This is a genomic window from Amycolatopsis palatopharyngis, assembly GCF_003385185.1.
In the GTDB taxonomy this organism is placed as follows: domain Bacteria; phylum Actinomycetota; class Actinomycetes; order Mycobacteriales; family Pseudonocardiaceae; genus Amycolatopsis; species Amycolatopsis palatopharyngis.
This window is the reverse complement of record NZ_PQHZ01000034.1, coordinates 1-56,512: the sequence shown is the minus strand read 5'-3', so window position 1 is coordinate 56,512 and position 56,512 is coordinate 1. Positions and strand designations below refer to the sequence as shown.

General features: G+C 70.2%; 56 protein-coding genes and 2 pseudogenes (1 of these 58 cut by a window edge). 49 read left to right on the top strand and 9 right to left on the bottom strand.

Translation table 11 applies throughout. From position 1 onward, the window contains the following. From alaS to D0C15_RS23245, 6 genes are all read left to right on the top strand, one after another. Positions 1-2,022, top strand: partial view of an alanine--tRNA ligase gene (gene alaS / locus D0C15_RS23270; protein WP_116049259.1) — the 3' portion only. Its footprint begins 639 nt before the window's first position; only the last 2,022 of its 2,661 coding nucleotides appear in the window; the start codon falls outside the window, past its left edge; it ends in the stop codon at positions 2,020-2,022. Continuing rightward, complete coding sequence (ruvX, locus tag D0C15_RS23265) at positions 2,019-2,516, top strand: Holliday junction resolvase RuvX (protein WP_116049256.1); 498 nt, start codon at positions 2,019-2,021, stop codon at positions 2,514-2,516. The genes alaS and ruvX overlap by 4 nt, the downstream gene beginning before the upstream one ends. Next, positions 2,513-4,279: an endolytic transglycosylase MltG gene (gene mltG / locus D0C15_RS23260; protein WP_116049253.1), complete on the top strand. Its 1,767-nt coding sequence runs from the start codon at positions 2,513-2,515 to the stop codon at positions 4,277-4,279. The genes ruvX and mltG overlap by 4 nt, the downstream gene beginning before the upstream one ends. After that, the gene (locus D0C15_RS23255) at positions 4,269-5,144 is read left to right on the top strand and encodes a shikimate dehydrogenase (RefSeq protein WP_116049250.1); all 876 of its coding nucleotides are present in this window, start codon (positions 4,269-4,271) and stop codon (positions 5,142-5,144) included. Before mltG ends, D0C15_RS23255 begins: the two co-directional genes overlap by 11 nt. Before the next feature lie 186 nt (positions 5,145-5,330). Then, a complete protein-coding gene (locus D0C15_RS23250) occupies positions 5,331-5,927 on the top strand; it encodes a GrpB family protein (RefSeq protein WP_116049247.1) in 597 nt (198 codons plus the stop codon). A 35-nt stretch (positions 5,928-5,962) separates the two neighbouring features. Further along, on the top strand, positions 5,963-6,907 hold the full coding sequence (locus D0C15_RS23245) for a D-2-hydroxyacid dehydrogenase family protein (RefSeq protein ID WP_116049244.1): 945 nt from the start codon (positions 5,963-5,965) through the stop codon (positions 6,905-6,907). Here the strand turns inward: D0C15_RS23245 and D0C15_RS23240 are convergent. The 4 genes from D0C15_RS23240 to D0C15_RS23225 form a co-directional block, all read right to left on the bottom strand. Beyond that, positions 6,904-7,731 (bottom strand): serine hydrolase domain-containing protein, encoded by an 828-nt coding sequence (locus D0C15_RS23240; RefSeq protein ID WP_116049242.1) that lies wholly within the window; start codon positions 7,729-7,731, stop codon positions 6,904-6,906. The genes D0C15_RS23245 and D0C15_RS23240 overlap by 4 nt on opposite strands. A gap of 155 nt (positions 7,732-7,886) precedes the next feature. Beyond that, complete coding sequence (locus D0C15_RS23235; protein WP_116049240.1) at positions 7,887-8,153, bottom strand: HPr family phosphocarrier protein; 267 nt, start codon at positions 8,151-8,153, stop codon at positions 7,887-7,889. 37 nt (positions 8,154-8,190) lie between these two features. Then, positions 8,191-9,489, bottom strand: a complete 1,299-nt coding sequence (locus tag D0C15_RS23230; protein WP_116049238.1) for a PTS transporter subunit EIIC — start codon at positions 9,487-9,489, stop codon at positions 8,191-8,193. Next, a complete protein-coding gene (locus D0C15_RS23225) occupies positions 9,486-10,268 on the bottom strand; it encodes a GntR family transcriptional regulator (protein ID WP_116049236.1) in 783 nt (260 codons plus the stop codon). Before D0C15_RS23225 ends, D0C15_RS23230 begins: the two co-directional genes overlap by 4 nt. Before the next feature lie 213 nt (positions 10,269-10,481). On the opposite strand from D0C15_RS23225, the pseudogene D0C15_RS23220 reads away from it, so the two are divergent. Beyond that, positions 10,482-10,733: pseudogene (locus D0C15_RS23220) on the top strand (PTS sugar transporter subunit IIB); the annotation flags it as partial. Next, entirely contained in the window at positions 10,730-11,212 is a 483-nt protein-coding gene (locus D0C15_RS23215; protein ID WP_281270726.1) for a PTS sugar transporter subunit IIA, read from the top strand. The pseudogene D0C15_RS23220 and the gene D0C15_RS23215, both read left to right, overlap by 4 nt. 7 nt (positions 11,213-11,219) lie before the next feature. Here the strand turns inward: D0C15_RS23215 and D0C15_RS23210 are convergent, their stop codons facing one another. Beyond that, the gene (locus tag D0C15_RS23210) at positions 11,220-11,678 is read right to left on the bottom strand and encodes a Rieske (2Fe-2S) protein (RefSeq protein WP_116049232.1); all 459 of its coding nucleotides are present in this window, start codon (positions 11,676-11,678) and stop codon (positions 11,220-11,222) included. A 122-nt stretch (positions 11,679-11,800) separates the two neighbouring features. Between D0C15_RS23210 and D0C15_RS23205 the strand changes: the two genes are divergently transcribed. The 10 genes from D0C15_RS23205 to D0C15_RS23160 all read left to right on the top strand — a co-directional run bounded on the left by D0C15_RS23205 (position 11,801) and on the right by D0C15_RS23160 (position 20,085). Continuing rightward, positions 11,801-12,169: a hypothetical protein gene (locus tag D0C15_RS23205; protein WP_116049310.1), complete on the top strand. Its 369-nt coding sequence runs from the start codon at positions 11,801-11,803 to the stop codon at positions 12,167-12,169. After that, the gene (locus tag D0C15_RS23200) at positions 12,166-12,678 is read left to right on the top strand and encodes a sigma-70 family RNA polymerase sigma factor (protein ID WP_116049230.1); all 513 of its coding nucleotides are present in this window, start codon (positions 12,166-12,168) and stop codon (positions 12,676-12,678) included. The genes D0C15_RS23205 and D0C15_RS23200 overlap by 4 nt, the downstream gene beginning before the upstream one ends. Continuing rightward, a complete protein-coding gene (locus D0C15_RS23195) occupies positions 12,675-13,430 on the top strand; it encodes an anti-sigma factor family protein (RefSeq protein ID WP_425455414.1) in 756 nt (251 codons plus the stop codon). The genes D0C15_RS23200 and D0C15_RS23195 overlap by 4 nt, the downstream gene beginning before the upstream one ends. A gap of 103 nt (positions 13,431-13,533) precedes the next feature. Then, the gene (locus D0C15_RS23190) at positions 13,534-14,214 is read left to right on the top strand and encodes a prepilin peptidase (RefSeq protein WP_245976141.1); all 681 of its coding nucleotides are present in this window, start codon (positions 13,534-13,536) and stop codon (positions 14,212-14,214) included. 65 nt (positions 14,215-14,279) lie between these two features. Continuing rightward, positions 14,280-15,467 (top strand): chorismate synthase, encoded by a 1,188-nt coding sequence (aroC, locus tag D0C15_RS23185; RefSeq protein WP_116049226.1) that lies wholly within the window; start codon positions 14,280-14,282, stop codon positions 15,465-15,467. Next, entirely contained in the window at positions 15,464-15,985 is a 522-nt protein-coding gene (locus tag D0C15_RS23180) for a shikimate kinase (protein ID WP_211323304.1), read from the top strand. The genes aroC and D0C15_RS23180 overlap by 4 nt, the downstream gene beginning before the upstream one ends. Then, complete coding sequence (gene aroB / locus D0C15_RS23175) at positions 15,982-17,091, top strand: 3-dehydroquinate synthase (protein ID WP_116049224.1); 1,110 nt, start codon at positions 15,982-15,984, stop codon at positions 17,089-17,091. Before D0C15_RS23180 ends, aroB begins: the two co-directional genes overlap by 4 nt. Then, entirely contained in the window at positions 17,088-17,540 is a 453-nt protein-coding gene (gene aroQ, locus D0C15_RS23170) for a type II 3-dehydroquinate dehydratase (RefSeq protein WP_116049222.1), read from the top strand. Before aroB ends, aroQ begins: the two co-directional genes overlap by 4 nt. After that, positions 17,540-18,466 (top strand): GNAT family N-acetyltransferase, encoded by a 927-nt coding sequence (locus D0C15_RS23165; RefSeq protein WP_116049220.1) that lies wholly within the window; start codon positions 17,540-17,542, stop codon positions 18,464-18,466. The genes aroQ and D0C15_RS23165 overlap by 1 nt, the downstream gene beginning before the upstream one ends. Positions 18,467-18,546: 80 nt before the next feature. Continuing rightward, on the top strand, positions 18,547-20,085 hold the full coding sequence (locus D0C15_RS23160; protein ID WP_116049217.1) for a glycoside hydrolase family protein: 1,539 nt from the start codon (positions 18,547-18,549) through the stop codon (positions 20,083-20,085). Here the strand turns inward: D0C15_RS23160 and D0C15_RS23155 are convergent. Further along, positions 20,055-20,504: a B-4DMT family transporter gene (locus D0C15_RS23155; RefSeq protein WP_170161359.1), complete on the bottom strand. Its 450-nt coding sequence runs from the start codon at positions 20,502-20,504 to the stop codon at positions 20,055-20,057. The two genes, D0C15_RS23160 and D0C15_RS23155, sit on opposite strands and share 31 nt — an antisense overlap. A gap of 142 nt (positions 20,505-20,646) precedes the next feature. Between D0C15_RS23155 and D0C15_RS23150 the strand changes: the two genes are divergently transcribed. From D0C15_RS23150 to nusB, 3 genes are read left to right on the top strand one after another with little or no spacing between them, the layout of a single operon-like run. Then, complete coding sequence (locus D0C15_RS23150) at positions 20,647-21,744, top strand: M24 family metallopeptidase (protein ID WP_116049303.1); 1,098 nt, start codon at positions 20,647-20,649, stop codon at positions 21,742-21,744. 42 nt (positions 21,745-21,786) lie between these two features. Next, the gene (efp, locus tag D0C15_RS23145; RefSeq protein WP_116049215.1) at positions 21,787-22,350 is read left to right on the top strand and encodes an elongation factor P; all 564 of its coding nucleotides are present in this window, start codon (positions 21,787-21,789) and stop codon (positions 22,348-22,350) included. 7 nt (positions 22,351-22,357) lie between these two features. Continuing rightward, complete coding sequence (nusB, locus tag D0C15_RS23140) at positions 22,358-22,810, top strand: transcription antitermination factor NusB (protein WP_116049213.1); 453 nt, start codon at positions 22,358-22,360, stop codon at positions 22,808-22,810. Between the two features lie 126 nt (positions 22,811-22,936). Here nusB and bldD read toward each other — a convergent pair whose 3' ends face one another. Beyond that, positions 22,937-23,425 carry a transcriptional regulator BldD gene (gene bldD, locus D0C15_RS23135; protein WP_091673015.1) on the bottom strand — a complete coding sequence of 163 codons (489 nt, stop codon included), beginning with the start codon at positions 23,423-23,425 and terminating at the stop codon, positions 22,937-22,939. A gap of 384 nt (positions 23,426-23,809) precedes the next feature. Here bldD and pyrR point away from each other — a divergent pair, with 384 nt between their 5' ends. From pyrR to D0C15_RS23050, 17 genes and pseudogenes are all read left to right on the top strand, one after another. Further along, positions 23,810-24,409, top strand: a complete 600-nt coding sequence (gene pyrR, locus D0C15_RS23130) for a bifunctional pyr operon transcriptional regulator/uracil phosphoribosyltransferase PyrR (RefSeq protein WP_116049211.1) — start codon at positions 23,810-23,812, stop codon at positions 24,407-24,409. Further along, positions 24,406-25,359: an aspartate carbamoyltransferase catalytic subunit gene (locus tag D0C15_RS23125; protein WP_116049208.1), complete on the top strand. Its 954-nt coding sequence runs from the start codon at positions 24,406-24,408 to the stop codon at positions 25,357-25,359. The genes pyrR and D0C15_RS23125 overlap by 4 nt, the downstream gene beginning before the upstream one ends. Next, positions 25,356-26,699 carry a dihydroorotase gene (locus tag D0C15_RS23120; RefSeq protein WP_116049206.1) on the top strand — a complete coding sequence of 448 codons (1,344 nt, stop codon included), beginning with the start codon at positions 25,356-25,358 and terminating at the stop codon, positions 26,697-26,699. Before D0C15_RS23125 ends, D0C15_RS23120 begins: the two co-directional genes overlap by 4 nt. Next, positions 26,699-27,181: pseudogene (locus tag D0C15_RS23115) on the top strand (PH-like domain-containing protein); the annotation flags it as partial. The gene D0C15_RS23120 and the pseudogene D0C15_RS23115, both read left to right, overlap by 1 nt. A 194-nt stretch (positions 27,182-27,375) precedes the next feature. Then, positions 27,376-28,536 (top strand): glutamine-hydrolyzing carbamoyl-phosphate synthase small subunit, encoded by a 1,161-nt coding sequence (carA, locus tag D0C15_RS23110; RefSeq protein ID WP_116049204.1) that lies wholly within the window; start codon positions 27,376-27,378, stop codon positions 28,534-28,536. After that, on the top strand, positions 28,536-31,874 hold the full coding sequence (gene carB, locus D0C15_RS23105; RefSeq protein ID WP_116049202.1) for a carbamoyl-phosphate synthase large subunit: 3,339 nt from the start codon (positions 28,536-28,538) through the stop codon (positions 31,872-31,874). The genes carA and carB overlap by 1 nt, the downstream gene beginning before the upstream one ends. Then, positions 31,871-32,740, top strand: a complete 870-nt coding sequence (pyrF, locus tag D0C15_RS23100; protein ID WP_116049200.1) for an orotidine-5'-phosphate decarboxylase — start codon at positions 31,871-31,873, stop codon at positions 32,738-32,740. Before carB ends, pyrF begins: the two co-directional genes overlap by 4 nt. 301 nt (positions 32,741-33,041) lie before the next feature. Then, a complete protein-coding gene (gene mihF / locus D0C15_RS23095; RefSeq protein WP_091673003.1) occupies positions 33,042-33,359 on the top strand; it encodes an integration host factor, actinobacterial type in 318 nt (105 codons plus the stop codon). After that, positions 33,356-34,039, top strand: coding sequence for a guanylate kinase (gmk, locus tag D0C15_RS23090; protein WP_116049198.1), 684 nt, complete (start codon positions 33,356-33,358; stop codon positions 34,037-34,039). The genes mihF and gmk overlap by 4 nt, the downstream gene beginning before the upstream one ends. Continuing rightward, positions 34,036-34,311 (top strand): DNA-directed RNA polymerase subunit omega, encoded by a 276-nt coding sequence (gene rpoZ, locus D0C15_RS23085; RefSeq protein WP_091673000.1) that lies wholly within the window; start codon positions 34,036-34,038, stop codon positions 34,309-34,311. Before gmk ends, rpoZ begins: the two co-directional genes overlap by 4 nt. A gap of 30 nt (positions 34,312-34,341) precedes the next feature. After that, positions 34,342-35,571, top strand: coding sequence for a bifunctional phosphopantothenoylcysteine decarboxylase/phosphopantothenate--cysteine ligase CoaBC (gene coaBC / locus D0C15_RS23080; RefSeq protein WP_116049196.1), 1,230 nt, complete (start codon positions 34,342-34,344; stop codon positions 35,569-35,571). A gap of 121 nt (positions 35,572-35,692) precedes the next feature. After that, complete coding sequence (gene metK / locus D0C15_RS23075; RefSeq protein WP_162830214.1) at positions 35,693-36,907, top strand: methionine adenosyltransferase; 1,215 nt, start codon at positions 35,693-35,695, stop codon at positions 36,905-36,907. Further along, positions 36,900-39,005 (top strand): primosomal protein N', encoded by a 2,106-nt coding sequence (locus D0C15_RS23070; RefSeq protein ID WP_116049194.1) that lies wholly within the window; start codon positions 36,900-36,902, stop codon positions 39,003-39,005. Before metK ends, D0C15_RS23070 begins: the two co-directional genes overlap by 8 nt. 163 nt (positions 39,006-39,168) lie before the next feature. Next, the gene (ggt, locus tag D0C15_RS23065; RefSeq protein ID WP_116049299.1) at positions 39,169-40,995 is read left to right on the top strand and encodes a gamma-glutamyltransferase; all 1,827 of its coding nucleotides are present in this window, start codon (positions 39,169-39,171) and stop codon (positions 40,993-40,995) included. Between the two features lie 91 nt (positions 40,996-41,086). Beyond that, entirely contained in the window at positions 41,087-42,028 is a 942-nt protein-coding gene (fmt, locus tag D0C15_RS23060) for a methionyl-tRNA formyltransferase (RefSeq protein WP_116049191.1), read from the top strand. Beyond that, positions 42,025-43,473, top strand: coding sequence for an RsmB/NOP family class I SAM-dependent RNA methyltransferase (locus D0C15_RS23055; RefSeq protein ID WP_116049189.1), 1,449 nt, complete (start codon positions 42,025-42,027; stop codon positions 43,471-43,473). The genes fmt and D0C15_RS23055 overlap by 4 nt, the downstream gene beginning before the upstream one ends. Continuing rightward, the gene (locus tag D0C15_RS23050; protein ID WP_116049187.1) at positions 43,473-43,979 is read left to right on the top strand and encodes a flavoprotein; all 507 of its coding nucleotides are present in this window, start codon (positions 43,473-43,475) and stop codon (positions 43,977-43,979) included. Before D0C15_RS23055 ends, D0C15_RS23050 begins: the two co-directional genes overlap by 1 nt. A gap of 7 nt (positions 43,980-43,986) precedes the next feature. On the opposite strand, the gene D0C15_RS23045 is transcribed toward D0C15_RS23050, so the two are convergent. Then, a complete protein-coding gene (locus D0C15_RS23045; RefSeq protein WP_116049184.1) occupies positions 43,987-44,532 on the bottom strand; it encodes a CGNR zinc finger domain-containing protein in 546 nt (181 codons plus the stop codon). Between the two features lie 362 nt (positions 44,533-44,894). Between D0C15_RS23045 and rpe the strand changes: the two genes are divergently transcribed. The 6 genes from rpe to D0C15_RS23015 are packed head-to-tail and all read left to right on the top strand — an operon-like array spanning position 44,895 to position 49,586. Continuing rightward, the gene (rpe, locus tag D0C15_RS23040) at positions 44,895-45,578 is read left to right on the top strand and encodes a ribulose-phosphate 3-epimerase (RefSeq protein WP_211323305.1); all 684 of its coding nucleotides are present in this window, start codon (positions 44,895-44,897) and stop codon (positions 45,576-45,578) included. A 5-nt stretch (positions 45,579-45,583) separates the two neighbouring features. Further along, the gene (gene ribD, locus D0C15_RS23035) at positions 45,584-46,618 is read left to right on the top strand and encodes a bifunctional diaminohydroxyphosphoribosylaminopyrimidine deaminase/5-amino-6-(5-phosphoribosylamino)uracil reductase RibD (RefSeq protein WP_342768592.1); all 1,035 of its coding nucleotides are present in this window, start codon (positions 45,584-45,586) and stop codon (positions 46,616-46,618) included. Positions 46,619-46,622: 4 nt separating this feature from the next. Further along, on the top strand, positions 46,623-47,270 hold the full coding sequence (locus D0C15_RS23030) for a riboflavin synthase (RefSeq protein ID WP_116049182.1): 648 nt from the start codon (positions 46,623-46,625) through the stop codon (positions 47,268-47,270). A 44-nt stretch (positions 47,271-47,314) separates the two neighbouring features. Then, positions 47,315-48,628, top strand: a complete 1,314-nt coding sequence (locus D0C15_RS23025; RefSeq protein WP_170161360.1) for a bifunctional 3,4-dihydroxy-2-butanone-4-phosphate synthase/GTP cyclohydrolase II — start codon at positions 47,315-47,317, stop codon at positions 48,626-48,628. Further along, positions 48,625-49,131 (top strand): 6,7-dimethyl-8-ribityllumazine synthase, encoded by a 507-nt coding sequence (gene ribH, locus D0C15_RS23020; protein ID WP_116049179.1) that lies wholly within the window; start codon positions 48,625-48,627, stop codon positions 49,129-49,131. The genes D0C15_RS23025 and ribH overlap by 4 nt, the downstream gene beginning before the upstream one ends. A 5-nt stretch (positions 49,132-49,136) precedes the next feature. Further along, positions 49,137-49,586, top strand: a complete 450-nt coding sequence (locus D0C15_RS23015) for a PH domain-containing protein (RefSeq protein ID WP_116049294.1) — start codon at positions 49,137-49,139, stop codon at positions 49,584-49,586. Positions 49,587-49,604: 18 nt separating this feature from the next. Here the strand turns inward: D0C15_RS23015 and D0C15_RS23010 are convergent, their stop codons facing one another. Next, positions 49,605-50,390: an exodeoxyribonuclease III gene (locus tag D0C15_RS23010; RefSeq protein WP_116049177.1), complete on the bottom strand. Its 786-nt coding sequence runs from the start codon at positions 50,388-50,390 to the stop codon at positions 49,605-49,607. Positions 50,391-50,497: 107 nt separating this feature from the next. Between D0C15_RS23010 and D0C15_RS23005 the strand changes: the two genes are divergently transcribed. From D0C15_RS23005 to whiA, 5 genes are all read left to right on the top strand, one after another. Further along, the gene (locus D0C15_RS23005; protein WP_170161358.1) at positions 50,498-51,184 is read left to right on the top strand and encodes an HAD family hydrolase; all 687 of its coding nucleotides are present in this window, start codon (positions 50,498-50,500) and stop codon (positions 51,182-51,184) included. 113 nt (positions 51,185-51,297) lie between these two features. Then, on the top strand, positions 51,298-53,262 hold the full coding sequence (gene uvrC, locus D0C15_RS23000) for an excinuclease ABC subunit UvrC (protein WP_116049172.1): 1,965 nt from the start codon (positions 51,298-51,300) through the stop codon (positions 53,260-53,262). 74 nt (positions 53,263-53,336) lie between these two features. After that, positions 53,337-54,194 (top strand): RNase adapter RapZ, encoded by an 858-nt coding sequence (gene rapZ / locus D0C15_RS22995; RefSeq protein WP_116049292.1) that lies wholly within the window; start codon positions 53,337-53,339, stop codon positions 54,192-54,194. Between the two features lie 34 nt (positions 54,195-54,228). Beyond that, on the top strand, positions 54,229-55,185 hold the full coding sequence (locus D0C15_RS22990; RefSeq protein WP_116049289.1) for a gluconeogenesis factor YvcK family protein: 957 nt from the start codon (positions 54,229-54,231) through the stop codon (positions 55,183-55,185). Positions 55,186-55,329: 144 nt separating this feature from the next. Next, positions 55,330-56,316 (top strand): DNA-binding protein WhiA, encoded by a 987-nt coding sequence (whiA, locus tag D0C15_RS22985; protein WP_116049170.1) that lies wholly within the window; start codon positions 55,330-55,332, stop codon positions 56,314-56,316. Positions 56,317-56,512: the final 196 nt, after the last annotated feature.

Below are 56,512 nucleotides of genomic sequence, written 5' to 3'. Positions count from 1 at the left end.
AAGAAGGACTTCCCGATCCTCGGCGAGCTGCCCGCCAAGAACATCGACACCGGCATGGGCGTCGAGCGGGTCGCCACCTTGCTGCAGGGAGTCGAGAACGTCTACGAGACCGACCTCGTCCGACCGGTGATCACCAGGGCCGAGGAGATCTCCGGGCACCGGTACGGCGCCGACCACACCGACGACGTGCGGTTCCGGGTGGTGGCCGACCATGCGCGCTCCGGGATGATGCTGATCGGCGACGGGGTGACCCCGGGTAACGACGGCCGGGGTTACGTGCTGCGCAGGCTGCTGCGCCGAATCGTGCGCTCGATGCGGCTGCTCGGCGTACACGAGCCGGTGCTGCCCGAGTTCGCGACCGTCGTCCGGGACGCGATGGGCCCGTCCTATCCGGAACTGGTCAGCGACTTCGACCGCATCTCCGACATCATGCGCGGCGAGGAGGAAGCCTTCCTGGCCACCCTCACCAGCGGCTCGCGCATCTTCGATCTCGCCGCGGAGCAGACCAAGTCCTCCGGCGGAGGCATCCTCGCCGGCGACAAGGCGTTCCAGCTGCACGACACCTACGGCTTCCCGATCGACCTGACCCTGGAGATGGCCGCCGAGCAGGGGCTCACGGTGGACGAGCAGGGCTTCCGCGCACTGATGGAGGAGCAGCGGCAGCGGGCGAAGGCCGACGCGGCCTCGCGCAAGAGCGGCCACGGCGACCTCTCGGTGTACCGGCAGCTGCTCGAGGACGGCGGCGAGACCGAGTTCCTCGGCTACACCGACCTGCAGGCCACCGCCACAGTGCTCGGACTGCTGGTCGACGGTGCGCCCGTCCGTAGTGCGGGTGCGGGCACGAAGGCGGAGGTGGTGCTGAACCGCACGCCGTTCTACGCCGAGAGTGGTGGCCAGGTCGCGGACACCGGGGTTCTCCTCGGGTCCGGGGTCGAGCTGAAGGTGCTCGACGTCCAGAAGATCGTGCCCGGGCTGTTCGTGCACCGGGTCGAGGTCGTCGACGGCGAACTCGGTCTCGGCACCGAGGTCACCGGTTCGGTGGATGCCGATCGGCGCGCCTCGATCGCCCGCTCACATTCGGCCACGCACCTCGTGCACGCGGCGGTGCGCGGGGCCTACGGCAAGCGCGCCGCGCAGGCGGGCTCGCTCAACGCGCCGGGGCGGATGCGGTTCGACTTCACCTCGTCCGGTGGTGTGTCGGCCGACGTTCTGACCGAGGTCGAGGAAGAGGTCAACGACTACCTGCAGACCGACGTCGAGGTGCAGTCCTACGTCACGACGAAGGACAAGGCGCTGGAACTGGGCGCGGTCGCCCTGTTCGGGGAGAAGTACGGCAACGACGTTCGCGTCGTCGACATGGGTGAGTACTCGCGGGAACTCTGCGGCGGTACCCACGTCGGGCGAATCGGCCAGCTCGGCCTCGTCAAGCTGGTCGGCGACTCCTCCATCGGGTCCGGAGTGCATCGGGTGGAGGCCCTCGTCGGGCAGGACGCGCTGCGGCACGTGCGCAAGGAGCAGTTACTGGTCTCGCAGCTGGCGGGCTCGTTGAAGGTGCCGACCGACCAGCTGCCAGGCCGGATCGAGGACGTTCTCACCCGCCTGCGCAACGCGGAGAAGGAGATCGAGCAGCTGCGCACGCAGCAGGTGCTCGGTTCGGCCGGTGCGCTCGCCGACTCGGCGAAGGACATCGGCGGCGTGGCGCTGGTGGCGGAGAAGATCGCCGAGGGGATCGACGCTGCCGGACTGCGTGCGCTGGCAGGCGAGGTGCGCAACCGGCTCGGTTCCAGGCCGGGAGTCGTGGCGCTGTTCGCGCCAGCCGAGGGCAAGGTCAGTTTCGTTGTGGGTACGACGTCCACCGCACGAGACAAGGGTTTCGCGGCAGGCAAGCTGGTTCCCGCTTTCGCGGAGGCGGTCGGTGGCCGGGGCGGCGGCAAGGCAGACATGGCCCAGGGTGGCGGCACGAACCCGGATGGGATCGACAGGGCGATCAGTTTGCTGGGTGACGCGGTGGCGCGCGGGTGAGCAATCGCCGTCCTGATCGTCCTGGAGAGCACGACGCGGGGGCAGGCAGGCGACTGGGCATCGACGTCGGCTCTGTCCGGGTCGGCGTCGCACTCAGTGATCCCACGCCGTTTCTCGCGAGCCCCCTCGTTACCCTGTCTCGTGATGCGGACAAGGACAGCGACCTCGACCAGATCGTCCAGCTCGTCGTCGAACACGAGGTGGTCGAGGTGATCGTCGGACTGCCGAGAACATTGGCCGACCGCCACGGTTCGGCGGCCGAGATCGCCGTGACCTACGCCGAGCGGCTGTCCGGGCTGGTCGACCCGGTTCCCGTCCGCCTCGCCGACGAACGCCTCACCACGGTGAGCGCGGCGCGAATGCTGTCCCAGCGCGGGGTGAAGGGCAGGAAGCAGCGGGCGGTGGTGGACCAAGCGGCCGCGGTCGAGATCCTGCAGGGCTGGCTCGACGCACGTGCGTCGCACCTGCGTCGTGTCGAGGGGGAGGGCCGATGACCACTCCACCGAGCGATGGCACCGGGGGCAGGCGCAGGTTGCGGCCACCACGCCCGCCAGGTCCACCAGGTCCCACGGGCCCTCCGGGGCCGGCGCACCAGGCACACGCACCGGTACCGCCACCCCCCATCCAGCCGCCTCCTTCTGGGCCCCCGGTCCCGCCAGCTCCCACGGGGCAGCAACCGCCACCTCCCGGTGCGCCACCGCCGCGACCGCCACGGCGTCCGGGACCACCGCCCCCCGGAGTCCCCCAGGGCGGACCACCTCCACCGGGCCGTCCCCTGCCGCCTCGGCGACCGGCGGTAAGGCCGGACGACGGTGGGCACACCGGCGATCTCACGGCGGCGCCCCCGTCTCATTCCAGCGGGCGGCGCAGGCTCCGGCCGGCGGGACCACCACCGGATGAGCGGCCGACCGAGCTGCTCCGGCTCGACCCGGAACAGCTCGCGCCGGCCGATCCTGCCGATGAGTACGCGGAGGACTACGCGGACGAGGACGACTACGCGGACTACGACGGCCGGGACGACGCCGAGGACGAGTACCTGGACGACGCCGAGGACGAGTACGGGGACTTCGAGGACGAGGACCGCGCCGAACCGGAGTACTTCGACGACGATCGCGACGACCTGGGGCGCGGTCGCCGTGGCGGCCGGACGAAGCGGTCGTTCGGCTGGCTCGCGGCCATCGCGGTCATCGTGTTGCTCGCGGGCGGTGCCTGGTACGGCATCACCGAGATCTTCGGCTACGACGACTACGAGGGCGCGGGTGAGACCGACGTCCTGATCCAGGTCGAGAAGGGGGACTCGACCAACGCCATCGCCGCCACCCTGCAGGAGAAGGACGTGGTCGCGAGTGCGAAGGCGTTCGTGAAGGCAGGCGCGGACGAGGAACAGATCCGCAGCGTGCAGCCCGGGTACTACGTGCTCAAGACCAAGATGTCCGGCGCGGCCGCGGTCAGCCGGATGATCGAGCCTGCCGCGCGGGTCGGCGAACTGCAGATCCGCGCGGGTACCCAACTGGAGGACGTCACACTGCCGGATGGCTCGGCCGCCCCTGGTGTGCTGAAACTGCTGTCCGACGCGTCCTGCGCCGAACTCAACGGCACGAGCACCTGTATCCCGGTCGAGGAACTCCGCTCGGTCGCCGCGGAGGCGGACCTCGCGGCGATGGGTGCACCGCAGTGGGCTGTGCGGGACGCGTCGAAGGCCGAGGGCGCACGCAGGATCGAGGGACTCGTCGCGCCCGGCGTGTACGACGTGCGTCCCGGGCAGACCGCGGAGAAGTTGCTTTCGGCGGTGCTGACCGCCTCGGCCACCCGGCTGGAGGCCACGGGACTGCCGGATGCCGCGGAGGGCACCGGAAAGACGCCGTACGAGATCCTGGTGATCGCGTCCCTGATCGAGCGGGAGGCCGTCAAGCAGGACTTCGAGAAGGTGTCCCGGGTGATCTACAACCGCCTCGACAAGGACATGCGCCTCGAACTGGACTCGACCGTCAACTACGCGCTGGACCGGCCGGTGGTGCGGACCAAGCCCGAGGATCGTGAGCGGGCCGGTCCGTACAACACCTACCGCAACACGGGCCTGCCGCCCACGCCGATCTCCGCGCCCAGCCCGGAGGCCATCAAGGCCGCGCTCGAACCCGCGGACGGCGACATCCTCTTCTTCGTCAAGTGCGAGAAGAACGGGCTGTCCTGCTTCGCCGAGACCAACGAGGAACACAACCAGAACCGGCGCGAAGCACAGGCCCGCGGTGCCTACTGAGCCATCGCACGCAGAGGCGCCGGGCCGCGCCGCCGTCCTCGGGAAGCCGGTCGAGCATTCGCTCTCGCCGGTGCTGCACGGTGCGGCCTACCAGGCACTCGGGCTGACCGGCTGGACCTATGACCGGATCGAGATGGACGCGGCGGGGCTACCCGGGTTCGTGCGGGGACTCGGACCGGAGTGGGCGGGACTGTCGGTGACGATGCCCGGCAAACGTGCGGCCCTCGCCGTGGCGGCGGAGGTGACGCCGAGGGCGGCGGCGGTAGGCGCGGCGAACACGCTCGTCCCATGCGACTCCGGCTGGCGGGCGGACTGCACCGATGTGGACGGGGTGGTGGGCGCCCTGCGTTCGGCGGGTGGATTTCGCGGTACGGATCCGGACGCGGCCGGAGTGGTGCTGGGGGCGGGCGGTACGGCCGCTGCCGCCGCCGTCGCGTTCGCGGAACTGGGCCTGACCGGCGTCCGGTTGGTGGTACGCGATCCGGCGCGAGCGGAGGAGACCTCGGCCGCGGCTGCCGAAGTGGGCCTAGCCGTCGAGGTGTTGCGGTGGTCCGAAGTGGAGTTCGCCGAACTGGCGCTGGCTCCGGTGTTGGTGAGCACCGTCCCTTCGGCCGCGGTCGAGCCGCACCTCGAGGATCTGGCAGGTGCCCGTTGCCTGCTGGACGTCATCTACGACCCGTGGCCCACTCCGTTGGCCCGTGCGGTAGCGCAGCGGGGCGGCAGGCTCGCGACCGGTCTGGACATGTTGCTGCACCAGGCCTTCGGGCAGGTGGAGCAGTTCACCGGGCAGCCGGCGCCGCGGGAGGCGATGCGCGACGCGCTGCGGGCGGCCACCGGAGGGACAATTCCGTTGCCGCTGGAGTGAGCCGCTGTTACGTTGACCGACTGCCCTGAGGAAGGAACAAGTCAGTGAGGGGTATGCACAACCCGGCCGACGGGGGCTGGCCGGAGCTTGCGGAGGGCAGCTCGCGGCGACCGGGTGCAGGTGAGGCGCGTGCTGTGGCCGAGCTTGCGATTGTGCATAACGCTCACTTGGACAGAGGACACAGTCATGGTCCCACGCGGTCGCTCCACGTACTCCGACGACGAGATCGAATCGATCTGGGTCGGCGGCGCACCAGTCCTGAACTCCACGGTCACCCTGGCCGACTACGACCCGGCCTGGCCCGCACTGTACGAACGGGAGGCGGACAGGATTCGTCGCGCACTGGGGGAGCGGGTGCGCGTGCTGGAGCACGTCGGCTCGACCGCCGTACCCGGCCTGTGCGCGAAACCGCGAATCGACATTCTGCTGGTCGTACCCGACAGCGACGACGAGGACGCGTATCTGCCCGAACTGGAGGACGCGGGCTACTACCTGGTGATCCGCGAACCGGGGGACGGTCACCGTGCGCTCAAGGGCCCGGACACCGACGTCAATCTGCACGTGTACTCGCCGGACAGCGGTGAGATCGAGCGTTACCTGACCTTCCGGGACCACCTCAGGGCCGATGCCGCGGACCGGGACCTCTACGCGAACACGAAGCGGGAGCTGGCCGCGCGTACCTGGGCCTACATCCAGCACTACGCCGACGCGAAGAACGACGTCGTGGACGAGATCCTGCGGCGGGCCACGGCTCGACGGGAACTGCCGGAGCATCGGGGCTGAGCCGGTGCGCTACCGGAGACCCTAGGGTGGGGTGTATGAAGATCGCCATTCTCGACGACTACCAGAACGTCGCACTCGGCTTCGCCGACTGGGACAGCCTCGGCGCGGAGATCGAGGTGTTCACCGAACACATCGAGGACCAGGACGACCTGGTCCGCCGGCTGGACGGATGCGAGGTCGTGGTGGCGATGCGCGAGCGCACCCGGTTCGATGCGGGCCTGCTGCGCAGGCTGCCCGCATTGCGCCTGCTGGTCAGCACCGGAAGGCGCAACGCGGCCATCGACCTCGCCGCGGCGGGCGAACAGGGCATCGTCGTCTGTGGCACCGGTTATCGCGCGGAACCCACGGTGGAGCACACCTGGGCGCTGATCCTGGCCGCGGCCCGCAACCTGCCCGCCGAGGAGCGGTCGGTGCGGGCAGGCGGGTGGCAGCAGGCGGTCGGCACCGGCCTGGCCGGACGCACCCTCGGGCTGCTCGGACTCGGCAGGCTCGGCGCGCGGGTGGCGGCGATCGGGCAGGCGTTCGGCATGACGACGATCGCCTGGAGCCAGAACCTCACCGAGGAAAAGGCGGCCGAGCACGGTGTCACCGCGGTGTCGAAGGACGAGCTGTTCCGCGGCTCCGACGTGCTCTCGGTGCACCTCGTGCTCAGCGACCGCACCCGTGGTCTCGTCGGAGCGGCGGAACTGGGCGCCATGCGGCAGGGGGCGATCCTGGTGAACACCTCGCGCGGGCCGATCGTGGACGAGCGTGCGCTGCTGGACACCTTGCGGGACAACCGGATCAAGTGTGCTGCCCTCGACGTGTACGACGTCGAGCCGCTGCCCGCGGACCATCCACTCCGGACGGCACCGAACACGATCCTCACGCCGCACATCGGCTATGTCACCGACAACCTGTACTCGGTGTTCTACTCCGACGCCGTGGAGAACATCGCCGGGTACCTCGCCGGTGAGCCGACCCGGGTGATGACTCCCTAGCGGAGGTCCTGTCCGCGCAGTTCGGCCAGTACCGCATCGGTGAACGGTGGCCATACCTCGATGGACCAGGGGCCGAAGGTGCGGTCGGTCAGGGCGACGCAGGCCGCACCCGCTTCGGGATCCACCCAGAGGAACGTGCCTGACTGTCCGAAGTGGCCGAACGTTGCCGGTGAGCTGTTCTCGCCCGTCCAGTGTGGACTCTTGTGGTCCCTGATGGAGAAACCCAGGCCCCAGTCGTTGGGCTTCTGGTGACCGAACCCCGGCAGCACACCACTGAGCCCCGGAAAGACCACGCTGGTGGCCTGCGCGAGGGTGCGGGGGTCGATGAGGGTGGGCCGCTGTAGCTCGGCCGCGAACACCGCGAGGTCGTCCACGGTGGACTTGGCGCCCGCGGCGGGGGAGCCGTCGAGGACGGTGTCGCGCATCGCGAGCGGGCCGAACAGGGCCTCCGACTGATAGTCCCGGAACGGAATGGTCGAGTGTTGCTCGAGCGCGGCGGTGAGTTGCTCGAAGCCGGCGTTCGAGTACAGCCTGCGGGTGCCCGGCGGCGCCATCACCTTGTGTGCGTCGAAACCGAGGCCGGAGGTGTGCGCGAGCAGGTGCCGGATCGTGGAGCTTTCCGGTCCGGCCGGCGTGTCCAGTTCGACCACGCCCTCCTCGATGGCGATGAGGGCGGTATAGGCCGTGAGCAGTTTCGTGACCGAAGCGAGGGGATAGACACGGCTGGTATCACCGTGGGTGGCCAGCACCCGGCCGTCGGCGCCCACGACCGCCGTCGAGGCGTTGTCCACCGGCCACTGCTCGATCAACCGCACACTGTCCATGGACCCACCCTACGAACCCCGGTCCCGTGAGTGCGGGGCCGGGGTTGGAGAAGTTCCCCAATGCCACATTGGGGAACTCAGGCGTCCCCAATGTGGCATTCGGGACGTTCAAGTTCCCGAAAGCCACATTGGGGACATCCGACGACGTGCTCGTGCTAGCCGTCGAGGTCGGTCGCCACCAGTTCGGCGACGGCATTGATCGCTTCGTCGGCGCCTTCGCCGTCGGCGCTGATGAGCACCTCGTCGCCGTGACCGGCGGCGAGGGTCATCAGGTTGAGCACGCTGCCCGCCGCTACCGGCGTTCCACCGTCCTTGGCGATGCTCACCGCCACCGATTGTGCGGCGGCCGCCTTGGCGACCAGTGCGGCCGGCCTGGCGTGCAGGCCTACCTTGCTCGCGACCGTCACTCGCCTCTCGGGCATGGTGTTCCTTTCGAATCGGTACTGCGCGGCGATGCCGCTAGGACTTGGTGCTACTGCCGGATTCGGCGTCGGTCGCCGTACCGCCGACCGAGGATTTCCCGGTCTCGGGATCACGGGGGGTCTCCGCGGCGACGATCTCCTCGTCGTCTTCCCGGCCCGGCGTGCGCAGATTCCACTTGGTGATCACGAACCGGAAGAGGAAGTAGTAGATAGCCGCGTAGACCAGGCCGATCGGGATGAGCAGCCACGCCTTGCTGGCCGCGGGCGCACCCGCGTTCAGTGCGAAGTCGATCGCGCCCGCCGAGAACGAGAACCCGAGGTGGATGTCGAGCGCGTTCACCAGCGCAAGGGAGATACCGGTCAGCACCGCGTGCAGGATGTAGAGCGGGAACGCGACGAACATGAACGCGAACTCGAGCGGCTCGGTGACACCGGTCAGGAACGAGGTCAGCGCGGCGGAGATCATGATGCCGCCGACGATCTTCTTCTGACCCGGCTTCGCGGTCTGCCAGATCGCCAGCGCCGCCGCGGGCAGGGCGAACATGAAGATCGGGAAGAAGCCGGTCATGAACGCACCGGCGTTCGGATCGCCGTCGAAGAAGTTGTTGATGTCGCCGCCGTCGAAGATGAACCAGACCGGCACGTTCAGCAGTTGGTGCAGGCCGATCGGGATGAGCAGCCGGTTCAGCATGCCGTAGATGCCGCCACCGATGACCGGGTCGCTGGTGACCGCCTCGCCGAGGTTCTGCATTCCCGCGTCGATCACCGGGAAGATCAGGCCGAAGAGCACGCCGACGAAGATCAGTACGACCGAGTTGATGATCGGCACGAACCGGCGGCCGCCGAAGAACGCCAGGTACGGCGGAAGCTTGATGCGGTGGAATCGCTGCCACAGCACCGCGGTCACCAGGCCGACGACCACACCGCCGAGCACCGAATACGGCCATTTGATCGGTTGCAGGTACCAGCCCTCACCGAAACCCTCGAGCGAGTCGATCGGCGCGAAGACCTGCACCACCTTGCTGAACACCACGAAGCCGACGACCGCGGCCACACCGGTGGAGCCGTCGCCCTTGCGGGCGAAGCCGACGGCGATACCGACGGCGAACAGCAGCGGCAGGAAGTCGAAGAGCCCACCACCAGCCGCGGCGATCACCTCGGCGACCTTGTTCCAGCCGAGGCCCTTCTCGCCGAGCATGTCTTCCGAGCCAAGGCGAGCCAGCAAGCCTGCTGCGGGCAGGGTGGCGATGGGCAGCATCAGGCTGCGACCGAAGCGTTGCAGCCCGGCCATTCCCTTGCGCTTACCCTTCGCCCCCGTTGTTTGGGTGGCGCTCATCGGGTACCTCCATATCGTGCAGGGCGGCCGGAATCCGGGTCATTCCGATCCAACTGCATGGTCACCTGGTAGTGATCACCCCGGTACCAGGACGTCATGTCCTCCACGGGCTCCCCGCGCATGCTGGAGACCCTGCGGAAGACGAGCAACGAACTGCCGGTACGAATACCGAGCAGTCGTGCGGTTTCGGCATCCGCCGATTCCGCCCAGACCGTCTGCCTGGCGTGGTCGAGACGGATGCCGTGCGTGGCGGCGAGCTGGGCGTAGAGCGACTGCGTGAGGTCCAGCTCGGGCATCCGGGCCACCCGGCCCGGGTGATACCAGCCCCGTTCCACCGCCAGCGGAACGCCGTCGGCCCTGCGCAGCCTGCGCAGGCGGTACGCACTCTCCCCCTCGTGCAGGCCCAATGCGCTCAGCGTCGGCGCGGGCGGGACCTCGAGGGTGATGCCGAGCAGCTCGGTGGCCGGCGTGAGCCCGCGGCGGCGCATGTCGTCGGTGAACGACATCAGGTACAGCTGCAGCTCCATCCGCCTGGTCGCGGTGAAGGTGCCCTTGCCGCGCGCCCGGTTGAGCAGGCCCTCGTCGACCAGTTTCCCGATCGCCGAACGGACGGTCAGCCGCGAGACGTCATAGCGTTCTGCAAGCTCTCGTTCGGACGGGATGGGCGAGCCGGGGGGAAGTTCCCTCTCGATCGTGCGGCGCAGGATTTCCCGTAGCTGCGCGTGTTTCGGCGTCGGACCGTCAACGACACGCTCGGCGGCACCGGTGTCGGATCCCATCCCGGCACCTCCGTTCCTGGCTCGGCGGGGTCACGCTCGACACGCGCTCCCGTTGATTGGTACGTTCCGGTCTAGACCATTCGCTGATGGGGCAGAATGCTCCGTCACTCGGAAGGTGTCAACCACCGTTACGGGTTCGTGAGGCGCCGGTGGCGTGCGCGGCGGCGAACGGCGTAGTAATGCTCACGCGAGGGCAGAGATGCCGACGATCAGACCAGGGAGGCCGCTGTGGCGGACGAAAGGCCGGAGAAAATTCTTGCTGCGCTCGGTGGCGCCGACAACGTGATCGAGGTCGAGGGCTGCATCACGCGGCTTCGGTGCGAGCTGGAGGACGGCTCGGTCGTGGACGAGGCCGCGCTGAAGAAGCTCGGCGCGCACGGCGTGATGAAGGCCGGTTCGGTGGTGCAGGTGATCGTCGGGCCCGAGGCCGACACGATCGCCAGCGACATTCAGGACCTGCTGTGACAGCGGCGCCGGAGGTAGCGGGTTCCGGTCTCGTCGTACGGAGCCCGGTCTCCGGTGCCGTCGTCGCGATGACCGAGGTGCCCGATCCGGTGTTCGCCGACGCCATGGTCGGCCCGGGTATCGCGGTACAGCCCGGTGGCGGTGCCGCCGACGCGGTCGCTCCGGTCGACGGCACCGTCGTGACGCTGCACCCGCACGCGTTCGTCGTCGCGACCGAGGACGGCAGGGCGGTGCTCGTACACCTGGGCATCGACACGGTGAAGCAGAAGGGTGAGGGGTTCACCCTGCACGTGGTGAAGGGCGAGACGGTCAGGGCTGGCCAGCCGATGATCAGCTGGAACCCGGACGCCGTCACCGCGGCCGGCTACTCGCCGATCGTGCCGGTGGTCGCGCTCGACGCAGGCCAGGACGCGGTCGGCACGCCGGTCATCGGGACGACCGTCGCGGCAGGCGACCGGTTGTTCAGCTGGACCGACTGACCGTCGTTCAGCCCGCGACCACGTTGCCGCCCTCGACCGAAACCGGGACGGACGGCAGCGGCCGATCCGCCGGTCCGTTGCGCACCTCGCCGGTCAGCGCGTCGAACACCGAGCCATGGCAAGGGCAGCGCAGCTCGCTTCCCTCCGGCTTTACCTTGCAGCTCTGGTGGGTGCAGATGGCGCTGAACGCCGCGGCCGTGGTCTCGGTCGGCCGGGAGACGATGATCTCCTGGTCGTCCGGGGTGGTGACGGCGGTGGCTTCCCCGACGGGGATGTCCGCGAGCACGGCCAGGGATGCGCCCGCGGACGGTGTCGGGGTGGAGCCGGGCTGCGCGGAGTCGCCGCCCTCCTCACCCGGTGCGCAGGCCGAGACGGTGAGGATGGTGCCGGCCGCGACGGCGCCGACAGCGCCGACGGTGATCGCGGAACGGCGGGAGTGGAGTCCGGAGTTCGGTTCGGCAGTCATATCCGCTACCACGACGGAGTTCCCCTTCCGGTTCAATTCGGTTGAGAATTGAACCGGAAGGGGGAGTGTCTCGTGTACTCCGTCGAGGGACGAGACCACGCGGACAGGACATGGGAGCGGGCATGATCTTCGGGGCACTGCGGTTACTGGTGATCGCCGGTCTGCTCGGTTCGGCCTGGGTGCATCTTGTGGTGTGGCTGGACTGGGCGGGGGACGTGGCCATCGTCGGTCCGCTCTTCCTGGTCAACGTCGTGGCGGGGGTCCTGATCGCCATCGCGCTCGCCGTGTGGCGGCGGCACTGGCTGCCCCCGCTGGCGGCGGCCGGATTCGGCGCCGCCACGCTCGGCGCCTATCTGCTTTCGCTGACCGTCGGGTTTCTCGGCGTCCAGGAACAGTTCCGCACCTCCGCCGAGGTCTGGGGCGTGCTGACCGAGGTGGTCTGCGTCGTCGGCGGCGTGTTGCTGCTGCTGCCGCAGGCGCGGCGCGAATGAAAGGCGGGGCGGAGGACCGGCTGATGCGGGCGCTGCACGATGAGCACGCCCCGGCCCTTTCGTTCTACGCCCTGCGGCTCACCAACGGAGATCGGGCGCGCGCCGAGGACGTCGTGCAGGAGACGTTACTCAGAGCCTGGCGCCATCCCAGGGTGCTCGACCAGCGTGACGGATCGGCGCGTGCGTGGCTGTTCACCGTCGCGAGACGGATCGCCATCGATGGGTGGCGCTCGGCCGCGGCCAGGTCGGAGGTTCCCACCGATATCCCGCCCGAACTGTCCGAACCGGACGGGACCGAGCGTGCCGTCCAGGGCTGGCTGGTGGCCGATGCGCTGGACGAACTCTCCGCGCGCCACCGCGAGGTGCTCGGCCTCTGCTTCTTCCAGGGACTCTCGGTGGCCGACGCGGCGGTTCGGCTCGGAGTCGCGGAGGGCACCGTCAAATCCAGGACGCACTACGCACTGCGGGCGCTGCGGCTGGTTCTCGAGGAGAAGGGGGTGACCCGGTGAACGAGGCGATGCGCGAACGACCCGACCCCTTCGCCGAGTTCGACGCCGCTTACCTGCTCGGTGCGCTCTCCCCGGAGGACCGCTGCGCGTACGAGCAGCACCTGGCCGATTGTGCTGAATGTTCACGTTCGGTACGCGAACTCGCCGGACTCCCGGGCCTGCTGGCACACTCCGGCTCCACGGAACCGCCCGCACCGCTCGCGGCCGATGGCGCGGGTGAACCGCACGACCCCGTCTCGGCGGAGTCCCTGAATTCGCTCGCGGCGCGGGTGCGCAGGTCGCGGAAGATGCGCAGGCTCGGTCTCGCCGGTTTCGCCGCGGTCGCGGTGGCGGCGTGCGTCGCCGTACTGCTGCTGGCCGGCCCAGCGGCACCAGGGGAGGCGGGAGCACCGGATGGGGCCGCGATGGCCCAGGAGACTCCGCTGACCGTGCCCGCCGGGGCGGCCCCGATGGCCCCGATGTCCCCCCTGGGTCCCTATCCGGTCGAGGCGAGTCTCGGTGTGACGGAGACTCGCTGGGGGACCAAGGTCGATATGTCCTGCAGCTACGGGGGCGAGTCCGCGGGGGACTACGTACTCGTCGCCATCGGCCCCGACGGGCGCGTACGCGATCAGCTGGCGTGGTGGCACGCGGTGCCGGAGGACACGGCGCGAATGTCGGTCGGCACCGAGTTGCGCCGCGCGAACATCGCTGCCCTCGAGATCCGCACCGGCTCCGGTATGCCGGTGCTGAGATCGCTCGTCACACCCTGAGCCATCGCCCGGCCGAGTGGTTTTCGCCCGCTTCGGGAGCCAACGGAACTCTCGTACCCACCCGTGCTTGCCTGCCGCCGAAGCCCGGTCGAATGTGGAGTCCGTGAACTGGACAACAGCTGTGACAGCGGGCTCTGCGATCATCCTCGCGGGGGCCGGTTCCGGTCTGTTCGCGCGCTGGGTGCTTGCCAGGTCCGCGAACCCCGTCCGGCTCAGGGCCGCGCCGTGTGCGGCCGGAACCGCGCTGTGCTGGGCCCTGCTGGTGTGGCTCTGGATGGCGGGCGCGGTTCCCGGCTGGTGGCTGCCGGTCCCGCTGGCGGTCACCGCGATCGGTGTCCCGCTGGTGTACACGGACCTGCGGTGCCGGCGGCTGCCGGACGTGCTCACCCTGTCCGCGTACCCGGTTCTCGCCGCGGTGCTGACGGTCGCGGCGGCCACCGGAGCGGCACCCGGCCTGCTCTGGCGGGCGCTCGCCGTGGCCGTCCTGTTCGGCGGCGCCCACGCTGTGGTGCACGCGCTCGCCCCTGCCGCGCTCGGGGCGGGTGACGTGAAGCTCGCGGGCAGCCTCGGCGGTGTTCTCGGCGCCTGCGGCTGGGCCGCCGCCGTGGTCGCGGCTTTCCTCGCGGCCGTGGTGACGTCGATGTTCGCGGCGTGGGCGGCGTTCACGACGCTGCCCGCTGGCGCTCGCCCGCGCACGGGGGTACCGCACGGACCAGGGCTACTGCTGGCCGTCACCCTGGTCGCCGTGTCCGGAGCGCGGTACGCCGGGGTCCCGGACGGGTAGCCGGGCCGGGTTGCTGGACCGGGTAGCTGCACGGCCGCCGTTGCGCCCGTGACAGGATCGTCGCTGTGTTGCGCTGGATAACCGCAGGTGAATCGCACGGGCCCGCACTGGCCGCCGTGCTCGAAGGCATGGTGGCCGGGGTCGAGGTCACCACCACTGAGGTGAGTGAGCAGCTCGCTCGCAGGCGGCTCGGTTTCGGCCGCAGCCCCAGGATGGGCTTCGAGACCGACCGGATCGAGTTCGTCGGCGGGGTACGGCACGGTCGCACCCAGGGTGGCCCGGTCGCCGTGCAGATCGAGAACGCCGAGTGGCCGAAGTGGGAGAAGGTCATGGCGGCGGACCCCGTTCCGCCCGAGGAACTGGCCGGGCTCGCCCGCAACGAACCGCTCACCCGGCCCCGGCCGGGGCACGCCGACCTGCCGGGTATGCAGAAGTACGGCTTCGACGAGGCACGGCCGGTTCTGGAGCGGGCCAGCGCTAGGGAGACGGCTTCGCGTACCGCGCTCGGCACCGTCGCCCGGGCCTACCTGCGGCAGCTGCTGGGCGTGGAGATCATCAGCCACGTGGTGTCGATCGGTGCCGCCGAAGCGCCGGAGGGGCCGCTGCCGGGGCCGGACGACCTGACGGCGATCGACGAGAGCCCGGTGCGCGCGTTCGGCGACGCCGCGACCGAGTCGATGGTCGACGAGGTCGACGCCGTGCGGAAGGCCGGGGACACGGTCGGCGGGGTGATCGAGGTGATCGCCTACGGACTGCCACCGGGGCTCGGCTCGCATGTGCACTGGGACCGCAGGCTCGACGCACGGCTCGCGGGCGCGTTGATGGGTGTGCAGGCGATGAAGGGGGTCGAGGTCGGTGACGGCTTCACCACGGCTCGCCGGTGGGGCAGCAAGGCCCACGACGAGATCGACCGCGGCACGGGTCCGGCCGGGGTCACCCGCCGGTCCAATCGGGCGGGTGGTCTCGAAGGCGGCATCACCAATGGTGAGCCGGTGCGCGTCAGGGTCGCGATGAAGCCGATCTCCACGGTGCCGCGCGCTCTGGCCACAGTGGACGTAGCCACCGGTGAGCCCGCGGTCGCCATCCATCAGCGTTCCGACGTGTGCGCGGTGCCGCGTGCCGGTGTCGTGCTCGAGTCGGTCGTGGCACTCGTACTCGCCGATGCCGCACTGGAGAAGTTCGGCGGGGACTCGCTGATCGAGAGCAAGCGCAACGCCGACGGTTACCTGCGTGCGCTGGAGGAGCGCTGGTGAGGCCTCGGGCGGTGATCGTCGGCCCGCCGGGGTCGGGCAAGTCGACCGTTGGCAGGATGCTGGCCGACCTGCTTGGCGTCGCCTTCCGCGACTCCGACGAGGACGTGGTGACCCACGCTGGACGGTCCATTGCGGACATATTCACCACCGACGGCGAGCCCGCCTTCCGTGCGCTGGAAGAGAAACTGGTCGCGGTCGCGCTGGCGGAGCATGACGGAGTGCTTGCCCTGGGCGGCGGATCGGTGCTGTCGGAGGCGACCAGGGAGCGGCTCGCCGGCCATACTGTCGTGTTCCTCAACGTCGGCATGGCCGAAGGGGTACGCCGGACCGGGATGTCCAGTGCCCGGCCGCTGCTCGCCGGAGTCAACCCCAGGGCCACGTACAAGGCGCTGCTCGATGCCCGGCTTCCGGTGTATCGGGCCGTCGCAACGGTCGAGATGGACACCGACGCCCGCAGCCCGCGCGCGGTGGCCACGGCCATCATGGAGCAACTCGAGACAGGACGGAGCATACGGTGAACGACCCGGTCCGTATCGAGGTCGCGACCGACCGGCCGTACCAGGTCGTGGTCGGCAGGGGCCTGCTCGGCGAACTGACCGACACACTGCGGGACGCCTCGTCGGTGGCACTGATCCACCCGCCGACGTTGACCACGACGGCCGAGGCCATCAGGGCGGAGCTGGCCGAGGCCGGTCTCGACGCGCATCGTGTGGAGATCCCCGACGCCGAGGACGGCAAGGCGTTGTCGGTCGCCGGATTCTGCTGGGACGTTCTGGGGCGGATCGGGCTGGACCGTCGCGGGGTCGTCGTCGGACTCGGCGGAGGTGCGGTCACCGACCTGGCCGGTTTCGTCGCCGCGACCTGGATGCGCGGTGTCCGGCTGGTCAACGTGCCGACCACCCTGCTGGGCATGGTGGACGCCGCGATCGGTGGCAAGACCGGAATCAACACCGACGCGGGCAAGAACCTGGTGGGGATCTTCCACGAGCCGGCCGCGGTCCTCGTCGATCTGGCCACGCTGGAGACACTGCCGCCCAACGAACTCGTCGCGGGGATGGCCGAGATCGTCAAGGCCGGTTTCATCGCCGATCCGCGCATCCTGGAGCTGATCGAACAGGACTCGGCCGCCGCTCTGGACACCCAGGGTGACGTGCTCGGCGAGCTGGTTCGCCGCTCGATCCAGGTCAAGGCCGATGTGGTGGCGCAGGACCTACGAGAATCGGACCTGCGCGAGATCCTGAACTACGGCCATACCCTCGGACACGCGATCGAGCGCCGCGAGCGCTACCGGTGGCGCCACGGTGCCGCGATCAGCGTCGGCCTGGTCTTCGCCGCCGAACTCGCCCGTCTCGCGGGGCGGCTGGACGACGCGACGGCGGATCGGCACGCGTCCGTCCTGCGCGCGCTCGGCCTGCCGACCACCTATGACCCGGACGCACTCCCGCAGCTGCTGGAAGGGATGCGCGCCGACAAGAAGACCCGTTCCGGCGTGCTGCGGTTCGTCGTGCTCGACGGACTCGCGAAGCCGGGCAGGCTGGAAGGCCCCGACCCGTCGCTGCTGGCCGCCGCGTACTCCGCGGTCGCCGCGGACGAATCCGGCAACAGCGGCGGGGTGTTCCTGTGACCGGCACTGATGCCGGCACGCGCGTGTTCGTGCTCAACGGCCCGAACCTGGGCAGGCTCGGCACGAGGGAACCGTCGGTGTACGGCTCGACGACCCATGACGACCTGGTGCGACTGTGTGTGAGTACCGGCGCGGAACTCGGGCTCGGCGTCGAAGTGCGCCAGACCGACCACGAGGGCGAGATGGTCGGCTGGCTGCACGACGCCGCGGACGAGGGCGCCGCCGTCGTGCTCAACGCGGGAGCCTGGACGCACTACTCGATCGCCGTCCGCGACGCGGCCGCGCAACTGACGGGCCCGCTGATCGAACTGCACATCTCGAACGTGCACCGGCGGGAGGAGTTCCGGCACCACAGTGTGCTCTCCGGCATCGCCACCGGAGTGATCGTGGGCCTCGGCGTCGAGGGCTACGCGCTGGCCCTGCGCTGGTTGGCGAGCAGCGCGCGGTAATGCCGGTGGGTGCCGTTCCCGAACTGCGGGGGGCGCGCGTGCGGCTGCGCGGTCTGCGGGCCGACGACGCCGCCGCTGTGCTTCGCGTGTTCGCCGATCCGGAGATCATCGAGTACCTACCGGACGACCTCGCCGACGCCGAGCAGGGCAGGGCCATGGTCGAGCGCAGGCTCGCCTACACCGGACCGCCGGGCACGGGACACTGGGCGATCGATGTCGACGGAACACTCGTCGGACTCGTGCATCTGTGCCCGTCCTGGGAATTGCCCGGCGAGGTCGCGGAGATCGGCTGGTACCTGGACCCGCGGTACTCCGGGCGCGGCCTCGCCACCGAGGCGGCCACCGTCCTGCTCCAGCACGGCCTGCGCACACTGGGCCTGCCCGCGGTGTGGGCACTGGTCCACGAGGACAACACGGCCAGCCTGGCACTGGCTCGCAGATCGGGTTTCGTCGAGGTCGGCAGCGGTCCGCACTACGGCGCCACCCACCGGGTACTGGTCGCACTGGCGCCCGCGGCACCACCTGCGCTGCACCACGTCGAACTGTGGGTCGCCGACCTCGCCGCCACCGAGCGCAGTCTCGGCTGGCTTCTCGGTGCGCTCGGCTGGCGGGAGCACAACCGCTGGCGTGACGGGGTGAGCTGGCGGCTGGGTGACGTGTACGTCGTCGCGGAATGCTCACCCGCGCTGACCGCCGGCACGCACGAGCGCCGCAGGCCAGGGCTGAACCACCTCGCCCTGCACGCCGCGAGCCGGGCAGAGGTGGACTCCCTGGTCTCGGCCGCGCCGGGGCACGGCTGGAAGCTGATGTTCGCGGACCGGCATCCGCATGCGGGCGGCCCTGAGCACTACGCGGCCTTCCTCGAGGACGAGCAGGGGTTCGAGGTCGAGATCGTCGCTCCGCCGGTTCCGGCACACACCCGCTGATCGAGTGATATTCCCTTTACACTGGACGCGGAGCCCTGATTCGACGGGCGTGGGGGAGCGAACGGAGGTTCTGCGGCAGGATGCGCTCTGCTCGCCGACGAATACGCCCGGCCGCGGCGGTCCTCGTCGTTCTCACCGCCGGTGCGCTCACTGCCTGTAGCCCGAGTGATGCCCAGCCCCGGGCGGGCGGCGTCGAGCCCGGTGGTGCCGGTGGCCTCGAGGCTCCGGCTGACGTGCCCGAACCGAGGTCGCTCGCCGTGGACTCGGCCAGAAAAAGTCCGGGCACCGTCGCGGCGGGGGGAGCCGACGCGGTCTACAACTACGGGCCGACCGTGATGGTGGACGGTGACCGTACGCGGATGTGGTGGTGCAGTCAGTACGGCAGTGCGAAGCCGGCGGGGGACGACATCCTCTACGCGGAGGCGCCTGCCGCGCAGGGGGCACAGGAAGACCTGACGTTCACCGGCCCGGACGGCGGCAAGGCGCCCGCTGTCTTCTCCGGCAGGCCCGGCGGCTTCGACGGCGTGCACACCTGCGATCCCTCGGTCCTGCGGGTCGGGGGCACGTACTACCTCTACTACACCGGCTCCGCGGGCGACCGCGCGCACGGCAACTCGATCGGGCTCGCCACCAGCAAGGACGGCCGCAACTGGACGCGGGCCGGGCCGGGCCCCATCCTCACGCCGGCCCACGATGTCACCAGGGACAACGACTACGGCGCGGGTCAGCCCGCGGTTGTCCACCTGGACGGCTGGTTCTACCTCATGTTCACCGACACCAGTGGCGCGGCCGCGGGTTGGAACGGAGCGGGGCAGTTCCTGTTGCGCTCCCCGGATCCCGCGTTCGCCGCCCGGGTGGAGGCGCTGGGGCCCGACGGGTTCGAGCCGGTGGCGGACACCTCGTCCGCCCGGCGCACGTCACTGGTGGACGCCTTCAGCGCCGACCTGATGTTCGTCGACGCGCTGGATGCCTTCGCCATCGCCCACGAGACAGAGCAGGGCACCACGCTCACCTTCTGGAACCGTGAGTTCACGGCGCACCCGTACACGCAGGTGCTGATCAACGGCCCGTGGCAGGAAGGCCCCGGCCTGTTCCGCCGCCCGGACGGGCACGCGCCGTTGTCGCTCCGGGAACCCTGCGGCAGGGTGCCGCTGGACGTGGTCCGAGCCACCGTCATCGGTGAGGCGAAGGCACCGACGGATCTGCGGCACTTCGGTGCGGACCTGCACGGCCTCGACGGATGCGCCGATCCGGCGCGTGCGCTGGGAGTGCTCGACGGTGTCGCCATGCCCTCGCCCGTGCGGACCATGGACCTCATCGTCGACGGCCGGATCGTGCGGGTGGACCGGCGTTCGGTGGCGGTGGAACTGGCCGGCACGGTGCTGGACCGGCGGTTGGCCGCGATCGGGGGGCTACCGGTGGCCGCTCGGCTCGCGCCAGGCGCCCCTGCGCTGCGGGTCGAGGGCGCTGGTCTCGGGCTGCTGCTCGACGACGGTGCACTGTGGCCGGTGACGGGCAGCGCCGCGGGCCGCGTACCGGAGGCCAACGACTCGACCGTGGAGCAGGTCGGCGAGCGGGAGTGGAAGAGCTACCCGGCCGGGGTCGTCCTCGGCTCCTGATCCTGGAGCTCACCCTCGGTGTCGCCATCCGGTTTGGCCAGCCTGCCGCCGACCAGCATCCCGAGTCCGGCGGGGATCAGGATCAGCAGGGCCGTGAACGCCGCTCCGCCGGTCAGCGCTCCGCCGAGCGCGCTCAGCCCGGTCTGGTCGACGAACAGCGATCTGCCGATAACGGACAGCACCCCGGCGACCGGGCCCGCCACGAGCGCGCCGATGAACCATGCCCTGGCGTGGTCGGGCACCCGAAGCCAGGCATCGAGTGCACTCCACAGCGCGGCGGCGCCGACCAGCACCGCGACCACGGCCACGGTGACGAGATCGACCTCGGTCGGCCGGAACACGGTGACCTTGGCAAGGACGACGGCGGCGACGGCATGCAGCACGGCCATGCCGAGGCCGCGGATCAACCAGGACGGCATCGCCCCACTGTAGGCGTTGCCGGGCCGAGTGCGGCGGCACCTGACTCCGCTCCCGCGAATCGCGCCGTTTTTGTGACCCGCGAGTAGGTAGGGCTGGTGCGGTCGTGGCCGAAACCGCGCACACAACCTCTAGGCTGGCGTGGTGCCTCATCTTCACGCGATCCGGCGAACCGCACTGCGCGAGCTGCTGCGGGATGCCGAGTTGGACGCCCTGCTCGTCACCGACCTGCTCAACATCCGCTACCTGACCGGCTTCACCGGATCCAACGCTGCCCTCTTGGTGCACGCAGGCAGCGAGACGGAAACCGTCTTCTGTACCGACGGCAGGTACATCGCCCAGGCAGAGGCCGAACTCCCGGACCTGGAACGCGTGATCCAGCGCCCGAGCGCGGACGCCCTCGTCGGCCGCGCGAGCCAGCGCCGCGACCGGTTCGCCCGAACGGGCTTCGAGAGCCAGCACGTCTCGGTCGAGCAGCACGACGCCTTCGCCGGTCTCGCCGAAGGGGTGGAACTGGTGCGCGCCCCCGGTTTCGTGGAGCGGCTGCGCCTGGTCAAGGACTCCGACGAGATCGCGGCCCTGCGCTCGGCCTGCACCGCCGCCGACAAGGCGCTCGCCGACCTGATCCAGTACGGCGGCCTGCGCGCGGGCCGGACCGAGCTGGAAGTGGCGCGGGAACTGGAAGGCCGGATGCTCGATCACGGTTCCGCCGGAGTGTCGTTCGAGTCGATCGTGGCCGCCGGGGCCAACTCCGCGATCCCGCACCATCGGCCGACCGGCGCCGTGCTGACCACAGGTGACCTGGTGAAACTCGACTTCGGCGCGACGGTGAACGGCTACCACTCGGATATGACCCGCACGGTGGTGCTCGGCGAGCCCGCACCGTGGCAGCGCGATCTCTACGACCTGGTCCACCGCGCCCAGGCCGCGGGCTGCGACGCGGTGCGTCCCGGCGTGGCGGTGGCCGATGTGGACCGCGCCGCCCGCGGTGTGATCGAGGACGCGGGCCACGGCGAGCACTTCATTCACGGCCTCGGCCACGGTGTCGGGCTGCAGGTCCATGAGGCACCGAGTCTGGCCACGACCGGCGCCGGTACACTGACCGCCGGTATGGCGGTCACCGTCGAACCTGGCGTGTATCTCGCCGGGCGTGGTGGCGTGCGCATAGAGGACACGCTCGTCGTGCGGGACGGTAGGCCCGAAATCCTCACCCTGAGCACCAAGGAACTCGTGGTCGTCTAGAACGCGGCCCGCCCCGGAATACATACAGGAGATCTCACACCCGTGGCCACCACCAACGACCTCAAGAACGGCCTTGTCCTCAACCTGGACGGCCAGCTCTGGTCCGTCGTGAACTTCCAGCACGTAAAGCCGGGTAAGGGGGGCGCGTTCGTCCGCACCACGCTGAAGCACGTGCTCTCCGGCAAGGTCGTGGACAAGACGTTCAACGCAGGCACGAAGGTCGACACCGCGACGGTGGACCGGCGGACGATGACCTACCTCTACAACGACGGCACCGACTTCGTGTTCATGGACTCGGACACGTTCGACCAGATCACCGTGCCGAGCGAGATCGTCGGTAACGCGGCCGGTTTCCTCCTGGAGAACACCGAGGTCCAGGTTGCCGTGCACGAGGAGGCGCCGCTGTACGTCGAGCTGCCCACCTCGGTGGAACTCGTCGTTCAGCACACCGACCCCGGCCTGCAGGGAGACCGTTCCACCGGCGGTACCAAGCCGGCCACGCTGGAGACCGGAGCCGAGATCCAGGTGCCGCTGTTCCTCACCACCGGTGAGAAGGTCAAGGTCGACACCCGCGACGGCCGCTACCTCGGCCGTGTCTCGAGCTGACGAGCGGATGACGACTCGAAATCCACCCCATCGTGGCGGCCCGATCGGCCGCCGCGCCGCCCGCAAGCGGGCGGTCGAAATCCTGTACGAAGCCGCACAACGGCAGACCGACGCGGTGACGCTGCTGTCGGACCGGGTCGGCGAGGTTCAGGTCGACATGGTCGCCGACTACACGATCACCCTGGTCGAGGGGGTGACAGCGCAGCGAGAGCGCATTGACGAACTACTCGCCGAGCACGCACAGGGCTGGTCACTGGAGCGAATGCCGGTGGTGGATCTCGCGGTGCTGCGAGTGGGCGTCTACGAGCTGCTGTGGGCGGCCGACGTGCCCGACGCGGTCGCGATCGACGAGGCCGTCGGCATCGTGAAGGAACTGTCCACCGACGACTCGCCACGGTTCGTCAACGGGGTGCTCGGGCGGATCGGCAACATCGCCGACCGCCTGCGGGCGATTCTCTAGGCCGGAGCCCGGGAAAGCGCGATCCACTCCGGCGCGGCGGCGCAGGCGGTAGTTCGTCGACGAGTTCCCACACCACTCGGTCTGCGAACTCGTCGACGAACTACCGCCTGCGCTGTCCCGCGTCACTCACTCCTCTTTGGCCGGGCGGGCCTCCGGAGGAAGGACACCCCAGTCGATGAGCTGCTCGGTCAGCTCGCCAGGGGTCATGTCGTAGATGATCGCCAACGAGCGCAGGTCCTCGGTGCGGATCGAGAGGACCTTGCCGTTGTAGTCGCCGCGCTGACTCTGGATGGTGGCGGCGTAGCGGGCGAGCGGCCCCACCTTCTCCGCGGGCAGCTGCTGCAGACGTTCCAGGTTGATCACGATCTTGGTGGCGGGCTCGGCGCCGGACGGAACCCGGCCCTCCGGCAACAACTCGACCACCGGGACGCCGTAGAAGTCGGCCAGTTCGGCCAGCTTCTGGACGGTGACGGCGCGGTCCCCGCGCTCGTAGGAACCGACCACGACCGCCTTCCAGCGCCCTCCGGACTTCTGCTCTACTCCGTGCAGGGACAGGCCCTGCTGCTGGCGGATCCCGCGGAGCTTGGCCCCGAGCGCCTTGGCGTAATCGCCCATCTGGTGGTTCTCCGTTTCTTCGCCCCGTTCGGCCGGGATGACCGCCGGGGGACCTCTGTGTCCTAGTCAACGGCCGGGTTATGCAGACCCCACCGTCTTGTCACCAGATGTGGTGACGTGGACCGGTCGCTCGCACGGGTCTGCGGCCCGTGGTCGCTGGATCGGTCCTGATTAAACCCTCTCTGAGTCGAATACTGAGAGTAATGGTTACGCGTTGTCGTCACCAGGTCAAGCAGATCATCGTGGGACAGCTGTGACCGCGGGGGGACACCACCCGGAAGGCTGAGTGCGCTGTCCTGCTAGTCTCAGTCCGATTTCCATGCCAACCAGGCACATTGACGTCCTTTAAGGACCCGTCCAGTGAGGCGGGGAAGGAGGTCCACCGTGGCGCCACGTCCACGTGGTGCGACGGAACCGGCCATGGAGCGCGAGCTCCTCTCGGCCGGCGACGTCGCGCGCACCATCGCTCGAATGGCCCATCAGGTCATCGAGAAAACAGCACTGGGTGCTGGAGCCGGAGGCAGTGCGGCCCCACCGGTGCTACTCGGGATTCCCACCAGGGGAACGCCGCTGGCCCGCAGGCTCGCCGGCCGGATCGCCGAGTTCTCCGGCGTCGAGGTTCCCGTCGGAGCCCTCGACGTCACCCTCTACCGGGACGACCTGCGGCATAAGCCACCGCGGCCGCTCGAGGAGACCGCTCTCCCGGACGGTGGGATCGACGGCCGGACCGTTCTGCTGGTCGATGACGTGCTTTTCTCCGGACGAACCATTCGCGCCGCCCTCGACGCCCTGCGCGACCACGGTCGTCCCCGCGCGGTCCAGCTCGCGGTGCTGGTGGACCGGGGACACCGCGAGCTGCCGATCCGGGCGGACTACGTGGGCAAGAACGTCCCGACCTCCCGCGCCGAGGACGTGTCGGTGCTGCTTTCCGAAACGGACGGCCGGGACGCGGTACTGCTGCGCGGTCAGGAGGGGGAACGGTGAAGCACCTGCTCGCCACCGACGGCCTCGACGCCGCGACGGCCACCGCGGTGCTCGACACGGCCGACGAGCTCAAGCGCACACTGCTCGGGCGCGAGGTGAAGAAGCTGCCGACGCTGCGGGGCCGCACGGTGGTCACGATGTTCTACGAGAACTCCACCAGGACCAGGGTCTCCTTCGAGATCGCAGGCAAGTGGATGAGCGCTGACGTGATCAACGTCTCCGCCGCGAGCTCCTCGGTGGGCAAGGGCGAGTCGCTGCGCGACACCGCGCTGACCCTGGCCGCGGCGGGCGCGGACTGCGTGATCGTCCGGCATCCGGCCTCCGGCGCCGCCCATCGGCTGTCCGGCTGGCTGGCCGAGGCGGGTACCGCCGTGGTGAACGCGGGCGACGGGATGCACGAGCACCCGACGCAGGCGCTGCTGGACGCGGCGACCCTGCGCGAGCGGCTCGGCTCGCTGTCCGGCAGGCGGATCGCGATCGTCGGTGACGTTCTGCACAGCAGGGTGGCCCGGTCCAACGTGCACCTGCTGACCACCCTCGGCGCCGAGGTGGTGCTCGTCGCGCCGCCGACGTTGCTGCCGCCAGGTGTCCGCAGTCTGCCCGTGACCGTTTCCCACCACCTGGACGCCGAGCTGCCCGCGGTCGACGCGGTGATGATGCTGCGGGTCCAGGCGGAGCGGATGAACGGGGGCGACACCCCGGGTGGCAACTTCTTTCCCTCCGCGCGTGAGTACTCGATCGCCTACGGCTTGAACGAGCGCAGGCTGGGCCTGCTGCCGGAGCATGCCGTCGTGCTGCATCCGGGACCGATGCTGCGCGGGATGGAGATCGGCTCCGCGGTCGCGGACTCACCGCGCTCGGCGATCACCGAACAGGTCCGCAATGGTGTGCACGTGCGCATGGCGGTCCTCTATCACCTGCTGGCCGGAGAGGAAGAACCGACATCGTGAACGACGTCGTCATCAGGGGCGCACGACCCTACGGCGAAGGAGAACCGGTCGACCTGGTGATCGCCGACGGCGTCATCGTGCGGATCGATCCCGCGGGCAGCGCGGCGCCGGAGCGCGAGACCGGCAACGCGGACAGCACCGAGACCACCGTGATCGACGCGGGTGGTCAGGTGCTGCTGCCCGGTTTCGTGGACCTGCACACACACCTGCGCGAGCCGGGCCGTGAGGACACCGAGACCATCGCCACCGGATCGGCCGCGGCCGCGCTCGGTGGTTTCACCGCGGTGTTCGCCATGGCCAACACCGATCCGGTGGCCGACAACGCGGTCGTCGTCGAGCACGTGTGGCGGCTGGGCCAAGCGGCCGGGCTGGTTGACGTGCACCCGGTCGGCGCCGTCACCGTCGGCCTCGCCGGGAAGCGGCTGGCCGAACTGGGCACGATGGCGACCTCGGTGGCCGGCGTGCGGGTCTTCTCCGACGACGGGCACTGCGTCGCGGACCCGTTGATCATGCGCAGGGCACTGGAGTACTCCACCGCACTCGACGTGGTCGTCGCCCAGCACGCGGAGGAGCCCCGGCTCACGGTCGGTGCGCAGGCACACGAGGGAGAACGGGCCGCGCGGCTCGGATACCCCGGCTGGCCCGCCTCGGCCGAGGAGTCGATCGTGGCGCGGGACTGCCTGCTCGCACTGCATGCCGAAGCCAGGCTGCACATCTGCCACGTCTCGACCACGGGTACCGCCGACGTGCTGGGCTGGGCGAAGGCCAGGGGTACGCGGGTCTCGGCCGAGGTGACCCCGCACCACCTGTTGCTCACCGACGAGCGGCTGGCGACCTATGACCCGGTCAACAAGGTCAACCCGCCGCTGCGTACCGGGAGCGACGCCGAGCGGCTGCGGGCGGCGCTGGCCGAGGGGATCATCGACTGCGTCGCGACCGATCACGCCCCGCATGCCGTGCAGGACAAGGACTGTGAGTGGGCCGCGGCCAAGCCGGGCATGCTCGGGCTGCAGACGGCGCTGTCGATCGTGACCGAGACCATGGTCCGCCCGGGGCTGCTGGACTGGCGCGGTGTCGCCAGGGTCATGAGCGAGCGGCCCGCGGAGATCGCCGGGCTGCCCGACCAGGGCAGGCCGATCGCCGTCGGTGAGCCGGCCAACCTGACACTCGTCGATCCCGATACCGAGTGGACGGTCCACGGCGCCGAACTGGCGAGCATCGCGGAGAACACCCCGTACGAGGGGATGCGGCTGCCCGGCGTGGTGAGCGCCACGCTGTTGCGCGGGCGAATCACCTCCCGTGAAGGGAAAATCGTAAATATGCTTGATGGGACCTCGTGATGGACAGGTTGTTGCTTTCGTTGCTGGTCGCCGCCTTCTTCGGCCTGTGCGTGTACGGGATGTGGCGAGGCTGGCGACGCCAGGGGCGGGCGCAGAGCGTCGAGTTCCCGCCGTTTCCGGAGGTCCCCGCACAGCCGGGCGAGCCGGAACTCGAGGCATACGGACTGTACGTCTGCACGACGAGGGCCGGGCGCTGGCAGGAGCGGATCGTCACCAGGGGAGCGGGCCTGCGCACGAGCGCGACCCTGCGCTGCTACCCCGGCGGGATCGAGGTGGAGCGCGTCGGAGCGCCCGGCTTCTGGATACCACGAGAGTCCGTTGTGGACATCGCGACCGGAAAGGGTATGGCGGGCAAGGTGATGGGCACCGACAGTCTGCTGGTGATCACCTGGCGCGTCGGCGAGGAGAACGTGGACACGGGGTTCCGTGGCGATGACGTCGATGTCTATCCGAAGTGGATCGACGCGCTCGGTGACGGCGCGACCGGCCCGCAGACCAAGGCAGGGACTGAGAACGGGGAGTTGCGAGGTCGTGGTGATCCGCAGGACTCGGCCGACGAAGTCCCGCTATCGAGGCGGCAGGGCGCCGGGCAGCAGGACTGGTCGGTCGCTGGGCGTCAGAGCCCTGGCGACTCGATTGCGGAACCGAGTTCTCAGACCAAAGGAGGGGCCCAGCGATGACGGGCAGTACACAGACACCGGCGACGCTGGTACTCGAGGACGGCCGCGTGTTCCGCGGCAGCGCCTACGGCGCGCGAGGGACGAGTCTGGGTGAGGTCGTGTTCAGCACGGGCATGACCGGATACCAGGAGACGTTGACCGATCCGTCCTACCACCGGCAGATCGTGGTGCAGACCGCGCCGCAGATCGGTAACACCGGATGGAACGACGAGGACGACGAGTCAGCGCGGATCTGGGTGGCGGGATATGTCGTCCGCGACCCGGCACGGACCCCGTCCAACTGGCGCTCCCGCCGCACCCTCGATCACGAACTGGCCGAGCAGGGCGTGGTCGGTATCGCCGAGGTCGACACCAGGACGCTCACCCGCCACATCCGGGAGCACGGCGCTATGCGTGCCGGGGTCTTCTCCGGCGAAGCGCTGCTGGCGGGCGGATCCGCCCGCTCCGACGCCGACCTGCTCAACGAGGTGCGGGCCAGTCCCGGAATGCAGGGCGCGGATCTCGCGGGCGAGGTGACCACCCGCTCGCCGTACGTCGTGGCCGCACAGGGCGAGACCCGGTTCCGGGTGGCCGCGCTGGACCTCGGGATCAAGTCCAACACTCCGCGACAGCTGAGCAAGCGCGGGATCGAGGTGCACGTGCTGCCCGCGACCAGCAGCCTGGACGATCTCCTCGCCGTCGAGCCGGACGGCGTGTTCCTCTCCAACGGCCCTGGTGACCCGGCGACCACCGAACACGCCACCGCACTCACCAAGCAGGTACTCGGGCGCGAGCTCCCGCTGTTCGGCATCTGCTTCGGCAACCAGATCCTCGGCCGCGCGCTCGGCCTCGGGACCTACAAGATGCGCTACGGCCACCGCGGCATCAACATCCCGGTGATCGACGTGGCGACCGGAACGGTGGCGATCACCGCACAGAACCACGGCTTCGCGCTCGAGGGTGAGCCGGGCCAGCGCTTCGAGTCCGACTTCGGGGCGGCGCAGATCAGCCATTACTGCCCGAACGACGACACGGTCGAGGGAGTCCGCTGCGCCGACGTCCCCGCGTTCTCCGTGCAGTACCACCCCGAGGCCGCCGCGGGACCGCACGACGCGGCGCCGCTGTTCGACGAGTTCGTCGGCCTGATGGAGCGGGTCGAAGGAAAGGGCGGCCACTGATGCCGAAACGTACAGACATCGAGCACGTCCTGGTGATCGGCTCCGGGCCGATCGTGATCGGGCAGGCCGCCGAGTTCGACTACTCGGGCACCCAGGCATGCCGGGTGCTGCGCGAGGAGGGCATCCGGGTCAGCCTGGTGAACTCCAACCCCGCCACGATCATGACCGACCCCGAGTTCGCCGACGCGACCTACATCGAGCCGGTCACCCCGGACTTCGTGGAGAAGGTCATCGCCAACGAGAAGGAGCAGGGGCGCCCGATCGACGCGCTCCTGGCCACCCTCGGCGGCCAGACCGCGCTCAACGCCGCCGTCGCCCTGCACGAGCGCGGGGTGCTGGAGAAATACGGCGTCGAGCTGATCGGCGCGGACATCGACGCCATCCAGCGCGGTGAGGACCGGCAGAAGTTCAAGGACATCGTCCGCTCGATCGGTGCCGAGGTACCGCGCAGCGCCGTCTGCCATTCGATGGACGAGGTGCGCAAGACGGTCGACGATCTCGGCCTGCCCGTGGTCATCCGGCCGTCGTACACGATGGGCGGCCTCGGCTCCGGGATGGTGCACACCGAGGACGAGCTGGAGCGGATGGCCTCGCTCGGGCTGGAGGAGAGCCCGGTCACCGAGGTGCTCATCGAGGAGAGCGTGCTCGGCTGGAAGGAGTACGAGCTCGAGCTGATGCGCGACAAGAACGACAACGTCGTGGTCATCTGCTCGATCGAGAACATCGACGCCATGGGTGTGCACACGGGCGACTCCGTGACCGTCGCGCCCGCGATGACGCTGACCGACCGCGAGTACCAGCACATGCGCGACGTCGGCATCGACGTCCTGCGCGCGGTGGGGGTGGAGACCGGCGGCTGCAACATCCAGTTCGCGATCAACCCCCGCGACGGGCGGATGGTCGTCATCGAGATGAACCCCCGGGTGTCCCGGTCCTCGGCGCTGGCGTCGAAGGCGACGGGTTTCCCGATCGCCAAGATCGCCGCCCGGCTCGCGGTCGGCTACACCCTCGACGAGATCCGCAACGACATCACCGGTGAGACCCCGGCCTCGTTCGAGCCCACGCTCGACTACGTGGTGGTGAAGGTGCCCCGGTTCGCGTTCGAGAAGTTCCCCGGCGCGGACCCGACACTGACGACCACGATGAAGAGCGTCGGCGAGGCAATGTCGATGGGCCGCAGCTTCCCCGAGGCGCTGGGCAAGGCACTGCGCTCGATCGACACGAAGGCAGGCGGTTTCTGGACCGAGCCCGATCCCGCCGGCGTGACCGTCGACTCGCTCCTCGAGCAGCTGCGCACCCCGCATGACGCCAGGCTCTACGTCGTCGAGCGGGCACTGCGGTTCGGCGCGACCGTGGCTCAGGTGCACGAGGCCAGTGGCATCGACCCGTGGTTTATCGACCAGATCGCCCTGATCGGCGAGATCGGCGCGCAGGTGCGCGACGCTCCGGTACTGGACGGAACGCTGCTGCTGCGCGCCAAGCGCACCGGCCTCTCCGACCAGCAGATCGCGGCGCTGCGGCCGGAACTGGCCGGGGAGGACGGTGTCCGCGCGCTGCGCCACCGCCTCGGTGTGCGGCCGGTCTTCAAGACCGTGGACACCTGCGCAGCCGAGTTCGCGGCGAAGACGCCGTACCACTACTCGGCCTACGAGCTCGATCGCGGCGCGGAGTCCGAGGTCACGGCCCAGACCGAGCGGGACAAGGTGCTGATCCTGGGCTCCGGGCCCAACCGGATCGGGCAGGGTATCGAGTTCGACTACTCCTGCGTGCACGCCGCGATCGCGCTGCGCGAGGCCGGGTTCGAGGCCGTGATGGTCAACTGCAACCCGGAGACCGTCTCCACCGACTACGACACCTCCGACCGTCTCTACTTCGAGCCGCTGACCTTCGAGGACGTGCTCGAGGTGGTGCACGCCGAGCAGGAGTCGGGCACCGTCGCCGGGGTCATCGTGCAGCTGGGCGGGCAGACCCCGCTGAGCCTGGCGCAGCGGCTGGCCGACGCGGGCGTGCCCATCGTGGGGACACCGCCGGAGGCGATCCACCTCGCGGAGGACCGCGGCTCGTTCGGGCAGGTGCTGGTCGACGCGGGGCTGCCCGCCCCGCGTTACGGAACGGCGACCTCGTTCGAGGGCGCGAAGCGGATCGCCGACGAGATCGGCTATCCGGTGCTCGTGCGGCCCTCCTACGTACTCGGCGGGCGGGGCATGGAGATCGTCTACGACGAGGCCCACCTCGCCGGGTACATCCAGCGCGCCACCGAGGTGACCCCGGAGCATCCGGTGCTCGTCGACCGGTTCCTCGACGACGCGATCGAGATCGACGTGGACGCCGTCTACGACGGTGTGGAGCTCTACCTCGGCGGCGTGATGGAGCACATCGAGGAGGCCGGTATCCACTCCGGCGACTCCTCGTGTGCCCTGCCGCCGATCACGCTCGGCCGCACCGACCTGGAGGCCGTTCGCCGCTCCACGGAGGCGATCGCCAAGGGCGTCGGTGTGCGCGGCCTGCTGAACGTGCAGTACGCGCTCAAGGACGACGTGCTGTACGTGCTGGAGGCGAACCCGAGGGCGTCGCGGACGGTGCCGTTCGTGTCCAAGGCGACCGCGGTTCCGCTGGCGAAGGCCGCCTCGCTGGTGATGACCGGGTCCACGATCGCGCAGCTGCGCCGCGACGGCGTCCTGCCAGCCACGGGTGACGGCGGGGATCTGCCCGCGCACTCGCCGGTGTCGGTGAAGGAGGCCGTGCTGCCCTTCCACCGCTTCCGCACGCCCGAGGGGCACGGGGTCGACTCGCTGCTGGGGCCGGAGATGAAGTCCACCGGTGAGGTGATGGGCGTGGACGTCTCCTTCGGCAAGGCGTTCGCCAAATCACAGGCGGGCGCCTACGGTTCCCTGCCGACCTCGGGCAAGGTGTTCGTCTCGGTGGCCAACCGGGACAAGCGTTCGCTGGTGTTCCCGGTCAAGCGCCTCGCCGATCTCGGCTTCGAGATCCTGGCCACGTCCGGGACGGCGGAGGTGTTGCGCCGCAACGGAATCGACTGCTCCGTGGTGCGCAAGCACTACGAAACTCCCACCAGTTCGGCACAGTCCGAACGCGACATCGTCGAGGTCATCCTGGCGGGCGAGGTCGTGATGGTGATCAACACTCCGTACGGCAACAGTGGTCCGCGAGTGGACGGCTACGAGATCCGGACGGCGGCGGTGTCCAGGGACATCCCCTGCATCACCACGATCCAGGGCGCCGCGGCCGCCGTGCACGGCATCGAGGCGCTCATTCGCGGGGACATCGGCGTGCGCTCCCTGCAGGATCTGCAGGCGGCGCTGCGGGCACAGCCGTGACCGAGGCGCAGGTCCCGTTCGGCGCCAGGCTGTCCGCCGCCGTCGCCGAACGGGGCCCGCTGTGCGCCGGCGTCGACCCGCACCCCGCGCTACTCCGGGAATGGGGCCTCACCGCCGACGCGGGCGGGCTGGAGCGGTTCGCGCTGACCGCGACCGAGGCGCTCGCGGGGGAGGTGTCGGTACTCAAGCCGCAGTCGGCGTTCTTCGAGGCGTACGGCTCGGCCGGTATCGCCGTGCTGGAGCGGGTCCTCCTCCTCGCACGCGAGGCGGGCGCACTGGTGCTCCTCGACGTCAAACGCGGCGACATCGGCTCCACCATGGCCGCCTACGCGGCCGCGTACCTGACCGAAGGCGCACCACTGGCCGCCGACGCCATCACGGTGTCGCCCTACCTCGGCTTCGACTCCCTGCTCCCGACCCTGGAACTGGCCAGGGAACAGGGCAGGGGAGTGTTCGTACTGGCCCGAACCTCCAATCCGGAGAGTGCGCGGGGACAGCAGGCACGGGTCGCTGACGGCGCTGACGGCGCTGGCGGTGCCGACAGTGCTGGCGGCAGGACGCTGGCGCAGTCGATCGTCGACGCGGCCGCGCGGCGGAACGCGACCGCGCGGCGCGGTGGGGACGTCGGGGTCGTGGTCGGGGCGACCATCGGTGCGGACGAACTCGACCTGAGTGCGCTGAACGGTCCGGTACTGGCGCCCGGTTTCGGCGCACAGGGCGCCACGGTGGCCGATCTGCGCCGCGTATTCGGCTCGCGGTTGACCGGCGTACTGCCCGCTTCCGCGCGGGACATCCTGCGCCACGGCCCCGACCCGGCGGCCCTGCGTGCCGCACTCCGGCACGTACAGGACTCGTTGCGGGGCTGAGCTTGACTCTGAACTCGGGGCCGCGATCGAGTCGCCAGGGCTCTGACTCCCAGGGACTGTCCAGTTCTGCTGCGTGTGACGCCCTGCCGCCCCGATAGCGGGACTTCGTCGGCCGAGTTCCACGGATCGCGGAAAGCCGGATATTGGGCCGAATGGCGGACATTCGGGGATCATGCGGCGTCGAATCGCACTACCAGGCCCGGAAACGGCTGTGATCGGGCCACCCCGCATTGTGGTCGGTACTGGCGTGTCGGTACGGTCGCGACACCCACCCAGAATTTGAGTACTACCGGAGGAAAACGTGGCACTTCCCCAGCTCACCGAGGAACAGCGTGCTGCGGCGCTGGAGAAGGCCGCTGCCGCCCGTCGCGCCCGCGCGGAGCTCAAGGAGCGGCTCAAGCGGGGCGGCACCACCCTGGCCGAGGTGCTGAAGCAGGCCGACGAGGACGAGGTCCTCGGCAAGATGAAGGTGTCCGCTCTGCTGGAAGCCCTTCCCGGCGTCGGCAAGGTGCGTGCGCAGCAGACGATGGAGCGTCTCGAGATCGCCCCCAGCCGCAGGCTGCGCGGTCTCGGAGACCGGCAGCGTAAGGCGCTGCTGGCCGAGTTCAGCGGTCAGTGAGCGACGGGGTTCACGACGCCCCAACCGAAGCCGGCCGGGTCGCCGGCAGCAAGTCCCACGATGAGCCGGTGCCGGGGAACGTCTCCCGGCACCGGCTCACCGTCGTCTCGGGACCATCGGGCGTCGGTAAGTCGAGTGTGGTCGGGGAGTTGCGGCGGCTCGACCCGCGGATCTACTTCAGCGTCTCGGTCACCACGCGCGAACCCCGCCCTGGCGAGGTGGACGGGGTGCACTATCACTTCGTCGACAGGTCCGCCTTCGACGCGATGGCCGCCGGCGGCGAACTGCTGGAGTACGCCGAGTTCGCCGGGAACTGCTACGGCACCCCAAGGGCGCCCGTCGAGGCCGCGTTGCGGTCCGGGCGGCCCGCCGTTCTCGAGATCGAACTGCAGGGCGCGCGCCAGGTTCGTGAGGCCATGCCGGACGCGCGGCTGGTAATGCTGCTGCCGCCGTCCTGGGGCGAACTCGTCGGCAGGTTGACCGGCAGGGGCACCGAGGAGGACGCCGCCGTACGGGCCCGTCTCGCCGAGGCGGAACGGGAACTGGCGGCCTCCGGTGAGTTCGACGAACGCATTGTCAATGCCGACGTGCGGACCGCCGCGAGGCAGTTGCTAACCTTGATGACGGACGAGTCCATAATTCAGGACGACCACACCGACGATTCGGAGCACGACGAGTGACCGCGATTACGCTGGGTGCCCAGGGCGAGGCGTTGGAAGGCATTACCAACCCGCCGATCGACGACCTGCTTGAGAAGGTCAGCTCGAAGTACGCGCTGGTGATCTACTCGGCGAAGCGTGCTCGGCAGATCAACGACTACTACGCCCAGCTCGGCGAGGGCCTGCTGGAGTACGTGGGGCCGCTGGTCGAGCCGGGTCCGCGGGAGAAGCCGCTGTCGATCGCGCTGCGCGAGATCCACGCCGGCCTGCTCGAGCACACCGAGGGCGAGTAGCCCCACGGCGCGGGCCACCGGTTGAACAACATGGACAAGCCACGCGTCGTCCTCGGCGTCGGCGGCGGGATCGCCGCGTACAAGGCATGTGAGGTGCTGCGCGGGCTGACCGAGTCCGGGCACGACGTTCGTGTCGTGCCGACGGACGCCGCGCTGAACTTCGTCGGCGCGGCCACCTTCGAGGCATTGTCCGGTCATCCGGTGCACACGGGCGTCTTCACCGAGGTTCCCGACGTCCAGCACGTCCGGGTCGGTAAGGACGCCGATCTGGTGATGGTCGTACCCGCCACGGCGGACCTGCTCGCCAGGGCCGCCCACGGACTCGCCGACGACCTGCTCACCAACACCCTGTTGACCGCGCGCTGCCCGGTCGCGTTCTTCCCGGCCATGCACACCGAGATGTGGGAGCACCCGGCGACAAGGGACAACGTGGCGCTGCTGCGCGCACGGGGTCTCCTGGTGGCCGAGCCGGACTCCGGCAGGCTGACCGGGGTCGACAACGGCAAAGGCAGGCTGGCGGATCCCAGGGAGATCGTCGATCTCGCCCGCCTGCTGCTGGCCGAGCCCGCCGCGCTGCCCAGGGACCTGACCGGTATCCGGGTGGCCATCTCCGCCGGTGGCACCAGGGAGGCGCTCGATCCCGTGCGCTACCTCGGGAACCGCTCCTCCGGTAAGCAGGGCTACGCACTGGCCAGGGTCGCCGCGCAGCGGGGCGCCGACGTCACCCTGATCGCGGCGCATACCGTCGCGCTGCCCCAGCCCGCGGGGGTCGAGGTCCGGCACGTTTCCAGTGCCCGGGAGCTCGGCGAGGCCGTACACGCCGCCTCGGCCGACGCCGACGTCGTGGTCATGGCCGCCGCCGTGGCGGACTTCCGCCCCGCCGAGCGTGCCGATCACAAGATCAAGAAATCGGACGACCAGCCGGACCCCACGATCACGCTGGTCCGAAACCCGGACATTCTCGCCGAGTTGGTGAAGAACCGCCGGGAAGGGCAGATCATCGTGGGATTCGCGGCGGAGACCGGTGACGAGGCGGGCGGGGTGCTCGAGCACGCACGAGCCAAGCTGAAGCGCAAGGGCTGCGACCTGCTGGTGGTGAACGCCGTCGGGGACGGTAAGGCCTTCGAGGTCGAGGACAACGGGGGCTGGCTGCTCACCGCACCCGCGCTCGGTGGCGCGGAGCGGCCGATACCACTCGGTTCGAAGTCACAACTGGCGTCCGCTGTGTGGGACGCGGTGAGTGAGCTGACCGCGCACTGAGGCTGTCCGGTGCCGGAGTCAGTAGGCTTCAGTAGGCTGCCGACGCAGCGAACCACACGGCCCGCGCCGTGGCACCCGACTATTGATACGACACACTGTCGGAAGAGGGAAGTGACGAGCGTTGACCGCGTCGAATCGCAGGCTGTTCACGTCGGAATCGGTGACCGAGGGTCATCCGGACAAGATCTGTGACGCCATCAGCGACTCCGTCCTGGACGCGTTGCTGACCAAGGACCCGCGCAGTCGCGTGGCGGTCGAAACCCTGATCACCACCGGTCAGGTACACGTCGCCGGCGAGGTGACCACCGAGGCCTACGCCGATATCCCGACCATCGTCCGCGATGTGATCCTGCAGATCGGCTACGACTCCTCCGCCAAAGGTTTCGACGGCAACTCCTGCGGAGTGAACGTCGCCATCGGCTCGCAGTCGCCGGACATCGCGCAGGGTGTGGACACCGCGTACGAGACCAGGCTGGAAAGCGCCACCCAGGAGATCGCCGACGAGATCGAGCGACAGGGTGCCGGCGACCAGGGCCTGATGTTCGGCTACGCCTGCAGCGACACCCCCGAGCTGATGCCGCTGCCGATCGCGCTGGCGCACCGGCTGTCTCAGCGCCTGACCGCCGTCCGCAAGGAGGGCGTGCTGCCGTACCTGCGCCCGGACGGCAAGACGCAGGTCACCATCGAATACGCCGGGGAGCAGGCCGTCCGGCTGGACACCGTGGTCGTGTCCAGTCAGCACGCCGACGGTATCGACCTGGACGCGATGCTGGGCGTCGACATCCGCGAACAGGTCGTCGCGCCGGTGATCGACGGTCTCGACCTGGACAGCGGCGATCTCCGCCTGCTGGTCAACCCGACGGGCCGATTCGTCATCGGTGGCCCGATGGGCGATGCGGGACTCACCGGCCGCAAGATCATCGTCGACACCTACGGCGGTATGGCCCGCCATGGTGGCGGCGCGTTCTCCGGCAAGGACCCCTCCAAGGTCGACCGCTCCGCCACCTACGCGATGCGCTGGGTCGCGAAGAACGTCGTTGCCGCGGGACTCGCCTCCCGGGTGGAGGTTCAGGTCGCCTACGCGATCGGCAAGGCGTCGCCGGTCGGGCTGTTCGTGGAGACCTTCGGCACCGAGACGGTGGACCCGGCGAAGATCCAGGCGGCCATCGGCGAGGTCTTCGATCTGCGTCCCGCCGCGATCATCCGCGATCTCGACCTGCTGCGGCCTATCTACGCGCCCACCTCGGCCTACGGTCACTTCGGGCGGCCGGACCTGGACCTGCCGTGGGAGCGCACCGACCGGGCCGACGCGCTCCGGTCGGCGGCGGGTGCCTGAATCGGAGACGGCGCCGCTGTGGGATCTGCCCCAGCGGCGCGCCCCGGTAACGAAACCGGCGCGCAAGACATCGACGCGTAAGTCCACCGGCAGGCCCACTGGCAGGGGTAAGGGGCAGCGCGTGCCCGCCGGATCGGCGCCGATCGCCAGGATCGTCGTCGACGTCCCGCTGGCGCACCTGGACCGCACGTTCGACTACCAGGTGCCCGCCGACCTCGACGCCGCCGCGGTCGCAGGATGCCGGGTGCGGGTGCGGTTCGCGGGGCAGTTGGTCGACGGTTTCCTGCTGGAACGGGCCGACACCACCGAACACAAGGGCAACCTCGCGTATCTGGAGCGGGTCACCTCCAGTGAGCCCGTGCTGACCCCGGCGCTGGCCGCGCTGGCCCGTGCCGTGGCCGACCGCTACGGCGGCACGCTCATCGACGTGCTCCGGCTGGCGATCCCGCCACGGCACGCGAAGGCGGAGGGCGAGCCCGCGCGCGAGCCCGCGCCTCGCCCGGATCACCCCGAGGTCACCGGCTGGCAGCGGTATCCGCGTGGCCCCGCACTGGCCGAGGCGCTGCGCGTCGGACGGCCCGCGCACGCGGTCTGGCAGGCGCTGCCGGGTGAGGACTGGCCCGCTCGGCTCGCCGAACTGGCCGCCACCGTCGCCGCGGCGGGCAGGGGAGTGGTGCTGGTCGTACCCGACCACCGCGACCTGAACCGGCTGCACGAGGCCTGCGTGGAGCGGATCGGCGCGGACGCCACGATCTCGTTGTCCGCCGGGCTCGGGCCAGCGGAGCGCTACCGGCGCTGGCTCGCGGTCCAGCGCGGTTCTGCGCGGGTGGTGGTCGGAACCAGGGCCGCGATGTTCGCCCCGGTCGCCGACCCCGGACTCTTCGTGGTCTGGGACGACGGCGACGATCTGCACGTCGACCCGCATATGCCCTATCCGCAGGTGCGGGACGTGCTGATGCTGCGCGCGCACGCGGACAAGGCCTCACTGGTCGTCGCCGGGTTCACCCGTACCGCCGAGGCGCAGTTGTTACTGGAGTCCGGCTGGGCCCATCCGGTCGTCGCGTCCAGGGAGGAGTTGCGCGCCCGCGCGCCGAGGGTGACGCCGTTCGGGGAGGACTTCGATGTCGCCAGGGACGAGGCGGCGCGGGCGGCCCGGTTGCCCGCTGTCGCATTCGAGGCGGCCAGGGCCGGGCTGAAGGCCGGGGCGCCGGTACTGGTCCAGGTTCCCCGCAGGGGATACGTCCCGGGCCTGGCTTGCGATCACTGCCGCAGTCCGGCCAGGTGCAGGCATTGCGCGGGTCCGCTGCTGCTGGGTGGAGGAACCGAGGGCGGAGTGGCCCGTCCGCCGAGCTGCCGGTGGTGCGGGGTGCCGGACACCGCGTACCGGTGCGCGGCCTGCGGTTCACGGCGGCTGCGTGCCGTGGTGATCGGCGCCCGCCGTACGGCCGAGGAACTGGGCAGGGCATTTCCCGGGGTGCCGGTGCGCACGTCCGGCGCGCATGAGGTGCTGGCCACGGTCGCCGCGGAGCCCGCGCTCGTCGTGTGCACGCCGGGCGCCGAACCGGTCGCCGAGTCGGGATACGGGGCCGCGCTGCTGCTCGATGGCTGGGCCCTGCTCGGCAGGCAGGACCTGCGTGCGGCGGAGGAGGCCCTGCGTCGCTGGATGGGGGCGGCCGCACTGGTCCGGCCAGGTCCCGAAGGTGGCAGGGTCGTCGTCGGCGCGGACGCCTCGCTGACCCCGGTACAGGCGCTGATCCGGTGGGATCCGGGATGGCACGCCGGCCTCGAACTCGCCGAGCGCACCGAACTGGGCTTCCCGCCCGCCGTGCGGATGGCGAGTTTCGAAGGCACCCCGGAAGCGGTCGCCACACTGCTGGCGGAGATACCGCTGCCCGAGTCGGCGGAGGTGCTCGGCCCGGTCCCACTCGGCGAGCCGGACGAGGACGGCCGCACCGACAAGGAGCGCGCCCTCGTCCGGGTCCCCCGTGCCGATGGCCGCGCACTCGCCGCCGCCGCACACACGGCCAGCTCCCTGCGCAGCACCCGCAAGGACCCCGACCCCATCCGCACCCAACTCGACCCCCAAGACCTCATCTAGCCGACTTCGCAGTTCCGGGGCCCGACTTCGCAGATCCGGGGCTCGAGTTTGCAGTTCCCGGGCTCGACCTTGCAGTTCCGGGGCCTGAGTTTGCGGTTCCGGCGGCCAAGAGTGAGCACAATTGGTGGTCCCGCTGCGCGCCCGAATTTGGCACACTGCCGTGATGCGAGTCTCACGCGCGCGATTGCTGACCCGTGCACTGGCCGCCATGCTGCCCGCGGCCCTGCTCGTGCCGATGGCTCCGGCCACGGCCGGCGCCATGTCCGATCCACAACCGGACCGCCAGTCCGTGGCGCGGGGCTACCTCGGTGCCGTCTCCAGCATCGACCCCGACGCGACGGCGATCGGCACCGCCGTACTGCGCAAGGGCGGCAACGCGGTGGACGCCGCCGTGGCGACGGCGGCCGCGCTGGGCGTGACCGACCCGTTCTCGGCGGGCGTCGGCGGCGGTGGCTTCTTCGTGTACTACGACGCCAGGTCGCGCACCGTGCACACCCTCGACGGCAGGGAGACGGCGCCGGCCGCCGCCGACGAGTCCCTGTTCCTCGAGAACGGCAGTCCATTGCCGTTCTGGGAGGCGGTCACCAGTGGCCTGTCCGTCGGTGTGCCGGGAACACCTGCCACCTGGCGCGACGCACTGAAGTCCTGGGGCAGCCGCCCGCTGGACGCGCTGATGCGCCCCGCGGAGCAACTCGCCCGGTCCGGGTTCACCGTGGACGAGACCTTCCACGAACAGGTCGCGCGCAATGCCGAGCGGTTCTCCGCGTTCCCGGCGAGCAGGCAGCTGTTCCTCCCGGAAGGAGCGCCACCGGAGGTCGGGTCCACCTTCACCAATCCCGAACTGGCCGACACCTACGCCCGTCTCGCCGCGACCGGCACCGCCGATCTGTACAGCGGCGAGGTGGCCGCCGACATCGCCAGGACCGTGCAGAACCCGCCGGTGGATCCCGATGCCGGGCTCACGGTCCGGCCGGGCGAGCTGACCGTCGAGGATCTGGCCGGGTACCGCACGGTCGAGCGCGAACCGACCCACGTCCGGTACCGCGGGCTGGACGTGTACGGCATGCCCGCGCCCTCCTCCGGCGGACTCACCGTGGGGCAGGCGCTGAACATGCTGGAGTCGAAGGATCTCGCGGGGATGGCGGAGGACGCCTACCTGCATCACTTCCTGGAATCCACCAGGATCGCCTTCGCCGACCGCAACCGCTGGATCGGCGACCCGGCCTATTCCGACGTACCCAGCGCCGAACTGCTGAGCCAGGAGTTCGCCGACAGCAGGGCCTGCCTCATCGATCCGGACCGGGCACTGACCAGCCCGGTGGCCCCTGGCGACCCGCGTTCACCGCAGCCGTGTGCGCAGTCCGGCGCGGCCGTGCCGACACCGTACGAAGGTGAGCACACCACGCACCTCACCACGGCCGACAAGTGGGGCAACGTCGTCGCCTACACCCTGACCATCGAACAGGAAGGCGGCAGCGGGATGGTCGTGCCCGGTCGCGGGTTCCTGCTCAACAACGAGCTCACGGACTTCTCCTTCGCCCAGGCCGACCCGGATGTCGCCGACCCGAACCTGCCTGACGCCGGTAAACGTCCCCGGTCCTCGATGGCACCGACGATCGTGCTCCGCCACGGTAAGGCGGTGCTGGCCACCGGGTCCCCGGGCGGCGCGTCCATCATCACCACCGTGCTGCAGGTACTCCTCGGCCGGTTCGACCGGAACCTGTCCCTGCCCGAGGCGATCGCCGCGCCGAGGGCGTCGCAGCGGAACTCGGCCACGGCTCAGGTGGAGCCCGCGTTCCTGGAGCTGCCCGCGATGGCCGGCCTGCTCGAACGGGGGCAGCGCTTCTCCGGCACACCGAGCGAGATCGGCGCGGTAACCGGGGTCGAGCGGCTGCGCGGCGGCAGGTGGCTGGCCGCCGCGGAACCGGAGCGCAGGAGTGGTGGTTCGGCCGCTGTCGTGCTGCCGGTGCGCCTGCCCTGGGACCGCTGACCGCGGGTTCTAGACTGGACGGGATGATCTCCTTTCCCGATCCTGAACCGTGTGCTCCGCGGTGCGCCGTCCTGCCGCCCGAGGTGACCTGATGCGGCTGGTCTTCGCAGGCACGCCCGAGCCGGCCGTGCCCTCACTGCGGGCGTTGCTCGCCGCCGATCGCCACGAGGTGGTCGCGGTGATCACCCGCCCCGACGCACCCGCAGGCCGGGGCAGACGGGTGGTTCGCTCGCCGGTCGGCGCGCTCGCCGACGAGCACGGGATCGAGGTACTCACCCCGGAGAAGGCCGGTGACCCCGTGTTCCTGGAGCGGCTGACCGAGATCGCCCCGGACGCCTGCCCCGTAGTCGCCTACGGCGCGCTGCTCCCGCAGACCGCTCTCGATGTTCCGCGGTTCGGGTGGGTGAACCTGCACTTCTCGCTGCTGCCCGCCTGGCGGGGCGCGGCACCGGTGCAGGCGGCGCTGCGCGCGGGCGACGAGTTCACCGGCGCGTCGACCTTCCGTATCGTCCGCGAGCTGGACGCGGGTCCCGTCTTCGGTGTGGTCACCGAGCGCGTCGCCGACACCGACACCGCGGGTTCACTGCTGGAACGGCTGGCGGGATCCGGCGCGGACCTGCTCGTGTCCACGATGGACGGTATCGAGGACGGGACGCTGCGGCCGGTCGAACAGGCCGGTGAGGACGTGAGCTACGCGCCCAAGATCACCGTCGAGGACGCGCGCGTTTCGTTCACCGCGCCCGCCACCGCGGTGGACCGCTTGATCAGGGCCGTGACCCCGGAGCCGGGCGCGTGGGCGGAGTTTCGTGGTGAACGGCTGAAACTCGGTCCCGTCGCTCGCGTATCCGAATCCGAAGTGGACTTCGAGCCGCTGGCGCCGGGCGAGTTGCTGGTACAGCGCAAGCGGGTACTCGCCGGAACGGCGACCACCGCGGTGCGTCTCGGGGACGTGCAGGCGCAGGGAAAGAAACGGATGGCGGCCACCGACTGGGCGCGCGGTACGAGAATCGATCAGGGAGAGCGCCTGTCATGAACCAGCGAGAAGGCAACAGGGAACGCAGGCCGTCCCGGCCAGGGCACGGCAGGCCCGGGCCGCGCAAGGAAGGACCGCGAAAGCCCTCGCCGGAGGATCCGGCCCGCCGGGTCGCCCTCGACGTGCTGCGCGCCGTTCGTGAACGGGACGCCTATGCCAACCTGGCGTTGCCGGAGATGCTGCGGAACCGGCGGATCACCGGCCGGGACGCCGCACTGGCCACCGAGCTCACCTACGGCACCGCGCGGGCGCAGGGACTGCTCGACGAGATCATCGCCGCATGCCTGGACCGGCCGCTGGCGAAGGTGGACGCGGTGGTCCTCGACGGCCTGCGCCTGGGGGCCTACCAGCTGCTGCGCACTCGGATCCCGCAGCACGCGGCGGTCACCTCGACCGTCGACCTCGTCCGCGCGGATGCGGGCTCGCACGTCGCTGGCTTCGTGAACGCCGTGCTGCGGACCGTCTCGGAGAAGGACGAGGACGCGTGGCTGGACCAGCTGGCGCCGGACGCCGAGAAGGATCCGATCGGCAGCGCCGCGATGCGCACGTCGCATCCCCGCTGGGTCGCCCGTTCGTTCGCCGAGGCGCTGGGCGACAAAGGGACCGAGTTGATGGCCGCGCTCGAGGCCGACGACGCCCGTCCCGCGGTGCACCTGGTGGCGCGTCCCGGTGAGATCACCGCGGACGAACTGGCCGCGATCACCGGTGGCGACGTGGCCCCGTACTCGCCGTACGGCGTGCACCTGCCCACGGGAAGCGGGGACCTCACCGAGTCCGAACCGATCCGCGAGCACCTGGCCGCGGTACAGGACGAGGGCAGCCAGCTGTGTGCGCTCGCCGCGACGAAGGCGCCGGTGCGGGGCACCGACGAGCGGTGGCTCGACCTCTGCGCGGGACCGGGCGGTAAGGCCGCACTGATGGGTGCGCTGGCCGGGCTGTCGGGTGCGACGGTCGATGCCGTCGAGGTGGCCCCGCATCGGGCCAAGCTGATCGAACGGGTCACCGAGGGGCTCCCGGTGACGGTGCATGTCGCCGACGGCCGGGAGTCCGGCCTCGAAGGCGGCTACGACCGGGTGCTGCTGGATGCGCCGTGCAGTGGTCTCGGTGCCCTGCGGCGGCGGCCCGAGGCCCGCTGGCGGCGGCGGCCCGCCGACGTGGCGGACCTGACCAAGTTGCAGAGTCAGCTGCTCGCGGCCGCGTTCGAACTGACCCGGCCGGGAGGCGTGGTCACCTACGTCGTGTGCTCGCCGCACCTCGGTGAGACCGAAGGCGTGGTGTCCGAGGCCGCCCGCCGCGCGGGCGCGGAGATCCTGGACGCCAGGGAGTGCTTCCCCGATGTGCCGCTGCTGGGATCAGGGCCGTTCGTGCAGCTGTGGCCGCACCGCCACGGCACGGATGCCATGTTCTGCGCGGTGCTGCGCAAATCCGGGGAGCCCGCTGCCTGATGGACCGGCGTCTACTCGGGCTCGTGGTGAGCTCGTGCGGCGGGGTGGAGAGCAGGCTGTGCGCGGAGATCGCGGCCCCGGCCGTACGCCGTGGCTGGCGGCTCGCGGTCACCCTCACCCCGACCGCCGCGGTGTGGCTCGCCCACACCGGCGAGCTCGACCGGCTGCGGGCGCTGACCGATCTCGAGGTGCGCAGTGAGTCCCGGCTGCCTGGGCAGCCGAGGCCGCATCCGGATCCCGACGTGTTCCTGTTCGCGCCGGCCTCCGCCGGTTCGGTGGCGAAGCTGGCGCTGGGGATAGCCGACAACCAGGCGACGACGGTGCTGGGGGAGTCGCTCGGCGCGCCAGGGGTGTCGATGGTGGTCGGCTATCAGGTGCGCGACACGCGTGCCGGGCACCCGGCGTGGCAGGGGCATCTGGACGCACTGACGTCGGCCGGGGTACGCACGCACCGGCTGTCGATCGGCCTGCCCTGGACCGAGGTGCTGGACCAGCTCCCGGACTGAGCGGCCGTCAGCCCTCGTGCCTGCGTGACCGGTGTGCACGCATCTTGTGCCGAGCGCCGCAGATGTCCATGCTGCACCAGATGCTGTTGCCGCCGGGCGAGCGGTCGTAGAACAGCCAGCGGCACTCCGGTGCCCGGCACGGCTTGAGGCGGCGGAGCTCGCCGGTGGTGTCCGCGCGGTGCACGAGGGCGAGCAACCGGGCGATGAGCCCCTCGGCTCCGTGACCGGTGGCCGGGAACAGTGTGGGCGCCCCGTCCGGGGCCCAGCCCGCGCCGGTCAGCGTGGCCCGGCAGTAGCCGTTGAGGGCCGTGATCGTCTCCGCGTCGGTGCGACCGCCGAGGTGATCGCGCAGGGTCTCCCGAAAGCGCACCAGTCGTTCGACTTCGCCTTCCGTCAGTATGTTGCCCGCGGGCAGGAGCTCGTGCTCCCGAAGCCACCGCGCGGCCTCGTCCGGACCGGCAAGCGCCTCCTCGTCGTAGAGGAAGCGCGCGGAGTTGCCGAACACCTCGAGCGGGAGCAGCTCGTCCGGAGCGGGCGGACGCGAGTAGGTCATGACCTCACGTTACCGCCTAAACCTACAAGCAGGTAACCCTGCCTGTTACCGTCAAACCCGTGAAGACGGTAATAGCCCATCCACGCCGGGTGACAGCCGCCTGACGACGTGAGGCGCCCTTTCGCGGGGGCGCGGCCCGGGTTGGAGTGTCTGCAAGTACCACCAAGCAAGATCGTTTCGGCGTAGAACCGCCACCAAGCCATGGCGGACATTCCGGCGCTTGGTGGCGGTTGAAGCACATGTGGATCTTGCTTGGGCGTACTTGCAGACGCCCCAACTCGGTACGCGCGGGGGTGAACGGCGGGTGTCGGAGCGCACATCGCATGGTGCTCCTACACTGCGGACCCGTGGCTCCTCGACCTCTGATCGCCCCCAGCATCCTGTCCGCCGACTTCGCCCGTCTCGGAGCGGAGATCCAGGCGGTGGCCGGTACCTCCGGTGACCCGGAGACGCGAGCCGACTGGGTGCACGTCGACGTCATGGACGCCCACTTCGTGCCCAACCTGACCCTCGGCCTCCCCGTCGTGCAGTCGCTGCTCGACTCGACCGACGTGCCGATCGACTGCCACCTGATGATCGAGGACCCGGACCGGTGGGCCCCCGGTTACGCCGAGGCCGGCGCGTACAACGTCACCGTGCACGCCGAGGCAGCGGCGGACCCGGTGAAGATCGCCAAGGACCTGCGCGCGGCGGGGGCCAAGGCGGGCCTCTCGCTGAAGCCGGGCACCCGGCTCGAGGATCACCTGGACACGTTGCGGCACTACGACACCCTGCTGATCATGTCCGTGGAGCCGGGCTTCGGCGGGCAGTCGTTCATGCCCGAGGTGCTGGACAAGGTCAAGGCGGCCAAGCGCATGGTGCGGACCGGGCATCTGAACGTGCTCGTCGAGATCGACGGCGGAATCAACGCCGACACCATCGAGCAGGCGGCCGAGGCCGGGGTGGACTGCTTCGTCGCGGGTTCCGCGGTCTACGGCGCCGACGACCCCGGCCGGGCCGTGGCGGCGTTGCGGGCCAGTGCGGCCGGGGCAGGCACGGCAGACTGATCAACGTGGACAACGATTCGCGGCTGGAGCAGGCGATGCTCGCCGCGATCTCGGCGAGTGCGCGAGTGCGGGGCACGACAAGCCCGAACCCGCCGGTCGGTGCGGTCGTCCTGGACGTCGCGGGCGCCGTCGCGGGGGTGGGAGCCACCCAGCCGCCGGGCGGGCCGCACGCCGAGGTGCTGGCGCTGCGCGCGGCAGGCGACCGGGCCAGGGGTGGCACCGCGCTGGTGACCCTCGAACCCTGTGCGCACGAAGGGCGCACCCCACCGTGTACCGACGCGTTGCTGCGGGCCGGGATCAGCGAGGTGCACTTCGCCGTCGCCGATCCGAACCCGGCCGCCTCGGGCGGTGCCGCCGTCCTGCGCGCCGCGGGTGTGCGGGTCGAATCCGGGCTGCTGGCCGAGCAGGTCGCCACCGGGCCGTTGCGTGCGTGGCTGCACTACGCCAGGACCGCCCGGCCCCATGTCACCTGGAAGTACGCGGCCACCCTCGACGGCAGGGTCGCCGCCGCCGACGGGACCAGCCGGTGGATCTCCGGGGAGCAGTCGCGCGCCGAGGTCCACGAGTTGCGCGCCGCCGTCGACGCGATCATCGCGGGCACCGGCACCGTGCGCACCGACGATCCGCAGCTCACCGCGCGCACGCCCGACGGCGGTCTCGCCGGCCGTCAGCCGCTGCGCGTCGTGGTCGGCGCGAGTGAGATTCCCGCCACGTCCCGGGTACTGGATGGCGCTGCGGAGACCGTGCGGATACCGTCCCATGATCCGGATACGGTGCTGGCCACACTGGCGGCTCGTGGTGTGGTGGACATCCTGCTGGAGGGCGGTCCGCGACTGGCGGGTGCGTTCGCTGAGGCGGGCCGGATCGACCGGATCCTGGCCTACGTCGCCCCGGTGCTGCTGGGCTCCGGGCCGGCCGCGCTGGACGAGGCGGGAGTGTCGACCATCACCGGGGCACACCGCTGGACGGTGGAAGGGGTCACCATGAGTGGAGGCGACGTGCGGATCTCTGCCGTACCGGCGCGGGTACTGAGGAGGTAGGCAGGTGTTCACCGGCATTGTCGAGGAGCTCGGCGAGATCGTCGCGGTCGAGCAGGTCCCGAACGCCGCGCGGGTGACGATCAGGGGCCCGTTGGTGACCTCCGACGCACGGCACGGTGAGTCGATCGCGGTGAACGGCGTCTGCCTGACGGTGGTCGACGTCGCCGGGTCGGATTTCAGCGTCGACGTCGTGCACGAGACGCTGGAACGCTCCAGCCTGGCGAAGATCGCCGTCGGCGACGAGGTCAACCTGGAACGTGCCACCCCGCTCGGCGCGCGGCTGGGCGGGCACATCATGCAGGGCCACGTCGACGGCACCGGCACCTATCTCGCGCGCGACCCCCAGGGGCTGACCCGGTTCGCGCTGCCCCCGGGGCTGGCTCGTTACGTGGTGGAGAAGGGTTCGATCGCGGTGGACGGTGTGTCGCTGACCGTGGCCGCGGTGTCCCAGGAGGAGTTCAGCATCGCGCTGATCCCGACCACGCTCGAACTGACCACACTCGGCCGCCGCGAACCGGGCGACCCGGTCAACCTCGAGGTCGACGTGCTGGCGAAGTACGTCGAGAAGCTGGCTTCGCCACACCTCGACAGCGGCACGAGTGCGGCAAGGGACAATGGCGGCATCGGCAGCGGTACGGAGGAGAGCTCATGACCGAGAGTGTGACCGGCGGCGGCGCGGCGGGCGGTACCGCGACGATGAGTGCGGCTGTCCAGATCGAGCTGGCGATCGAGGACATCAAAGCGGGCAGGCCGGTCGTGGTCGTGGACGACGAGGACCGGGAGAACGAGGGCGACCTGATCTTCGCCGCCGAGAAGGCGACGCCGGAGATGCTCGCCTTCATGGTGCGCTACACGTCCGGGTACGTCTGCGTTTCGCTCACCGAGCAGGACTGCCAGCGGCTCGACCTCCCGCCGATGTACCACACGAACCAGGATCAGCGCGGCACCGCGTACACGGTCACGGTGGACGCTGCCGAGGGGATCACCACCGGCATCTCCGCGGCCGACCGCTGCCACACCATCCGCCTGCTGGCCGACACCGGCTCCGGGCCCTCGGACTTCCGCAGGCCCGGTCACGTCGTGCCGTTGCGGGCGAAGGAGGGCGGCGTCCTGCGCAGGCCCGGGCACACCGAGGCGGCGGTGGATCTCGCCAGGATGGCCGGGCTGGCCCCGGCGGGCGTGCTCTGCGAGATCGTCTCGCAGAAGGACGAGGGCGATATGGCCCGCCGGGACGAGCTGGAGGTCTTCGCCGCGGACCACGACCTGCGGCTGATCACCATCGCCGACCTGATCGCGTACCGCAGGCGGACTGAGAAGCAGGTGGAGCGGGTCGCCGAGGCCCGGATCCCGCTCGCCGCGGGCTCGTTCCGCGCGGTGGGTTACGACAGCCTGCTCGACGGCATCGAGCACATCGCCTTCGTCTACGGCGAGATCGGCGACGGCGAGGACATCCTCGTGCGGGTGCACTCCGAGTGCCTCACCGGAGACGTGTTCGGCTCCCTGCGCTGTGACTGCGGTCCGCAACTCGAGGCCGCGCTCGGCGCGGTGGCCGACGAGGGGCGTGGTGTGGTGCTCTACATCCGCGGCCACGAGGGCCGTGGCATCGGACTGCTGCACAAGCTGCAGGCCTACCAGCTGCAGGACGCAGGCGCGGACACGGTGGACGCCAACCTCGCCCTCGGTGTCCCGGCCGACGCGAGGGACTACGGCACGGGGGCGCAGATCCTGTGTGACCTGGGCGTGCGGTCGATGCGCCTGCTGACGAACAACCCCGCGAAGCGGGTGGGGCTGGAGGGTTACGGACTCCAGGTCACCGGCCGCGTTCCACTGCCGATCTCGCCCAATCCGGAGAACCTGCGGTACCTGCGCACCAAGCGCGACCGCATGGGGCACGAGTTGGCGCAGCTGGAGCATTTCGACGAGGTAGGCGCCGCTGAGGTCCTGCTCAGCGCCGAGAACTCCGAGGCTCCGCACGGCAACGGCACCGGGCAGGCGGGCAGGCGGTCATGAGCGGTGAGGGCAGGCCGGAGGTCGAACCGGACCTCGGCGACTGCGCGAACCTGCGGCTCGCGATCGCCGTGACCCGCTGGCACCCGCGGATCACCGACAGCCTGCTGGACTCCGCACTGCGGGCGGCGGGGGAGGCCGGCCTCGAGGAGGATCCGACCGTGGTCCGGGTGGCGGGCGCGGTGGAACTGCCGGTTGTCGCGCAGTCACTGGCCCGCAGCCACGACGCGGTGGTCGCGCTGGGTGTGGTGATTCGCGGCGGCACTCCGCACTTCGAGTACGTCTGCGACGCGGTCACCGCGGGGCTGACCAGAGTGGCGCTGGACGAGGGGACCCCGGTCGGCAACGGGGTGCTCACCTGTGACACCGAGCAGCAGGCGCTGGACCGGGCCGGGCTGCCCGGCTCGGCCGAGGACAAGGGCAGGGAGGCGACGGTGGCCGCGCTGGACACCGCACACGTCCTGCGCGGCCTGCGTCAGCCGTGGACCGAGCGAGGTTTCGTGTGACCGTGATGAGTGAGAAGGCGGAGAACCGGGTCACGATCCGTCCGCGCCGTGCCGCCTGGATGTCGGGTTCGCTGGCCCTGCTGCTGGTCGCTGTGTTCGTCACGGTGGCCGTGCTGTTGCGCCGCAGCGACACCGGAGTGATCTTCCAGGTCAGTGACCAGGTCGCGATGGTCGGCATCGGTCTGCTGCTCGGCGCGGGCACGATGCTGTTCGCGATGCCGAGGGCGCACGCCGACGCCGAAGGTATCGAGGTGCGCAACGTGCTCACCCGTAAGCGGTTCGGGTGGGATGAGGTGCTGTCGGTGAGCTTCCCCGACGGCGCGTCGTTCGCGCGTCTGGAGCTGCCGGAGGACGAGTACTACTCCGTGCTGGCGGTGCAGGCGGTCGACCGCGAGCGTGCCGTCGAGGCGGTCCGCGCCCTGCGCCGCCTGCACCGCGCCGCCCGTGGCGAGTAGCACGGACGGCAGGCCCGCCTAGAGCTCCAGATCCACCACGACCGGTGCGTGGTCGGAGGCGCCCTTGCCCTTGCGTTCCTCGCGGTCGACGTAGGCGTCGCTGACCGCGCCCGCGAACGAGTCGTTGCCGTACACCAGATCGATCCGCATGCCGCGGTTCTTCGGGAACGCGAGGGCGCGGTAGTCCCAGTACGTGTACGGGTGGTCGTACTTGAGCGGCCGGGGAACGACGTCGGTGAGCCCGCCGTCGCGCAGCACGGCGAGCGCCTTGCGTTCGGGTTCGGTCACGTGGGTCGAGTCCGCGAACCGCGAGATGTCCCACACGTCGTCGTCGGCCGGGGCGATGTTGAAGTCGCCGAGTATCGCGAACGGCCGTTGCGGCGCGGCGCCGGTCTCCACGAGGACGGTCCCGTGCAACGCCTCCAGCCAGTGCAGTTTGTACTGGTAATGCGGATGTCCCGGCTCGCGTCCGTTCGGTACGTAGACCGACCACACACGGACCCCGCCACACGTCGCGCCGATCGCGCGTGCCTCCTCGGCGTCCTCGTAGCCGGGGTCGCCGTCGATCCCGCGTCGCACATCGGCCATCCCGACCTTGGACAGCACGGCCACACCGTTCCAGCGGCCAAGGCCGTACGCCGCGGTCTCGTAGCCGAGTTCGGCCACCTGGTCGGCGGGGAACGCCTCGGTGGCGCATTTGAGCTCCTGCAGGCACAGCACATCCGGCTGAGCCGAGGCGAGCCAGCCTTTCAGCCGGTCCAGCCGAGCCCCGACGGAGTTGACGTTCCAGGTGGCGATCCGCATACGCCGAGAGTCCCACACCCAGCAGGACGTATAACGACCTATACGGCGCGGCTCCCGGCGCGCCCAGTATCCGGCGGTACTGGTGCGCTCCTGCGATGCTGGAGCGCATGGACGAGAGAGCCGAAGCACGGCGCCCCGAGGTCGTGCTCTTCGACGTGTTCGAAACCCTGATCCGGCTGGAACCGCTGCGCGACCGGCTGATCGAGGCAGGCAGGCCGGCGCACGAACTCGAACTGTTCTTCGCTCGCACCCTGCGCGACGGTATGGCCTACACCCTGGCCGGCAACGCGCCCCCGTTTCGCGAGGTGGCGGCCGCGCAGCTGGCGATCACCTCGGGGTACACGCTCACCGCGGAGCAGATCGAGCACGTGCTCGCGGGCTTCGCCGAACTACCCGCGCAACCGGACGCCGCGCCCGCTGTCGCGTTGCTGTCCGGTGCGGGTGTGCCCTGTTATGCCTTCACCCACGGTTCGGCGACGAACGCGACAAAGGCGCTCGAACGGGCCGGGCTGCTGGGTTCGTTCGCGGGGGTGCTCTCCGCGGAGGAGGTCCAATCGTTCAAACCGCCGCCCGCGGTGTATCACTGGGCGTGCGGGCGGGTGGGCTCGCGGCCGGCGAGAACCGCCCTTGTCGCGGTGCACTCGTGGGACACCAACGGTGCGGCGCGGGCCGGGCTGCTCACCGGCCTCGCCACCCGGCTGGAAGGCGGGGTTCCCGACATCGGCGAGCAGCCGCATGTGTCGGGGCCGGGCGTGGACGAGGTCGTGGCCGGCCTGCTGGCGCTGCCCGCCTGAGCGCGCTCGTGTCAGCGGCACAGCGGCGTGGAGTTCCCCGGTTCCGGCTGATGGCCGGAGACCGGTGGGCGGGGGTGCGCGGGACTGTCGGGCCAGAGCCATAGGCTGGACACGTGGCTGATCCGACCACCTACCGTCCCGCCCCGGGAAGCATTCCCGACGCGCCCGGGGTCTACAAGTTCCGTGACAGTACCCGACGCGTCATCTACGTCGGCAAGGCGAAGAGTCTGCGCGGCAGGCTCAGCTCGTACTTCGCGGACCTCAGCGGCCTGCACCCACGAACCAGGCAGATGGTCACCACCGCCGCGAGCGTGGAGTGGACCGTCGTCTCGACCGAGGTCGAGGCCCTGCAGCTGGAGTACAACTGGATCAAGGAGTTCGACCCCCGGTTCAACGTCCGCTACCGCGACGACAAGACCTACCCCGTGCTGGCCGTGACGCTGCACGAGGAGTACCCGCGGCTGCACGTCTACCGCGGTCCCCGGAAGAAGGGGGTGCGCTACTTCGGCCCCTACGCCCACGCGTGGGCCATCCGGGAGACCCTCGACCTGCTTCTGCGCGTGTTCCCGGCGAGGACCTGCTCCACCGGGGTCTTCCGCAGGCACGCGCAGATCGGCAGGCCCTGCCTGCTCGGCTATATCGACAAGTGTTCCGCGCCCTGCGTCGGTACCGTCTCGGCCGAGCAGCACAGGGACATCGTGGAGGACTTCTGCGACTTTCTCGCGGGCCGCACCGACACGATGGTGCGCAGGCTGGAGCGGGAGATGGCCGAAGCCTCCGAGACGCTGGACTTCGAACGTGCCGCCCGGCTGCGCGACGACCTCGGCGCCCTGCGCAGGGCGATGGAGAAACAGGCCGTGGTGCTCGGCGACGGCACCGACGCGGACGTGGTCGCCTTCGCCCACGACGAGCTCGAGGCCGCGGTGCAGGTGTTCCATGTGCGTGGCGGGCGGGTTCGCGGACAGCGGGGCTGGGTGATCGACAAGGTCGAGGAGATGGACGTTCCCGCGCTGGTGGAGCAGTTCCTCGCGCAGTTCTACGGAGAGCAGGCCGAACTGGCGGGCACCGTGGCCGACACCGGTTCGCCGGTGCCGAGGGAGGTGCTGGTGCCGCAGCTGCCCGCGGACGCCGAGGCGCTGACCGAATGGTTGTCCGGGCTGCGCGGCTCCCGGGTCCGGTTGCGGGTCGCCCAGCGCGGGGACAAGCGGGCACTGGCCGATACCGTGGAGCGCAACGCGGGCGAGGCGTTCGCCCAGCACAAACTGCGCAGGGCAGGCGATCTCACCGCCCGGTCGGCCGCGTTGGCCGAACTGCAGGAACACCTGGGGCTGGACACCGCTCCGCTACGGATCGAGTGCGTGGACATCAGTCATATCGCGGGTACCGATGTCGTGGCCTCGCTGGTGGTGTTCGAGGACGGGGTCGCCCGTAAGCAGGAGTACCGCCGGTTCGCCCTGCGGGAGGCCGCGGAGGAGGGTGACGTCGCGTCGATCGCGGAGGTCGTCCGCCGCCGGTTCGCTCGTTACCTCAAGGAGACCGCGGCGGACACGGCGGAAGAGGTCACCGAGTCACGACCGGGGATCGACCCGGAGACCGGTAGGCCACGCAGGTTCGCGTATCCGCCGAACCTGCTGGTGGTGGACGGTGCCGGTCCGCAGGCGACGGCGGCGGCGGACGTGCTCGCCGAACTCGGCATCACCGACGTCGCGGTCGTGGGGCTTGCCAAACGCCTCGAGGAGGTCTGGCTGCCCGCGGACCCAGACCCGGTCATCCTGCCGAGGACCTCGGACGCGCTGTACCTTTTGCAGCGGGTGCGGGACGAAGCGCATCGCTTCGCCATCCGGTATCACCGGGAGAAGCGGTCCAAGCGGCTGCAAGTGTCCGCTTTGGACGGCGTGCCCGGACTGGGCCAGTCGCGCCGCACGGCGTTGATCAAGCATTTCGGATCGGTGAAGAAGCTCAGGCAGGCCAGCGTGGACGAGATCTCGGCGGTGCCGGGAGTAGGGCGGCGCACGGCGGAAGCCGTGTACGGCGCGCTGGCAGCCGGTTCCGGCAAGGAAAGGGAAACAGGCACGTGACGGGTGACAGTGGCGGTACGCGGGAGCACACGGTGGAGACTGACTCCGAGGGGGGCTCGGGCAGGGGATCCGGCATGGAGGTCGCGGTGGTCAGCGGCCTGTCCGGAGCGGGGCGCAGCACCGCGGCGAAATGTCTTGAGGACCTCGGTTGGTTCGTCGTCGACAACCTTCCGCCGGAGCTGATCTCGACCATGGTCGAACTCGGCGCACAGGCTCGCGGTGCCATCACCAAGGTCGCCGTGGTGATGGACGTGCGTTCGCGCGCCTTCACCGACGATCTGGCATCGGTGATCAAGGACCTGGACGCGAACGGGTACAAGCCGAGGGTGCTGTTCCTCGAGGCGACCGACGCGGTTCTGGTCCGGCGGTTCGAGCAGGTGAAGCGGGGTCACCCGATGCAGGGTGACGGCAGGCTGGCCGACGGGATCACCGCGGAGCGCGCCCTGCTCGCTCCGCTGCGTGACGAGGCGGACCTGATCCTGGACACGTCGGCACTGTCGGTGCACCAGTTGCGGGCCAAGATCGAGGACGCGTTCGGGTCGGAGGCCAGCACTCAGACCCGGGTGACGGTGCTGTCGTTCGGCTACAAGTACGGCCTGCCGATGGACGCCGATCTGGTGATGGATGTGCGGTTCCTGCCGAACCCCTTCTGGATTCCGGAACTGCGCGACCACACCGGCCTTGACGGGGACGTCCGCAACTACGTGCTCAGCCAGGAGGGCGCGGAGGAGTTCCTCGAGCGTTACCACGAGCTGCTCCGGCTGATCGGCGCCGGGTACCGCCGCGAGGGCAAGCGATATCTGACCCTCGCTGTCGGGTGTACCGGCGGAAAACATCGCAGCGTGGCCCTTTCCGAGGAGCTCGCCCGTCGTCTGTCCAATGAGGACGGTATGGCGGTGAAGGTGGTGCACCGGGATCTGGGGCGCGAGTGAGAGGGCGGCGAGGACGGTGACCTCCAGCGCGCCGTTGCGTGCCGTCGCCCTCGGTGGCGGGCACGGCCTGCACACCACCCTGACCGCTCTGCGCCGGATCACCCCGGACGTCACCGCGGTCGTCACCGTCGCCGACGACGGTGGGTCCTCCGGCAGGCTGCGTCGTGAACTCGGCCTCCTCCCGCCGGGTGATCTGCGGCAGGCGCTCGCCGCGCTGGCCGGAGCCGAGGACGGGGGCACCTTCTGGGCCGGGGTCTTCCAGCACCGGTTCGGCGGCACCGGCGCCCTCGCCGGGCATGCGGTGGGAAACCTGCTGCTGGCGGGGCTGTTCGAGGTGCTCGGGGATCCGGTGGCTGCGCTGGACGAGGCGCGCAGGCTGATCGGCGTGTCCGGCAGGGTGCTGCCGATGTCCGCGGAGCCGCTGGAGATCGAGGCCGAGGTCACCGGGCTGGAGAACGGTGAGGTGAGCCGGATTCGCGGGCAGGTCGCGGTCGCCAGCACTCCCGGTCAGGTGCGCCGCATCACGCTGCACAATCCGGGCAGGCCGGACGAGCCGCCGGTCGCCTGCCAGGAGGCGGTGGAGGCCGTGCTTTCGGCCGACGTGGTACTACTCGGTCCCGGTTCCTGGTTCACCAGCGTGCTGCCGCACCTGCTCGTGCCCGAGCTGCACGACGCACTCGTGCGCACTGCGGCCACCAGGGTCGTGGTGCTCAACCTCGTGCCGCAGCCCGGGGAGACGGCTGGCTTCTCCCCGGAACGACACCTGGACGTACTCTTCGAGCACGCCCCCAGACTCCGGGTCGACGCGGTGATCGCCGATCGTGGCTCCGTGCCGACACCCGCGCGGTTACAACGCGCGGCTGCCGGGCTCGGCGGGCGGGCACATCTGGCGGACGTCGCCGCCGTCGGTATGCCGGAACGGCACGATCCGGATGCGCTGGCGCGATGTGTGCGAGAGGCTCTCGGTCTCGCCGGGAGTGGCATTGGGTAGGAAGTACGGACGAGGGGCACGCAGGGCCGGTGGTTGGCCCGGGTGGCGTGGTGCGGACGTGAGTAGAGGGGAGACGGGCATGTCCCGTAACTGGCTGCCGCCAGGCGAGTGGGTCACAGGGCGCGCGCTCGAGGAGGTTCCGTCATGGCGATGACCGCCGCGGTCAAGGACGAGTTGAGCCGTCTCGAACTCACCAAGATCGGCCCGCGCCGTTCCGAGGTCGCCTCGATGCTGCGGTTCGCGGGGGGCCTGCACATCGTCGCCGGGCGGGTGGTGGTCGAGGCCGAACTGGACACCGGTTCGGTCGCACGCAGGCTTCGTAAGGAGATCCACGAGCTCTACGGGCATCACTCCGATGTCCACGTGATCACCTCGAGCGGGCTTCGCAAGGGCACCCGTTACGTCGTGCGCGTGGTGAAGGACGGCGAGGGACTCGCGCGCCAGACCGGTCTGATCGACCAGCGGGGCAGGCCCGTGCGTGGCCTGCCCGCGGCCGTGGTCGCGGGTGGTATCGCCGACGCCGAAGCGGCATGGCGCGGTGCTTTTCTCGCGCACGGTTCGCTGACCGAGCCGGGACGATCTTCGTCGCTGGAGGTCACCTGTCCTGGCCCGGAGGCCGCACTGGCGCTGGTGGGGGCCGCCCGCAGACTCGGCATCCAGGCGAAGTCGCGCGAGGTGCGCGGCGCGGACCGGGTCGTGGTTCGCGACGGTGACGCCATCGGGGCGTTGCTGACCAGGCTCGGCGCGCATTCGAGCGTGCTGGCGTGGGAGGAGCGCCGGATGCGCCGGGAGGTCCGGGCCACCGCCAACCGGCTGGCCAACTTCGACGACGCCAACCTGCGCCGCTCGGCCAGGGCGGCGGTGGCCGCCGCGGCCAGGGTCGAACGGGCACTGAACATTCTCGGTGAGTCCGCCCCCGAACATCTGCTCGCGGCGGGCCGGCTCCGCCTGGCCAATCGCCAGGCCTCGCTGGAGGAGCTCGGCCAGCTTTCCGAGCCGCAGATGACGAAGGACGCGGTGGCGGGGCGGATCCGCAGGCTGCTCGCGATGGCCGACAAGAAGGCCAAGGAGCAGGGGATCCCGGACACGGAGTCGGCCGTCACCGCCGAGATGCTGGAGGAAGAGGTCTAGCCGTCCCCGCACTTTCCCGGGAAAGTGCGAGTCCAGGGATGGTGCGTCTGCAAGTACGCCCAAGCAAGACTTGGGGTCAGTGGGTGGTTGCAACGCCTTGTGATGAGGAGTTGTGATGGGTGGGAAGCGGCCTGGGCGGGCTCGGTGTGTGCGGGTGTTGTTTTGGGAGGGTGTCCGGCGGGGGTTGTCGGTGCCG

What these genes read in the sequence shown, in the direction of transcription:
- mltG (WP_116049253.1), top strand. Translation starts at nt 2,513, where the DNA reads ATGACCACTCCACCGAGCGATGGCACCGGGGGCAGGCGCAGGTTGCGG.
- D0C15_RS23250 (WP_116049247.1), top strand. Translation starts at nt 5,331, where the DNA reads ATGGTCCCACGCGGTCGCTCCACGTACTCCGACGACGAGATCGAATCG.
- D0C15_RS23245 (WP_116049244.1), top strand. Translation starts at nt 5,963, where the DNA reads ATGAAGATCGCCATTCTCGACGACTACCAGAACGTCGCACTCGGCTTC.
- D0C15_RS23240 (WP_116049242.1), bottom strand. Translation starts at nt 7,731, where the DNA reads ATGGACAGTGTGCGGTTGATCGAGCAGTGGCCGGTGGACAACGCCTCG.
- D0C15_RS23235 (WP_116049240.1), bottom strand. Translation starts at nt 8,153, where the DNA reads ATGCCCGAGAGGCGAGTGACGGTCGCGAGCAAGGTAGGCCTGCACGCC.
- D0C15_RS23230 (WP_116049238.1), bottom strand. Translation starts at nt 9,489, where the DNA reads ATGAGCGCCACCCAAACAACGGGGGCGAAGGGTAAGCGCAAGGGAATG.
- D0C15_RS23225 (WP_116049236.1), bottom strand. Translation starts at nt 10,268, where the DNA reads ATGGGATCCGACACCGGTGCCGCCGAGCGTGTCGTTGACGGTCCGACG.
- D0C15_RS23210 (WP_116049232.1), bottom strand. Translation starts at nt 11,678, where the DNA reads ATGACTGCCGAACCGAACTCCGGACTCCACTCCCGCCGTTCCGCGATC.
- D0C15_RS23205 (WP_116049310.1), top strand. Translation starts at nt 11,801, where the DNA reads ATGATCTTCGGGGCACTGCGGTTACTGGTGATCGCCGGTCTGCTCGGT.
- D0C15_RS23200 (WP_116049230.1), top strand. Translation starts at nt 12,166, where the DNA reads ATGAAAGGCGGGGCGGAGGACCGGCTGATGCGGGCGCTGCACGATGAG.
- D0C15_RS23165 (WP_116049220.1), top strand. Translation starts at nt 17,540, where the DNA reads ATGCCGGTGGGTGCCGTTCCCGAACTGCGGGGGGCGCGCGTGCGGCTG.
- D0C15_RS23160 (WP_116049217.1), top strand. Translation starts at nt 18,547, where the DNA reads ATGCGCTCTGCTCGCCGACGAATACGCCCGGCCGCGGCGGTCCTCGTC.
- D0C15_RS23155 (WP_170161359.1), bottom strand. Translation starts at nt 20,504, where the DNA reads ATGCCGTCCTGGTTGATCCGCGGCCTCGGCATGGCCGTGCTGCATGCC.
- nusB (WP_116049213.1), top strand. Translation starts at nt 22,358, where the DNA reads ATGACGACTCGAAATCCACCCCATCGTGGCGGCCCGATCGGCCGCCGC.
- bldD (WP_091673015.1), bottom strand. Translation starts at nt 23,425, where the DNA reads ATGGGCGATTACGCCAAGGCGCTCGGGGCCAAGCTCCGCGGGATCCGC.
- carA (WP_116049204.1), top strand. Translation starts at nt 27,376, where the DNA reads ATGACGGGCAGTACACAGACACCGGCGACGCTGGTACTCGAGGACGGC.
- carB (WP_116049202.1), top strand. Translation starts at nt 28,536, where the DNA reads ATGCCGAAACGTACAGACATCGAGCACGTCCTGGTGATCGGCTCCGGG.
- coaBC (WP_116049196.1), top strand. Translation starts at nt 34,342, where the DNA reads ATGGACAAGCCACGCGTCGTCCTCGGCGTCGGCGGCGGGATCGCCGCG.
- ggt (WP_116049299.1), top strand. Translation starts at nt 39,169, where the DNA reads ATGCGAGTCTCACGCGCGCGATTGCTGACCCGTGCACTGGCCGCCATG.
- fmt (WP_116049191.1), top strand. Translation starts at nt 41,087, where the DNA reads ATGCGGCTGGTCTTCGCAGGCACGCCCGAGCCGGCCGTGCCCTCACTG.
- D0C15_RS23055 (WP_116049189.1), top strand. Translation starts at nt 42,025, where the DNA reads ATGAACCAGCGAGAAGGCAACAGGGAACGCAGGCCGTCCCGGCCAGGG.
- D0C15_RS23050 (WP_116049187.1), top strand. Translation starts at nt 43,473, where the DNA reads ATGGACCGGCGTCTACTCGGGCTCGTGGTGAGCTCGTGCGGCGGGGTG.
- D0C15_RS23045 (WP_116049184.1), bottom strand. Translation starts at nt 44,532, where the DNA reads ATGACCTACTCGCGTCCGCCCGCTCCGGACGAGCTGCTCCCGCTCGAG.
- D0C15_RS23025 (WP_170161360.1), top strand. Translation starts at nt 47,315, where the DNA reads ATGAGTGCGGCTGTCCAGATCGAGCTGGCGATCGAGGACATCAAAGCG.
- ribH (WP_116049179.1), top strand. Translation starts at nt 48,625, where the DNA reads ATGAGCGGTGAGGGCAGGCCGGAGGTCGAACCGGACCTCGGCGACTGC.
- D0C15_RS23015 (WP_116049294.1), top strand. Translation starts at nt 49,137, where the DNA reads ATGAGTGAGAAGGCGGAGAACCGGGTCACGATCCGTCCGCGCCGTGCC.
- D0C15_RS23010 (WP_116049177.1), bottom strand. Translation starts at nt 50,390, where the DNA reads ATGCGGATCGCCACCTGGAACGTCAACTCCGTCGGGGCTCGGCTGGAC.
- D0C15_RS23005 (WP_170161358.1), top strand. Translation starts at nt 50,498, where the DNA reads ATGGACGAGAGAGCCGAAGCACGGCGCCCCGAGGTCGTGCTCTTCGAC.
- rapZ (WP_116049292.1), top strand. Translation starts at nt 53,337, where the DNA reads ATGGAGGTCGCGGTGGTCAGCGGCCTGTCCGGAGCGGGGCGCAGCACC.
- whiA (WP_116049170.1), top strand. Translation starts at nt 55,330, where the DNA reads ATGGCGATGACCGCCGCGGTCAAGGACGAGTTGAGCCGTCTCGAACTC.